This window comes from Enterobacter sp. 302C9 (assembly GCF_034106085.1).
Taxonomy (GTDB): domain Bacteria; phylum Pseudomonadota; class Gammaproteobacteria; order Enterobacterales; family Enterobacteriaceae; genus Enterobacter; species Enterobacter asburiae_B.
Genome location: NZ_JAWNBW010000001.1, coordinates 744,526 through 798,777 on the forward strand (window position 1 = coordinate 744,526; position 54,252 = coordinate 798,777).

Consider the following 54,252-nt stretch of genomic DNA (forward strand, 5'->3'; position numbering starts at 1 on the left):
CCACCGAAGTGGCGCAAAACGTGGCGAAGCCGCTGGTGAAGTACATTGATAAAACGCTGGTTACCGAGCAGGCAAAAGCGCCGAAAATCACCCTGCTGGTGGGGCATGACTCGAACATTGCTTCCCTGCTGACGGCCCTGGATTTCAAACCGTATCAGCTGCACGACCAGCAGGAGCGCACCCCAATTGGCGGCAAGATTGTCTTCCAGCGCTGGCATGACAAAAACGCCAATCAGGAGCTGATGAAAATTGAGTATGTCTACCAGAGCTCAGAGCAGCTGCGTAACGCCAGCGTCCTGTCGCTGCAGTCGCCCGCGCAGCGCGTGACGCTGGAGCTGAAAGGCTGCCCGGTGGATGCGAACGGCTTCTGTCCTGTCGATAAATTCAATGCGGTGATGAATAACGCGGCGAAGTAAAAGAGAACCCCCCGCTGCGGCGGGGGGAAACGCTTAGACGTTTTTACGTTCGATGGTTTGCTCGCCCCAGTAGAGCGAGTCTTTATCCGTTTTTTCGAAGGCGCGCACCAGCACCTCATCGTTACCTTCCTCCCAAATCTGCTCGGCCAGCTTTTCATCGTACTTCGCGACTTCAAAGATAGCTTCGGCAATCTCCGGAGAGGTGTTGCGTAAACTTGCCCATTCGCCCACGTGGTGAGCTTTGGATTCTTGAGTTGGCATGCTTGTCCTCCTGTTGGGTGTTAGCCGTTCAGTTTTTTGGCCAGACCCGCGACGTATTCACCCTGATAGCGGGCGATAGACAGTTCTTCATTGCTTGGCTGACGTGAGCCATCCCCACCGGCAATGGTGGTTGCGCCGTACGGCGTACCGCCACGCACCTGGGAAATGTCAAACAGCTCCTGGGCGCCGTAGCCAATCGGCACAATCACCATCCCGTGATGAGCAAGGGTAGTCCAGGTTGAGGTAATCGTCTGCTCCTGACCGCCGCCGGTGCCGGTAGAGCTGAATACGCTGGCGAGTTTGCCGTAAAGCGCCCCGGATGCCCAAAGTCCGCCGGTTTGATCGAGGAAGGTGCGCATCTGGCCCGACATATTGCCGAAGCGGGTCGGGGTGCCGAAGATGATGGCATCATAGTCCGCCAGCTCCTGCGGGGTGGCGACCGGGGCGTTTTGCGTTTTCCCCCCGGCTTTCAGGAAGGCTTCCGCCTGCATGGTTTCCGGTACGCGTTTCACCACAACCTCAACGCCATCAACCCTGTTCGCACCTTCTGCTACCGCGTGAGCCATGGTTTCAATGTGTCCATACATGGAATAATAGAGCACCAGAACTTTTGCCATTTTGCATCACTCCTCGTTGGTTTTTCTGACAGCGGATCGCTGCGTTCTTTTAAAGATATGCCATCACAGCCAGACTGCAAAAATGAACGGCATTTCTTTGATTTATAACAATATGGTTACAAAAAGGCTTTGTAGCAAAATGAAACAACTTTTTGGCAGCATATTTTTGAAATGATAAGAAAGGTTTATGAATCGCCGCCGCGTCATCTCACCCGAAAGGCTGAGTTCATGTTGCAGAATATTACCTGCGGCTTGCCGGATAGCGGCATTCCACTAAGCTTAGTTTCACGCGGCACAGATAAAGGCACTGTCCTTGTGTTGCGAGGTGAAAGAATCCTCTTTTACTGAATGCAATATGATGTCTAATGTTTCACATTCTGGAGGTTAGAGATGGCAAACCATCGTGGTGGTTCAGGTAATTTCGCAGAAGATCGTGAAAGAGCATCAGAAGCAGGCCGTAAAGGTGGCCAGCATAGCGGGGGCAATTTCAAGAATGACCCGCAACGCGCATCTGAAGCTGGCAAGAAAGGGGGGAAAAACAGCCACGGCAGCAGTAAGTAACACGCCGGGTTGAACCCCTGCCGCCGGGATCTCCCGGCGGTTTTTTTATTTCTGCAACATTGAACTGTAACCAAAGGCAACGCACACTAGGGAATTGATCTTAACCGCGAGTGCCGCATGTCTGTTTCACGCTTCAAATTCTCCGTTAAACCGCAGGAAGCCATCCTGATTCTCATCACCATGTTCTGGGGCGGGACGTTTCTGGCCGTTCAGTACGCGGTGACCCTCAGCGATCCGTTCTTTTTTGTTGGCCTGCGCTTTGCGACGGCGGCGCTTGCCGTGGGGCTGATTTCGCTTAAAACGCTGCGGGGGCTGACGCTGAAAGAACTTAAGGCCGGCGTGGCGATTGGGGTGGCGATAGCGATGGGCTACAGCCTGCAGACATGGGGATTGCAGACCATCTCCAGCAGTAAATCCGCGTTTATCACCGCCATGTATGTGCCGCTGGTGCCGCTGCTGCAGTGGCTGTGCCTGGGGCGGCTGCCGGGGCTGATGTCCTGTATTGGCATCGTGCTGGCGTTTATCGGCCTGATCTTACTGGCCGGGCCGGAAAACAACCTGCTTGCGCTGGGGCCGGGCGAAATCATCACCCTGATTGGGGCGATTGCCATTGCGGCGGAAATTATTCTGATTAGCGCCTGGGCGGGCAAGGTCGACGTTAAGCGGGTGACGGTGGTGCAGCTCGCCACGGCGTCGCTGGTGGCGTTTGCGACGATGGTGCCGGCAGGGGAGTCCGTGCCGCCGATGTCCACCGGCCTGGTGGTGGTCGCACTGGGGCTGGGTATCTTCAGCGCCATTATTCAGGTCACCATGAACTGGGCGCAGCGCAGCGTATCGCCAACCCGCGCGACGGTGATTTATACCGGCGAACCGGTCTGGGCGGGGATTTTCGGACGCATTGCAGGTGAGCGTTTGCCGCTTCTGGCGCTGGTGGGAGCGGCATTTATTGTCGCCGGGGTGCTGGTGAGCGAGTTAAAGCTCAGAAAGCGTCGGACTGAGGTCAGGGATTTGACGGCAAAAGAAGGTTTAGATTGAAAAAATGGACAGGCTTATTTACGATGTGTACGGATAAATACCGTACACGGTGATGTAAACCATGCCAGCACTTAAAAAACAGCGTATCGATCTTCGCTTAACGGACGAAGACAAAACAATGATTGAAGAAGCGGCGGCGATGACGAACCAAACGATCACCCAGTTTATGGTGAACAGTGCGTCAGAGCGTGCTGCAGAGGTCATTGAGCAGCACCGTCGTCTCGTATTAAACGAAGCATCATGGAATGCGGTGATGGATGCCATCGACAATCCGCCTGAGCCAAATGAACGCCTGAAACGAGCAGCAAAACGGCTTCGAAACATGGAGTGAAGCGCCGTGGAGAATCTCACGATCGAAATGTTATCAGAGGGAACCGATTATGACTTCGAGTATTTTGATTGTGGCGAACCCTCGCTAAATGCCTTCCTTGCTGAACATCTGGTGCGTCAGCACAATGGGCGTATTTTACGAGCCTACCTGCTTAAAGAGCGCGATCGTCCGCGTGTCCTGGGTTATTACACGTTATCGGGAAGCTGTTTTGAAAGAGCGATGCTTCCTTCTAAGACTCAGCAGCGCCGAATCCCTTATATCAACGTACCCAGCGTGACGCTGGGACGTCTGGCTGTAGATAAAACACTACAGGGAAACGAGTGGGGAACAACGCTCGTTGCGCATGCTATGCGCGTTGTCTACCTGGCTTCACAGGCTGTGGGGGTACACGGAATATTTGTTGATGCCCTTAACGAGCGGGCAAAACGATTTTATCTGAAGCAGGGCTTTATCCCGCTGACAGCTGAAAACAGCCATTCTTTGTTCTTCCCTACAAAATCTATCGAACGGCTGTTTGAGCAAGAGTGATTGCTTTACTACCTGTTGTTCTGAAGGAATGTACATGTCGGGTGAGGCCTGGCCGTCACCCGACATGGTGATTTCACGAATCCTGATGCACTACGGCGCCCTGCGGCGCGGCGGCCATCCGGCGGCTCAGCAGGGCGTTAAGCAGAATTGCCCCAAAGGTCGCCGTGCCAATCCCGCCAATCGTAAACCCGCCCAGCGTCAGGGCAAAATCGCCTGCGCCCAGCACCAGCGTGACCGCCACCATAATCAGGTTGCCGTTCTGGCTGAGATCGACGCGATGCTGTACCCAGATGCGCGCGCCGGCTACGGCGATCAGCCCAAACACCACAATCGATGCACCGCCGATAACCGGGGACGGAATGGTGTGGATCAGCGCGCCGAACTTCGGTGAGAAGCCGAGCAGCATCGCCATCACCGCCGCCGCCACGAAGACCAGCGTCGAGTAGACCTTGGTTACCGCCATCACGCCGATGTTTTCAGCATAGGTGGTGACGCCGCTGCCGCCTACGGAACCGGAGAGCATGGTCGCCAGCCCGTCACCGACGAACGCGCGGCCCATGTACGGATCCATGCTGCGCCCGGTCATTCCCGCAACCGCCTTCAGGTGGCCTAAGTTCTCCGCCACTAGGATCACCGCCACCGGTGCGATAAGCATCATCGCCTGGGTGTTAAAGGTGGGTGAGGTCACCTTCGGCAGGCCGAACCAGGCGGCCTGATGCAGCAGGGTAAAGTCAACCGGCTTGCCCAGACCGAAAACGTTGGCCAGCAGGGCGTAGACCAGACAGGCCACGATGAGTCCGACCAGAATCAGCAGGCGCTGGATCATGCCGCGCGTGAACACCGCCACCAGGCCGATGCACAGCACCGTGATCACCGCCATCCAGCTTTCAAACGGCGAGGCGGAAACGCTCCTGACCGCAATCGGCGCGAGGTTGAGGCCAATCGCCATCACCACGGCGCCCGTCACGACGGGAGGCATCATTCGCTCTATCCAGCGCGTGCCGATTTTCATCACCACCAGACCAATCAGGGTGTACACCAGACCGCAGGCGATGATGCCGCCGAGGGCCACGCTCAGGTTGGGGTTGATCCCCTGGCCGTTAAACCCGGTAGTGGCGATGACCACCCCGACAAAGGCGGCGCTGGATCCGAGATAGCTGGGCACGCGCCCGGCGGTGACGAAAAAGAACAGCAGGGTACCGATACCCGACATCAGAATAGACAGGTTGGGATCGAGTCCCATCAGCATCGGCATCAGCACCGTGGCGCCAAACATGGCGACCGCGTGCTGAACGCCCATCACCATCGTCTGCCCGAGCGGCAGGCGTTCATCCGGCGCGACCACGCCTGCTTCTGTGGAGGTCGATTTCAACTGCCAGTGGGGAAATCCGAACATGGTCTGTCTCCTTAAGGCGGGTTAACAGGCGGGTCGCATAAGCGCGTGGTAGCCGCGGTCAAACCACACCAGCCCTTGCGGCGCGGGGTGGCGAATAATCGAAATAATGTCGCAAAACAGAATGTCGTGGGTGCCGACGCTCACCACCTGGCTGATGCGGCAGTCAAACGAGGCCAGCGCATCTTCCAGGCGCGGACAGCCCGTGTCGCCCGTCTGCCAGCGGGCGGCGGCAAAGCGTTCCGCCATCGGCGTTTTACCGCCAAACAGGTTAGATAAAGGCTCCTGTCCGGCGCTCAGGGTATTCACGCAAAGGGTGCGGTTTTCGCTAAAGGTTGGCCAGACGGACGCGCCGCGGTTCAGGCACACCAGCAGGGTGGGCGGTGAATCCGTGACGCTGCACACCGCGCTGGCGGTGAAGCCTGCCATCCCCGCCGGGCCGTCGGTGGTGATGATGTTGACCGCCGCGCCAACGCAGGCCATGGCGTCGCGAAAGGTTTGTTTATCCGGTGATGTCATCATCGCTCCTTACGCCAGCCCGCAGGCGTCGTCAAAGTCCAGGCGCGGCAGGCGCCCGTAAAGTTTGCGGGTATCGCCATAGCCTATGTTGATCAGCAGATTGCTTTTAAGCGTCGTGCCGGTGAAAAAGGCTTCGTCGACCTTTTGGCGGTCAAATCCCGACATCGGGCCGGTGTCCAGCCCCAGGGCGCGACAGGCGAAAATCAGGTAAGCGGCCTGCATTGAGCTGTTGCGAAAGGCAGTCTCTTCCGCATGCGCGGGGCTGGTGGTGAACCAGCTCTTTGCATCGCCGTGCGGGAACAGCTCGGGCAGGCGCTCGTAGAATTCACCGTCCCAGGCGACAATCGCCGTGACCGGGGCGGTGAGCGTTTTCTCGAGGTTGCCGCTGGAGAGCGCCGGGCGCAGCTTCTCTTTTCCCTCCGCGCTTCGCACAAACACAATTCGCGCCGGGGAGCAGTTGGCGGACGTGGGCCCCCATTTCATCAGGTTGTAGATTTCGCGCAGCGTTTCGTCGCTGACGGGCATAACCTGCCAGCCGTTATGGGTGCGCGCGCCGGTGAACAGCGTTTCCAGCGCGGCGGGGGTAATGGCTTCGCTCATTAAAGCTCCTTATAAAGCGGGTTCCGGGCTGTGCAGCAGGCTGGCCAGCCCGTTCAGCAGCAGGGTGTTGAAGGTATCCGGCTCGGTGACGTTGCAGGCATGCCCGCCCTGGCGCATCACCACGCTGCGGCTGTGCGGGATCGCCGCCTGCAGTTCCGACGAGCAGACGGAGGGCACCAGCATGTCGTCGGCAGAACAGATAATCTGTACCGGGCAGCAAATGCGCGCGGCATGGCGGCTGAAGTCGGCCTTTTTCAGGGCGCTGAGCCTGTGCAGCAGGTTGGTTTTACCCTGGAAATGGGCCAGCGCCAGCGCTTCTTCGGCCTCCAGACGGGGCGCGCGGGCGGCCATCCAGGCCGCCGGATAGAGAAACAGCGGCTGCGCCTCGACCCACGCCTGTGCGCCGCCGTAATGCAGCAGGCGCTCGCGGATCTGAAAGCAGCGGCGGGTGTGGGCGTTGAGGGTCAACCAGCCGTTAACGCACACCAGCGCGGTGAGGGCGTCGGGCCTGTCGAGGGCCAGCTGCAGGCCGACCAGCGCCCCCAGCGCGTGACCCACGACGCTGTAGCGGACAATCCCGGCTTCAGCCAGCGCCTGGGCCAGCTCGTCCGCCATCTGCGCAAGGCTGTACCCTTCCGGCAGGGTGGCGGGGTTATTGCCCGTTCCCCGCTGGTCATAGCACACCACCTGATACTCCGGCTCCAGCGCGGCCAGCTGGGGCAGCCAGTAGCTGCCGCTGCCGCCGAGACCGGAAATAAAGACCACCACGGGCGCGCCCTCGTACGGGGGCGGCGAGACGGAAAGTTTCATACCTGCCTCACTTCGCGATGTGCGCAACGGTGGCGATCTCAACCAGCGCCTCTGGCTTCACCAGCCCGCACTGAATGCAGAACCGCGCCGGTTTATCGCCGGGGAAGAACTCGGCGTAAATCTCGTTAATCGCGGCGTAGTTTTTCCAGTCGGTGATAAAGATGCTGTTGAAGGTCACGTCCTCCATCGTGCCACCCGCCGTTTCGATCACGGTTTTGATCGTCTCCAGTACGTGGCGGGTTTGCGCCTTTGGGTCGTTGATAAACACCACGTTGTTGTCTTTATCAAACGGCAGCGTGCCGGAGACATACACCACGCCGTCGGCGAGGGTGCCGGGCACAAACGGGGCAATGGGCGTGCTGGTGCCCGGCGGAATAATCACGGATTTCGGCATCAGATGTCTCCTCAGACGATACGGGCGAGCGGGGGAGTCAGGGCGTCGCAGAAATCATTGACGTTACTGACCCAGCCAAAAAAGGTTTCGATGTTGAACAGGGCCGCCTTCTGGGCGAATTCCGGCCCGGCCTGGTGGGTCGCGTCTTCCAGAACCACGCCAAAATACTCGAGGAAAAAGCCGTCGCGCAGGGTCGACTCCACGCAGACGTTGGTGGCGATGCCGGTGAACACCAGATGACGAATGCCCCGGCTGCGCAGCAGGCTGTCGAGCGGGGTGTTGAAAAAGCCGCTGTAGCGCGGTTTGGGCAGAACAATATCGCCCGCCTGCGGTACCAGCTCATCCACCAGCTGATAGTCCCAGCCGCCTTTCGCCAGCAGCTTGCCCTGCAGTTCGGGCCGTTTACGCATGGTTTTCAGGGCGTTCGACTTGTGGAAGTTGGGCGAGCCGGGGCCGCCTGCCTCGACGTACTGGTCATCCCAGCCGTTCTGGAACCAGATGATGAGCATGCCCGCGGCGCGCGCGGCGGCGACGGCAGTTTTAATGTTCTCGATCACCGGCCGGGTGGCGGAGACGTCGAACCCAGCCAGATCCAGATAACCGCCCTGGCTGGCGTAGGCGTTTTGCATGTCCACCACGATCAGCGCGCTCTGCTGCGGCGCGAAGGTGATGGCTTCCGGGCGTGCGTTAAGGGTCGTCATTACGCTACCTCCTTCGTGACGGCAGGGATGTGGGCGCGGCACTGCATCAGCGGCTGGATGCGCTCGCCGAAGGTCTCCACGCCGGTGAGGAAATCGTCGAAGGTCAGTAGAACGCCTTCCGCACCGGGCACGGCCGCCACTTCGTCCAGCATTCTGGCGACGCTGGCGTACGAGCCGACCAGCGTGCCCATGTTGATATTGACGGCGGAGGTCGGGTCGGCCATCTGGCGAACGTTGGTATCCGCCCCGGAGCGGGTATCCTTCTGGCTCTGTTCGGTGAGCCAGCTCAGGGCCTCCTCGTCGGCGCCGTCCTTATAGCGCTCCCATTTGGCGCGCGCGGCGTCGTCGGTCTCGTCGGCGATCACCATAAACAGCACGTAGGAGCCCACGTCGCGCCCGGTTTTGTCGGCGGCCTCTTTCATGCGCGCGGCGGTCGGGGCGAAGGCGGCAGGCGTGTTCACGCCTTTACCGAAGCAGAAGTTGAAGTCGGCGTATTTCGCGGAAAACTCCATCCCCGCGTCGCTTTGTCCGGCGCAAATCACCTTCATCGGCACCGACGGCTGCGGGCTGACGCGGCAGTCGTTCATGGTGAAGAAATCGCCCTTGAAATCGCTTTTGCCGGTCCCCCACAGGTCGCGCAGCACCTGCACGTATTCGGTCAGGTAGTCGTAGCGACGCGAGAAGTACTCGTCACCCGGCCAGAGCCCCATCTGCTCGTACTCCGGTTTTTGCCAGCCGGTGACCAGGTTGACGCCAAAACGCCCGCCGGAGATGGAGTCGATGGTGGAGGCCATGCGCGCGACGATCGCCGGGGGCAGGGTGAGCGTGGCGGCGGTGGCGTAGATTTGGATCCGCGAGGTGACCGCGGCCAGCCCGGCCATCAGGGTAAAGGACTCCAGGTTGTGGTCCCAGAATTCGGTTTTGCCGCCAAAGCCGCGCAGCTTGATCATCGAAAGCGCAAAGTCGAAATGGTAATGCTCTGCTTTCTGCACGATGGCTTTATTGAGCTCAAAGGTCGGCTTGTATTGCGGTGCAGTGGTCGAGATAAGCCAGCCGTTGTTGCCGATGGGTACAAATACGCCAATTTTCATCACGAACCTCTCTTCATTACGTCGCAGGTGTATCGGTGTTTTTGCAAAGGCGGTGCCAGTTTTGAAAATGGCTGTGTTATTAATGTGTTAATCAGAAGTTGGTGGATTGATGCGGCTAAATGTGGACTAACTGGTCAAAAACATTGCACAGAAAACAGGCATTCATGCGCGATCGGAGTGCAGGATGTCGTGGCGAGTCGGGGGTTTTGCTATGCTGAGGGCAACGCAGAATAAGGAGAGCGGGAATGACACAAGGCGCAGTGAAAACTCCAGGTAAACGTTCGCAGGCGGTGAGCGCCAAGAAGCAGGCGATCCTCAGCGCGGCGCTGGAGACTTTTTCGCAGTTTGGTATTCACGGCACGCGCCTGGAGCAGGTGGCGGAGCAGTCCGGCGTATCCAAAACCAATCTGCTTTACTATTACCCGTCGAAAGAGGCGCTCTATGTGGCGGTGATGCAGCAGATCCTCGATATCTGGCTGGCGCCCCTCAAAGCGTTCCGCGCGGAGCTGGCCCCGCTGGTGGCGATCAAAGAGTACATTCGCCTGAAGCTGGAGGTGTCGCGCGATTACCCGCAGGCGTCGCGACTGTTTTGTCTTGAGATGCTGCAGGGCGCGCCGCTGCTGCAGGCGGAATTAACCGGCGATCTAAAACAGCTGGTGGACGATAAGTCGGCCATTATTGCCGGATGGGTCGCCAGCGGAAAACTGGCCCCGGTCGACCCGCATCATCTGATCTTTATGATCTGGGCCTCCACCCAGCATTACGCTGACTTTGCGGCCCAGGTTGAGGCGGTGACCGGTAAAACGCTCCAGGACGAGGCGTTTTTCCACAGCACCCTGGAAAACGTGCAGCGGATGATTATCGAAGGGATCCGCTTACGCTAGTTCCCCCTCACCCCAGCCCTCTCCCTCAAGGGAGAGGGGGCCGTCCGTGCAGGTATTATTTTGTGGGGATCCCTCAGCCCGGCGGGAGAGGGCAGCTTAAGTCGCCCTCTTCACACTGCATCAGCGAGGCCAGAAACGCTTCGCGCTCCACGGTTTTTTCCGCCAGGCACTGGTTAACAATCATTGGCTGGACGCTCCCGCCTTCCGTCCCCGAACCGATAAACGCGCAGTCCGCATCGCGCAGGGTAATCCACGCCTGCTGCGCTTTTTTCAGCAGGTCGCGCTGAGGAGCTGCCGCGCGTTTGATGGCGGCCTGATACGTCTGGTTGAGTTTTTTATCGGCAGCCTGGTACTGCTGCGCGCTACAGGTATTCAGTTCAAGCTGGGTGGTCGCGTTGTCGCACTCGTCGGCCAGCGCGCTGGCGCTCAGCAGCAGTGCCGCACTGGCGATAAGATATCGTTTCATATACTCCCCAATAAAATAAGGCTCCGTCTCCGGAGCCTTATTAACACAGCGTTAGCCTATTGTCATCAGGCTGGCGTTACCGCCTGCCGCCGCGGTGTTGACGCTGAGCGAGCGCTCCACGTACAGACGCTCCAGCAGCAGGTTGGTTTCCCCGCGCGCAAAGCCCTGCACGGAAACGATGGCGCCGCTGCGGGCCGCAACCTGCTCGCACAGTTCGCGCAGCTGATCGGAATCACCGTGGTAGATCACCGCATCAAACGGCTGGGTCAGCAGGCTATCGGCTTTCGCGAAGCGAATGCGGGCCGAGACCGCTTTCGGCAGCTGTTTGGCGAGATCGCGATGCAGGGCATCTTCCGGCCACAGCACTTCACAGCCGGTTGCCATCGCGGCGGCCAGCTGCACCAGCGCGTCCTGCTCGTTATCGGCCACGCACAGCACGCGCTCGCGCGGCATCAGCGTCCAGGTGTTGCGCTCGCCGGTTGGACCCGGCAGCAGACGCTGCGTGCCCGCCTGCGCCAGCTCGCCGTACTGCTGGGCGACGGCACGCAGCTCAGGACGTTTTTCGGCCCATGTAATGAGCGCCTCCAGCGGCTGGGTCAGCACGGTTTTCAGCTGCGCATCCACCGGATAGTCCGCATCCTGGCGTGCCAGGGTGACGCCCAGGGCGTTCTCCGGACGGTTCGCCAGCAGGCGGTACAGGTAGAGCGGACCGCCCGCTTTCGGACCGGTGCCGGAAAGGCCTTCGCCGCCGAACGGCTGTACGCCCACGACCGCGCCAACCATGTTGCGGTTAACGTACAGGTTGCCCACTTTGGCGCTGCCGGTGACCTGCGCGATAGTCTCGTCGATACGGGTATGCACGCCGAGCGTCAGGCCATAGCCGGAGGCGTTGATCTGCTCAACCAGCTCGTTCAGGTTGTTACGGTTGTAGCGCACCACGTGCAGCACCGGGCCGAAGACCTCTTTTTTCAGCTCGTCGAAGCTTGCCAGCTCAATCAGCGTTGGCGGCACAAAGGTGCCGGTCCGCCATTCGCGGGCATCTTCGCTGTTCTCGCGGACCGCCTGGAACACCGGACGGCCTTTCGCGCGCATGGTCTGAATGTGGTTTTCGATGTTGGCTTTGGCTTCCGTGTCGATCACCGGCCCGATGTCGGTGGTGAGACGGCCCGGGTTGCCCATGCGGCATTCGGCCATCGCGCCGCGCAGCATCTTCAGCGTGTGGTCCGCCACGTCGTCCTGCAAGCACAGCACGCGCAGGGCGGAGCAGCGCTGGCCGGCGCTGTCGAACGCGGAGGCCAGCACGTCGACCACCACCTGCTCGGTAAGGGCAGAGGAGTCTACGATCATGGCGTTCATCCCGCCGGTTTCCGCGATGAGCGGCGTAGGGCGGCCCTGCGCATCCAGACGGGTGGCAATATTGCGCTGCAGCAGAGACGCCACTTCGGTCGACCCGGTAAACATCACGCCGCGCACGCGGTTGTCGGAGGTCAGTTTGGCACCGACGGTTTCACCGCGGCCCGGCAGCAGCTGAACCACGCCCGCCGGCACGCCGGCTTCCAGAAGAATGTTGATGCCCTGCGCGGCAATCAGCGGGGTCTGCTCTGCCGGTTTTGCCAGCACGCTGTTGCCTGCGGCCAGCGCGGCGGCAATCTGGCCGGTGAAGATCGCCAGCGGGAAGTTCCACGGGCTGATACAGACGACCGGACCCAGCGGACGGTGGGTTTCGTTATCGAAATCATCGCGCACCTGACCGGCGTAGTAGTGGAGGAAATCAACCGCCTCGCGCACTTCGGCAATCGCGTTGCTGAATGTTTTACCCGCCTCGCGCACCAGAATGCCGATGAGCGACTGCATCTGATCTTCCATCAGCACCGCCGCGCGCTCCAGAATCGCGGCGCGCTCCTGCGGCGGCGTGGCAAACCAGATAGGGGCGTTGTTCACCGCGCTGTCCAGCGCCTGATCCACTTCCGCTTCGGTCGCTTCTCGCGCGTAGCCGACGATATCCTTCGGCTCGGCCGGGTTGATCACCGGCTGCATTTCGCCGTCTGCAACGGGCTGCTCCAGCATCGGTTTGGCCTGCCACTTCTGCAGCGCGCTGTTGAGCAGGGCAGAGGAGAGGGACGCCAGACGGTGTTCGTTGGCGAGATCCAGACCCGCCGAGTTGACGCGGCCTTTGCCGTACAGCTCGCGCGGCAGGGCAATCTTCGGATGCGGCAGGCCAACCTGGCCTTCCTGTGCCGCCATCTTCTCAACGGCCTGCACCGGGTCGGCCACCAGTTCGTCCAGCGGCAGCGTGGTGTCGGCGATGCGGTTGACGAAGGAGGTGTTCGCGCCGTTTTCCAGCAGACGACGCACTAGGTACGCCAGCAGGGTTTCGTGCGTTCCCACCGGAGCATAGATTCGGCATGGGCGGTTCAGCTTGCCGTCCGCCACTTTACCGGTGACCTGCTCGTACAGCGGTTCACCCATACCGTGCAGGCACTGGAACTCGTACTGGCCCGGATAGTAGTTTTGCCCGGCCAGGCTGTAGATCGCCGCCAGGGTGTGGGCGTTGTGGGTAGCGAACTGCGGATAGATCAGGTTCGGCACGCCGAGCAGCTTTTTCGCACAGGCGAGGTAAGAGACGTCGGTGTAAACCTTGCGGGTATAGACCGGATAGCCTTCCAGCCCTTCCATCTGGGCGCGTTTGATTTCGCTGTCCCAGTAGGCGCCTTTCACCAGACGGATCATCAGGCGACGGCGGCTGCGGCTTGCCAGGTCAATCAGGTAATCAATGACGAACGGGCAGCGCTTCTGGTAGGCCTGGATAACGAAGCCAATGCCGTTCCAGCCTGCCAGCTCCGGCTCGAAGCACAGTTTTTCCAGCAGATCGAGGGAGATCTCCAGACGGTCGGCCTCTTCGGCGTCAATGTTGATCCCAATGTCATACTGGCGCGCCAGCAGGGTCAGGGATTTCAGGCGCGGGTAGAGTTCTTCCATCACCCGGTCGTACTGCGCGCGGCTGTAGCGCGGGTGCAGGGCAGAGAGCTTGATAGAGATGCCCGGGCCTTCATAAATACCGCGACCGTTGGACGCTTTACCGATGGCGTGGATCGCCTGCTGGTAAGAGACCATGTAGGCCTGCGCGTCGGCGGCGGTCAGGGCCGCTTCGCCCAGCATGTCGTACGAGTAGCGGAAACCTTTATCTTCCAGCTTGCGGGCGTTCGCCAGCGCTTCGGCAATGGTTTCCCCGGTGACGAACTGCTCGCCCATCAAACGCATCGCCATGTCCACGCCTTTGCGGATCAGCGGCTCGCCGCTCTTGCCGATGATGCGGTTCAGGGAGCGGGAGAGGTTGGCTTCGTTATGGGTGGAGACCAGTTTGCCGGTAAACAGCAGGCCCCAGGTTGCCGCGTTGACGAACAGCGACGGACTGCGGCCAATGTGGGAATGCCAGTTGCCGTTGCTGATCTTGTCGCGGATCAGCGCGTCGCGGGTGGCTTTATCCGGAATACGCAGCAGCGCTTCCGCGAGGCACATCAGCGCCACGCCTTCCTGAGAGGAGAGGGAAAACTCCTGCAGCAGGCCCTGAACCATCCCGGCGCGGCCGGTGGCGGTTTTTTGGTTGCGCAGCTTGTCGGCTAACTGATACGCCAGGCTGTGCGCCTGCGCGGCAATGGCTTCCGGCAGGCGGGCCTGCTCCAGCAGCATCGGCACGGCGTCGGTTTCGGCACGGCGGTAGGCGCCGGTAATGGCGGCACGGCTGACGGACTGCGGCAGGATCTGCTCGGCGAATTCAAGGAACGGCTGATGGTTCTCGTCGCCAGCGGCCGGGGCTTCTTCACTTTCGTTCGCCGCGCCGGCCAGCAGGGCAGGTAGCTCCGGCAGGCCCTCATCGCTCTCGAGTCTTTCGAGATAGTTAAAAATCGCCTGCTTAATTAACCAGTGCGGCGTGCGGTCAATGCGGGTTGCTGCGGTCTTAATCCGTTCGCGGGTTGCGTCATCCAGCTTAACCCCCATGGTGGTCATACCCATGCCAAAGCTCCTGTTGTTCTGTAATAGCGTTCTGTTGATAGCGTGAAATATCCACCATGTTGCAACTTTGTGCAACCGTGTTAAATGTGACCTGGTTTGCAACCCGGAAAATGAATGGATTGTTAACGAATGGTTAGCTGGAAAAACGCGCTGGCTTTTGTGCGGGAAGCCTGGTTTTATGCGGTAGTTAACACTTTTCAAAGGTGCAACCCGTAAAAGCGTGAGCGAGTGCAACCTATAGAAAACTCGTATCAAACCGGGGATGAAATTGATGTAAATGCAGTGTTAAATCGTTTGTCAGCGGAAGGCGCATACGGCAGGATAGCGCGCCCAACCGAAACACAAGATACATTCACCTCGTTCCGGTGATCATATAACAAGGCAGCCCGGATGGTTGTCGCTCGACATTTTGGAGAATTTGAATGGCTATTAGCACACCGATGCTGGTGACATTTCTCGTTTATATTTTTGGCATGATCCTGATAGGGTTTTTGGCGTGGCGTTCTACAAAGAACTTTGACGACTACATTCTGGGCGGACGCAGTTTAGGCCCGATGGTGACCGCACTCTCTGCGGGCGCCTCCGACATGAGCGGCTGGCTGCTGATGGGGCTGCCCGGCGCGATTTTCATCTCCGGTATCTCTGAAAGCTGGATCGCCATCGGTCTGACCGCGGGCGCATGGATCAACTGGAAGCTGGTGGCAGGCCGTCTGCGCGTGCATACCGAGGCCAACAACAACGCCCTGACGCTGCCGGATTATTTCACCGGACGTTTTGAAGATAACAGCCGCATCCTGCGCATTATCTCTGCGGTGGTTATCCTGCTGTTCTTCACCATCTACTGCGCCTCCGGCATCGTGGCCGGCGCGCGTCTGTTCGAAAGCACCTTCGGCATGAGCTACGAAACCGCCCTGTGGGCCGGTGCGGCGGCGACCATCCTCTATACCTTCGTGGGCGGGTTCCTGGCGGTAAGCTGGACCGACACCGTGCAGGCGAGCCTGATGATCTTCGCCCTGATCCTGACTCCGGTGATTGTGATTTTCACCGTTGGCGGCTTTGGCGAATCGCTGGAAGTGATCAAGCAGAAGAGCATCGAAAACGTCGACATGCTGAAAGGGCTGAACTTCGTGGCCATCGTCTCGCTGATGGGCTGGGGTCTGGGCTACTTCGGTCAGCCGCATATCCTGGCGCGCTTTATGGCGGCGGATTCCCACCACACCATCGTTCATGCCCGTCGCATCAGCATGACGTGGATGATCCTGTGTCTGGCAGGGGCGTGTGCGGTCGGCTTCTTCGGCATCGCGTACTTCAACAACAACCCGGCGCAGGCGGGCGCGGTCAACCAGAACGCCGAGCGCGTGTTCATCGAGCTGGCGCAAATTCTGTTTAACCCGTGGATTGCCGGTATTCTGCTCTCCGCAATCCTGGCGGCGGTGATGTCCACCCTGAGCTGTCAGCTGCTGGTTTGCTCCAGTGCGATCACCGAAGACCTTTACAAAGCCTTCCTGCGTAAAAATGCGAGCCAGAAAGAGCTGGTGTGGGTAGGGCGCTTTATGGTGCTGCTGGTGGCGCTGATTGCCATCGCGCTGGCGGCCAACCCGGAAAACCGCGTGCTGGGCCTCGTGAGCTACGCGTGGGCGGGCTTCGGTGCGGCGTTTGGTCCGGTCGTGCTGTTCTCCGTCATGTGGTCACGTATGACCCGTAACGGCGCGCTGGCGGGGATGATCATCGGTGCGCTGACCGTTATCGTCTGGAAACAGTTCGCGTGGCTGGGCCTGTACGAAATCATTCCGGGCTTCATCTTCGGCAGCATCGGCATCGTGGTGTTCAGCCTGCTGGGTAAAGCCCCGTCTGCCTCCATGCAGAAACGCTTTGCTGAAGCCGACGCGCATTACCACACTGCGCCGCCGTCTAAGCTCCAGGCAGAATAATTTTTCTCGCAGCACAATGCAGGCCGGGTGAGCGCAAGCGCACCCGGCTTTTTTCTTGCCAAAATCCGCAATTTCCTGTGATATCCATGTGCTTATAACAATGAGGATAGCGAAGCATGACAATCAAAACAGGGGTAATGGCAGCGGCACTATTGATGCTCGCTGGCTGCACGGCGCCATCGCAACACGCGGCTGTAGAGACCTGCAAGGCGGATAACCAGATGCAGCAAACCACGCTCTATTTCGGCTTAAATCGTCCTGCCGGGGCGCAAATCACCAGCAACGAGTGGCAGCAGTTTGTTGACCAGGACGTGACGCCGCGTTTCCGCGATGGCTTAACGGTGTTTGACGCGCGCGGGCAGTGGCTGGGGAACGACGGGAAAGTGGCGCGTGAACCCAGCAAAGCGCTGATGCTGATCCACGGTAAGGATGCGCAGAGCGAGAAGAACATCGAAGCGTTACGCGGGATTTATAAATCACGCTTCGCGCAGGAGTCGGTGATGCGCGTCGACCAGCCGGTGTGCGTGCAGTTCTAATAAAAACGGCGGGAAATCCCGCCGTTGTTGTTTTGTAGGCCGGGTAAGCGAAGCGCCACCCGGTATTGCATCAGAGCACCAACCCCGCAAAGCTCGCCGACAGCAGGCTCACCAGCGTCGCGCCGTACACCAGACGCAGACCAAACCGCGACACCACATTCCCCTGCTGCTCGTTAAGGCCCTTAATCGCCCCGGCCACAATGCCGATGGACGCGAAGTTCGCGAAGGACACCAGGAAGACGGATAAAATGCCCAGCCCGCGCGGGGACATCTGATGCGCGATTTTTTGCAGCTCAATCATCGCCACAAATTCATTCGCCACCAGCTTGGTCGCCATAATACTGCCCGCATTTAAGGCATCACTCAGCGGAATACCCACCAGCCATGCCAGGGGATAAAATACATAGCCCAGGATCTGCTGGAAGCTCATGCCAAATACGCTGGAGAAGAGGGCGTTAACGGCGCTAATAAGCGCGATAAAGCCGATCAGCATGGCCAGAATAATCATCGCCACCTTAAAACCGGCCAGAATATACTCGCCGAGCATTTCGAAGAAGCTCTGCGATTCATGCAGTTTTTCCAGCTTGATATCCGGTTCCGCTTCCGGGCGCGCCGGGTTGATGACGGAGAGAATAATAAAGGTGCTGAACATGTTCAGAATCAGCGCCGCGACGACAAATTTGGCGTCGAGCATGGTCATATAGGCGCCGACAATCGACAGGGAGACCGTCGACATAGCCGTGGCCGCCATGGTGAAGAGACGACGAGAGGAGAGATCGCCCAGCACGCCCTTGTAGGCAATGAAGTTTTCCGACTGGCCGAGGATCAGCGAGCTCACCGCGTTAAAGGATTCCAGCTTGCCCATACCGTTCAGTTTTGACAGCAGCGTGCCGATGACCCGAATAAAAATCGGCAGGATCCGCCAGTGCTGAAGAATACCAATCAGCGCGGAAATAAAAATAATTGGGCAAAGCACGCCGAGGAAAATGAACGCCAGCCCTTTTTCCCCCATTCCGCCAAAGACGAAATTGGTCCCTTCCGAAGCAAATTTCAGCAGTGACTCAAAGAAGCCGGAAACATATTTAATCAGGAATAACCCGCTTTCGGCGTGCAGGAAAAAGAACGCCAGCGCAATTTCAATAACAATCAGCTGTAAAACATAACGAATGCGAATTTTTCGGCGGTCGAAACTTACCAGCCAGGCAAGCGCGAGAATAATGACCAGCGCCAGCAGGAAATGGACAATTTTAAACATAATTAATTTTCACCAGGTGTTTGAGGCGGATATTTAGCCACAGCCCCGTACCAGCGTAAATGGGCATTTTCGTTATAACTTATAAACCTGAACGTAACGTATGTAACTATTACCAGGCTCGGCGTTTACAACTCGTCATCAAAACACCACACATTTCGCTTGTGTTTCTTTTCGCCGTAATGATAATCACTATCACAAGAATTTACCTTTCTTTGCATCAGTTGACCGCGATAAACATTTAAGGTGTCGGCATGTTTGTTCCATTTCTCATTATGTTACGTGAAGGGCTTGAAGCTGCCCTTATCGTGAGCCTCATCGCCAGCTATCTGAAGCGAACCCAGCGCGGACGCTGGATTGGCGTCATGTGGGTCGGGGTATTCCTTGCCGCGGCACTTTGTCTGGGCCTCGGTATCCTCATCAACGAAACCACCGGGGAGTTCCCGCAGAAAGAGCAGGAGCTGTTTGAGGGGATCGTCGCCGTAATTGCGGTGGTGATCCTGACCTGGATGGTGTTCTGGATGCGTAAAGTCTCCCGTAACGTGAAGGTGCAGCTGGAGCAGGCGGTGGATAACGCGCTGCAAAAGGGCAATAACCACGGCTGGGCGCTGATCATGATGGTCTTTTTTGCCGTCGCGCGTGAAGGCCTGGAGTCCGTTTTCTTCCTGCTGGCGGCGTTTCAGCAGGATGTCGGTATCTGGCCGCCGGTTGGCGCGATGCTCGGGCTGGCAACCGCCGTTGTGCTGGGCTTTCTGCTCTACTGGGGCGGCATTCGTCTCAATCTGGGCGCCTTCTTCAAGTGGACCAGCCTGTTTATTCTGCTGGTGGCGGCTGGGCTGGCGGCAGGGGCGATTCGCGCCTTCCACGAGGCGGGCCTGTGGAACCATTTCCAGGACGTGGCGTTCGACCTCAGCAACGTGCTCTCAACCCATTCTCTGACCGGCACCCTGCTCGAAGGTATCTTCGGCTATCAGGAAACGCCGAGCGTCAGCGAAGTGGCGATGTACTTTATTTATCTGGTTCCGGCGCTGGTGCTGTTCGCAATGCCGCCGCGTACCGGCACGCAGGCGTCGCGCGTTACGCCATAATTTTTGTTTTAGTTACAACATACTTTTAAAGGGAAGAGTCATGGCAATTCAGTTCCGTCGTAGTGCGTTATGCGCAGGCATTGCCGCGCTGTTCGCTTCTGCATTCTCCGCCTGGGGCGCGGATGTTCCTCAGGTTAAAGTCACCGTTAATGATAAGCAGTGTGAGCCGATGACCCTCACGGTGAACAGCGGCAAAACCCAGTTCATTATTCAGAACCACAGCCAGAAAGCGCTGGAGTGGGAGATCCTGAAAGGGGTTCTGGTGGTGGAGGAGCGTGAAAACATCGCCCCTGGCTTCAGCCAGAAGATGACCGCCAACCTGCAGCCGGGCGAGTATGAGATGACCTGCGGTCTGCTGACCAACCCTAAAGGAAAGCTGATCGTCAAAGGTGAAGCGACGGCCGATGCGGCGAAAGGTGCTGCGGTGCTGAGCCTGGGCGACGCGATTACGGCGTATAAAGCCTACGTCACGAAAGAGACGGCGGACCTGGCGGCGGCAACCAAAGCCTTTACCGATGCGGTGAAGGCCGGTGATATCGAAAAAGCAAAATCCCTGTATGCGCCAACCCGTCAGCACTACGAGCGCATCGAGCCGATTGCCGAACTGTTCTCTGACCTTGATGGCAGCATTGATGCCCGCGAAGATGATTACGAGCAGAAAGCCGCCGATCCGAAATTCACCGGTTTCCACCGTCTGGAGAAAGCCCTGTTTGGCGACAACTCTACCAAAGGGATGGAGAAATACGCCGAGCAGCTGAACGGCGACGTGCTGGAGCTGCAAAAGCGCATCAGCGAGCTGGCCTTCCCGCCGTCAAAAGTGGTGGGCGGCGCGGCTGGTCTGATTGAAGAAGTGGCCGCGAGCAAAATCAGCGGCGAAGAAGATCGCTACAGCCATACCGATCTGTGGGACTTCCAGGCCAACGTCGACGGCGCGCAGAAAATTGTTAACCTGCTGCGTCCTCAGCTGCAGAAAGAGAACGGCGAACTGCTGGCCAAAGTGGATGCCAACTTCAAAAAAGTCGATACCATTCTGGCGAAGTATCGTACCAAAGACGGGTTTGAAACCTACGACAAGCTGACCGATGCCGACCGTAACGCGCTGAAAGGCCCGATTACCGCCCTGGCGGAAGATCTCTCTCTGCTGCGCGGCGTACTGGGTCTGGACTAAGCACGATGAATAAGCATAGCGAAAACGATGTGGTTGAGCCTTCACGTCGTCGATTGTTAAAAGGGGTAGGGGCGCTGGGGGGCGCTCTTGCTCTGGCCGGTGGCTGTCCGGTAGCGCATGCGGCGAAACCGCAGAGCGCGCCCGGCACGCTGTCACCCAATGCCCGCATGGAGACGCAGCCGTTTTATGGCGAGCATCAGTCGGGCATCCTGACGCCGCAGCAGGCGTCCATGATGCTGGTGGCCTTTGATTCGCTGGCCAGCGATAAAGCCGATCTGGAGCGCCTGTTCCGCCTGCTGACGACGCGCATCGCGTTTCTCACCGCCGGCGGACCGGCGCCCGATACGCCGAACCCTCGTCTTCCGCCAATGGACTCCGGCATTCTGGGGCCGTTTATCGCCCCGGATAATCTGACCATTACCGTTTCGCTCGGTGAGTCGCTGTTTGACGCGCGCTATGGTCTGGCAAAACAGAAGCCGAAAGCGCTGCAGAAAATGACGCGTTTCCCGAATGACTCCCTGGACGCGGCGCTGTGCCATGGCGACCTGCTCCTGCAGATTTGCGCCAATACTCAGGACACGGTGATCCACGCCCTGCGCGATATCATCAAGCACACGCCGGATCTGCTGAGCGTGCGCTGGAAGCGGGAAGGGTTTATCTCGGACCACGCCGCCCGCAGTAAAGGGAAAGAGACGCCGGTGAACCTGCTGGGCTTTAAGGACGGTACGGCCAACCCGGACAGCAGCGATGCGGCGTTGATGAAAGACGTGGTATGGGTGACGGCGGATCAGGGCGAACCGGCGTGGGCGGTGGGCGGCAGCTATCAGGCGGTGCGGATTATTCAGTTCCACGTGGAGTTCTGGGACCGCACGCCGCTGAAGGAGCAGCAGACGATCTTTGGTCGCGATAAGCAAAGCGGCGCGCCGCTCGGCATGAAGAACGAGCATGACGTGCCCGACTACGCCAGCGATCCCAATGGCGATACCATCGCGCTGGACAGCCACATTCGTCTGGCTAATCCGCGCACCAAAGAGACGCAGTCCAGCCTGATGATGCGTCGTGGCTACAGCTATTCGCTCGGCGTGACCAACGCCGGACAGCTTGATATGGGGCTGCTGTTCGTCTGCTATCAGCACGATCTGGAAAAAGGCTTCCTGACCGTGCAGAAGCGGCTCAACGGCGAAGCGCTGGAAGAGTACATTAAGCCCATCGGCGGCGGCTATTTCTTTGCCCTGCCGGGCGTGCGCGATCGGAACGCGTACCTCGCTCAAGGTCTTATTGAAGCCTGATAATTGTCCCCGCAACCGTTCGCGGGGACATTATTTTTCATATGACTATCCTCCTGTTATATTTCTGTAATATTTCTATATGAGACTGATTTCACCTGTAGGGACAGTCTTAAAAGTTTCATTCAGGTAAAATAAATGTTGCATTTATGATAACTCCTGATGTACTTAAGATAAGACAGCGGTAGTTCCCGGCAGTGATGCTGAATCACTATGGAGATCGCGAATGGTTGCGTCCTGTACTGGACAAGGTAAACATAACAACCGCAGCACCCGGCGCGGAGGCTCAGACTCCGGCAGCGATTTCCTCACCACTAAATTCTCCCCCCTCCCTCAAGAATCTGATTCGACCGACGTGCAGAACGGTGCGCGTAGCTGTTCCGTATCGTTATCCGATAAAGCAAGCAATGGCTTACAAGGAAGCCAACCCTCTGATGTTCGTGCGCATAATCGTGCCGAAGCTGGCGCGTGTGATGAATACCAACAACTCAAGGTGCTATCCATGGGAAGACAAAAAGCAGTGATCAAAGCTCGTCGCGAAGCAAAACGTGTGCTGAGACGGGATTCACGTAGCCATAAACAGCGTGAAGAAGAATCGGTCACCTCGCTTGTGCAGATGAGTGGCGTAGAAGCAATTGGCATGGCCCGAGACAGCCGTGATAATTCTCCAATTGTGGCGCGCAATGAGGCTCAGGCGCACTACCTGAATGCTATCGAGAGTAAACAGCTCATCTTTGCAACCGGTGAAGCCGGATGCGGGAAAACCTGGATCAGTGCAGCCAAAGCGGCGGAAGCGCTGATTCATAAGGATGTGGAGCGCATTATTGTTACCCGTCCTGTACTGCAGGCTGATGAAGATCTCGGCTTCCTGCCCGGAGATATTTCGGAGAAGTTTGCTCCGTATTTCAGGCCCGTCTATGACGTGCTGGTGAAGCGACTGGGTGCATCCTTTATGCAGTACTGCCTGCGACCAGAGATTGGCAAGGTGGAAATCGCGCCGTTCGCCTATATGCGCGGACGTACATTTGAAAATGCGGTCGTCATTCTTGACGAGGCTCAGAACGTGACCGCTGCGCAAATGAAGATGTTTTTAACGCGCCTCGGGGAGAACGTGACGGTTATCGTTAACGGCGATATTACCCAGTGTGACCTGCCATCCGGCGTGAAATCCGGGCTGAGCGACGCCATGTCACGTTTTGAGGAAGATGAGATGATTGGGGTGGTACGCTTCACCAAAGAGGACTGCGTGCGTTCGGCGCTCTGTCAGCGCACGCTTCAAGCGTATTATTGAGTTTGCTGTTGTGTTCAAGGCCCGGGAAACCGGGCTTTGTTTTTTGTGCTTTTTATCCCCTCTCCCCTGGGGAGAGGGGCAGGGTGAGGGGCTCAGGCCGCACCGGGCTGCATATAGCACCGGGGGATTCTCATCCCCCCAGAGGTGTGCAACATGCGAAAAAAAAGCCCGCATTTTCATGCGAGCTCTTCTTTAAATATGGCGGTGAGGGGGGGGATTGACTCGCTTCGCTCGCCCTGCGGGCAGCCTGTTCGCTGCGCTCTCAGTCTGTCCAACTGGCTGTCGCCAGTTGTCGAACCCCGGTCGGGGATTCTCATCCCCCCGCAGGCGTGCAACATGCGAAAAAAAAGCCCGCATTTTCATGCGAGCTCTTCTTTAAATATGGCGGTGAGGGGGGGATTCGAACCCCCGATACGTTGCCGTATACACACTTTCCAGGCGTGCTCCTTCAGCCACTCGGACACCTCACCATATTTTTTTGCTGCCTGACCGCTTGGGGGGCAACGGGGCGCTACTATAGGGAGTTGCGCTAACACGGTCAAGCAGATTTTCTGTATTCGTGCTCGTTCGGTTAAGCCTTAATCAGCTCTTGTCGCAGCACGGGTTATTAACGCTGTGAATCGAGCACTTCGCTGTTTTTAACTACTTCCTGTGCTTTGCCGTAGCTTTCGATCAGCAGCTGGTAAGCCGGGAAGATGTGGGTATACACCTCAGCCCACTCGGCTGCGTCCTCATGGTTCCAGGTTCTCTGGATCTCAGAGGCCACCGCCGCCGTATCCATCGGAACCACACCGGCCTGCATCACGCGCGCCAGGGTGACCTCCTGCGCCATTTTGCTGTAGGTGCCGGAGGCATCAATCACCGCAAACACCTTATAGCCGTCCGCCACCGCGCTGATTGATGGGAAGGCCATGCAGACGCTGGTGATTGTACCCGCAATAATCAGCGTCTTGCGCCCGGTCGCTTTGACCGCCGCAACAAACTCCGGGTTATCCCAGGCGTTGATCTCGCCTTTACGCGCAACATACTGTGCATGCGGCGCGTTGGCGTGGATCTCCGGGATAAGCGGTCCGTTCGGTCCCTGCGGGACGGACGCGGTGGTGATCACCGGGATCTTCGCCAGAGTCGCGATTTTTGCCAGCGCAGCCGCACGGGCGCGCAGTTCCGGCATTGGCATATCCCCAACGGTCTGGAACAGACCGCTCTGGTGATCGATAAGCAACATCACCGCATCGTTCACATCAATAACCGGACGTGCGCCATTAAAATTCGCAGGTGTAGACATTATCTTCTCCTTTTATTAATTTCAGATCTGACCGAAGCGGCCGGAGTTAAAATCACGAATGGCTTCGTTGATTTCGCTTTTACTGTTCATCACAAATGGGCCATAGCCCACGATGGGTTCATTCAGCGGCTCGCCGGCCATCAGCAGCACTTTGGCATCGCTGTTCGCCTCCAGGTGCAGTTTGTCGCCTTCCTGACTCAAAACGACCAGCTGGGCTTCACCCGCCTGCGTTGTACCGTTCACCGTAATGTTGCCTTCAAGCACGACCAGCGCGGTGCTCCAGCCTTCGGGCTGATTGAGCGTCAGATGGCTTCCCAGGTTCAGCGCGATGTCCCAGACGTTGAGCGGTGAGAAGGTGTGCGCCGGGCCGGTTACAGCCTCGTAGCGACCGGCAATAACCCGCAGCGAACCGCTGTTATCCGGTAGCGTCACGACCGGGATCGCATCCTTCGTCATGCTCTGGTAGCCCGGTGCCGCCATCTTGTCTTTGGCCGGCAGGTTGACCCAAAGCTGCATCATTTTCAGTTCTCCGCCTTTCTGCGAGAACGCGCTGGAGTGGAACTCCTCGTGCAAAATGCCTGCACCTGCCGTCATCCACTGCACGTCGCCGGGGCCAATGACGCCGCCTTTGCCCGTGGAGTCGCGATGCTCCACTTCACCGGAATAGACGATGGTGACCGTTTCAAAACCCCGGTGAGGGTGTTGGCCTACGCCGCGTTTCGCCCCATCTGCCGGAAAGGTGTACGGGCCCGCATAGTCCAGCAGCAGGAACGGGCTCAGCGGCTCGCCGTGGGTTTGGTAAGAAAACATCGAACGGACCGGGAAACCATCGCCAACCCAGTGCTGGCGGGGAGCGGTATAAACGCCTGTTACGTTTTTCATGATTAACTCCTGATGTTCTGTTGATGTAATTAGCTTATATTCAGAGTTAATACTCCGGTAGATAGTGAAATTGGCATTCACTGTCCTGAAAATGGAACGATGAGGATTTATGCAGGATCTCAATGACTTCGTCTGGTTTGTGAAGGTGGTGGACTACGGCGGCTTTGCGGCGGCGGGAAGGGCGCTTGATCTGCCAAAGTCCAGGCTAAGCCGCCGGATAGCGCAGCTCGAGGAACGCCTTGGCGTGCGGCTTATCCACCGAACAACCCGACAGTTTACGGTGACCGAGGTCGGGCAGACCTTCTACCAGCACTGTAAAGCGATGATGGTGGAGGCCGAGGCCGCGGAGGAAGCCGTGGCGGCACTGCAGGCTGAACCGCGCGGTGTTGTCAGAATTACGTGCCCGATAACTCTGTTGCATGTCCACGTGGGTCCGATGCTGGCCAGATTTATGGCGCGCTACCCCGGGATTAATCTTCAGCTTGAGGCGACCAACCGGCGGGTAGACCTGGTGGGAGAGGGGGTTGATATCGCGATCCGCGTACGCCCGCGTCCCTTTGATGACAGCGATCTGGTATTAAGGGTGCTGGCTGACAGGGGACATTGTCTGGTCGCGGGTCCGGCGTTGATTCAACGCATGGGAGAACCCGTCGTGCCGTCTGAACTCAGTGCCTGGCCCGGGTTAAGCATGAACGAGGGGAAACATATTCATAAATGGGAGCTGTCCGGTCCCGGAGGTGCCAAAGCGGAGATCCATTACCATCCTCGATTGATCACCACCGACATGCTGGCGCTACGTGAAGCTGCCATGGCAGGCATCGGCGTGGTGCAGCTGCCGATTTTGATGGTTAAGGACCAGCTGGCGACGGGGGAACTGGTACAGGTGCTGGATGCGTGGGAACCCCGACGCGAAGTGATTCACGCGGTTTATCCTTCGCGGCGCGGCCTGCTGCCGTCCGTCAGGACGCTGGTGGATTTTCTGACCGAAGAGTATGCGCGGATGGTGGAAGAGTAACACTTCCCTCTCCCCTGGGGAGAGGGGCAGGGTGAGGGGCTCAGGCCGCACCGAGCTGCATATAGCACCGGGGGTTCTCATCCCCCCCTTTACGGAGAATATAAAAGAAAAAAGCCCGTACTTTCGTACGAGCTCTCATCTTAAATATGGCGGTGAGGGGGGGATTCGAACCCCCGATACGTTGCCGTATACACACTTTCCAGGCGTGCTCCTTCAGCCACTCGGACACCTCACCATATTGTCATCCCGTTGTTGCCGGGACGGGCGCTAATGTAAGGAAAAGCCGAACTGCCGTCAACTCACTTTTTCAGTAATTTAGCGCGTTTAGACAAACTTCAGGCAACATGATTCTTAAATGTGCTGAAAGCGTCTTTTTTATCAGCAACACAGTTGCGCTATAAATTTGTTATGCTGACCGTCCAGTGAAAAAGCAAAATAAATCAGCGCAATAAAAGGCAGGAATGACTATGGATATACTTTTCTATCACCCCACGTTTGATACGGCATACTGGATCAAGGCGCTTTCGGCGGCGTTACCCGGCGCACGCGTTCGCGAGTGGAAGCGTGGCGATAATGAACATGCTGACTATGCGCTGGTCTGGCATCCTCCGGTAGAAATGCTCCAGGGCCGCAAGCTGAAGGCCGTTTTTGCCCTGGGAGCCGGCGTGGATTCCATTCTGAGCAAACTGAAGGCACACCCTGAAATGCTGCCGGAAGATGTCCCCCTTTTCCGCCTGGAAGATACCGGAATGGGCCAGCAAATGCAGGAATATGCCGTGAGCCAGGTGCTGCATTGGTTCCGCCGCTTTGATGATTATCAGGCCTTTAAACAGCGAGCCCACTGGGAGCCGCTGCCGGAGTACCATCGCGAAGACTTTACGATCGGCATACTCGGTGCGGGCGTGCTGGGCTCAAAAGTGGCCGAAGCGCTTGCCCCGTGGGGATTCCCGCTGCGCTGCTGGAGCCGCAGCCGCAAGGATTATCCGGGCGTTGAGAGTTTTGCCGGAACGGATGAGCTTCCTGCATTCCTGAAAGGGACACGCGTGCTTATTAACCTGCTGCCAAACACGGCGGAAACGGTAGGGATCATCAATGAAGCCCTGCTCAATCAGCTCGTCGACCAGAGCTACCTGATGAACCTGGCGCGCGGGGTACATGTCGTGGAAGGCGATCTGCTGAAGGCGCTGGACAGCGGAAAGCTAAAAGGCGCCATGCTGGATGTCTATAGCCGTGAGCCGCTGCCCGCGGAAAGCCCGCTGTGGGCGCACCCGCGCGTGGCGATGACCCCGCACGTGGCTGCCGTGACGCGTCCGGCAGAAGCGGTGGCGTATATATCCCATACCATCAGCGAAATGGAAAAGGGTAACGCGGTCACCGGACAGGTCGACAGACAGCGCGGCTACTGAGAGAAACCCGGCGTTCGCCGGGTTTTTGCTAATATTCGCCGCTGATAACTGCTATCCTTTGGAAAAACCGCAGAGGAGAGAGAGATGTATCCCGTTGACCTGCATATGCACACCGTCGCCAGCACCCACGCGTATAGCAACCTCCATGATTATATCGCCCAGGCGAAGCTTAAAGGCATCAAGCTGTTCGCGATCACCGATCATGGCCCGGACATGGCGGATGCGCCGCACTACTGGCATTTTGTGAATATGCGGATCTGGCCACGTCTGGTGGACGGCATTGGGATACTGCGCGGCATTGAGGCGAACATCAAAAATACCGACGGTGAGATCGACTGCACCGGCCCGATGCTGACGTCTCTTGACCTTATCCTCGCCGGTTTTCATGAGCCGGTTTTCCCGCCTCAGGATAAAGACACCAACACCGCGGCGATGATTGCTACCATTGCCAGCGGCAATGTGCACATTATCAGCCACCCCGGTAACCCGAGGTATCCGATTGATATTCAGGCTGTCGCGCAGGCGGCAGCGAAGCACCGCGTGGCGCTGGAGATTAATAACTCCTCCTTTGTGCACTCGCGTAAGGGCAGTGAAGCCAACTGCCGCGAAGTGGCTGCCGCCGTGCGTGACGCAGGTGGCATGGTGGCGCTGGGCTCAGATTCTCATACCGCGTTTACGCTGGGCGATTTCAGCGAGTGCCTGAAAGTGCTGAATGATGTTAACTTCCCGGAAGCGCAAATCCTGAACGTGACCCCACGCCGCATGCTCGATTTCCTCGAGTCGCGCGGAATGGAACCGATAGCCGAATTTGCCGATCTTTAATTGTGTAATGGAATCATAAAAATGAACGAGTTTTCCATCCTCTGCCGCGTGCTGGGTACGCTCTATTATCGCCAGCCGCAAGACCCGCTGTTGGTTCCGCTCTTTACGTTAATTCGTGAAGGCAAACTGGCGCAGAACTGGCCGCTGGAACAGGATGATTTACTGGAACGTCTGCAAAAAAGCTGCGACATGCAGCAGATTGCGACGGACTACAATGCGCTGTTCGTTGGCGATGAGTGCCGCGTTTCGCCATACCGTTCAGCCTGGCAGGACGGGGCAACGGAAGCGGAAGTCCGCGCGTTCCTCTCCACGCGCGGTATGCCGCTGAGCGATACGCCAGCCGATCATATCGGTACGCTGCTGCTGGCGGCGTCCTGGATCGAAGACAACGCCGGTGATGATGAGAATGAAGCCATCGAAACCCTGTTCGAAACGTACCTGCTGCCGTGGGTCGGGACATTCCTGGGTAAAGTCGAAGCGCATGCCACCTCGCCATTCTGGAGAACGCTGGCTCCGCTGACCCGCGACGCTATCGCGGCAATGTGGGATGAGCTGGAAGAAGAGAACGAAGAGTGATTTAGATCACATAAATTCTGCAACTCAACATTTCAACTTGCACGTAATGTGCTTCTGATCTCATTTCTATGGTGCGCATCTGCTAAGATGCGCGCCATGAATATATTACTTTGTATCGCACTAACGACAGGTATTCTCTCCGGACTCTGGGGATGGGTAGCCGTGTCTCTCGGATTGCTCAGCTGGGCCGGGTTCCTCGGCTGCACCGCCTATTTCGCCTGTCCGCAGGGGGGCGTCAAAGGGCTCTTTATCTCTGGCTGCACGCTGATGAGCGGTGTTATCTGGGCGCTGGTGATCATGAAGGGCAGCGCGCTGGCGCCGCATATGGAGATGCTGGGGTACGTCATGACGGGTGTCGTTGCCTTTTTAATGTGCATCCAGGCTAAGCATCTGCTGCTTTCATTTGTGCCGGGGACCTTTATGGGGGCGTGCGCGACCTTTGCAGGGCAGGGTGACTGGAAGCTGGTGGTTCCCTCCCTGGCGCTGGGGTTGCTGTTTGGCTATGCCATGAAAAACAGCGGTCTTTGGCTGGCATCGCGACGGGGAAAAGCGCAAAACATCACTGCGGTGAGCGAATAAAAAAAGGCGAGATAATCATCTCGCCTTTTTTATGCGCTTCCTGTCAGGATTCCGGAGGGACTGACATATCGCGGTATTTCACCAGTATCGGGTTCTGCACGTCTGCTTTGTTTTGCAGATCCCACAGCCCGCGGTCAATACCGTCGTTGATTAAGAAGATCACGCCGGTTTCAATGGCTGACATCAGGCACATCATGACCGGCTCGTTAGAGGTGTAGCCAATTTCACCTTCCAGCAAACGCTGGTAATCGATGAAGCGGAATACCCCTGCCTGCACTTCATAAGACAGAATGGTTTTGCTGGTGTTCACCGAAGAGAGCACTTCGCCTGTACTGACGTTAACCACACGCAGGTTCACGGCGATTTGGTCAAGCTGGTACTGGGTATCCGCACCGATACCGAAGTAACGAGCTCCTGCACCACCCGACTTAACGTTACTTTCGTAGCCAATAATCGATCCTTCGATCATCACGTTCGCTGCCGCCAGAGATTGCAGAGGCATGCGGTTATTGTCCGCGACGGTGCCATTTTCCTGAGCGGCACGAATGATTTTGCGTTCATTCAACAGGTTCTGGAGCCCCTGACGTTCCAGCGGAATAAACCAGTGCGAATCCTTGAGCGCGGTAACCAGCATGGCGGTGGCGCTTTGCGGCACAGCCGTGGAGAAGTTACTTGCCGGGTAAGGTTTGAATTGCCCGGTTTCATCCTGAATGTTGTATACGGAGACAAATATTTTCCCCGTAGGTGAAGGTAAATGCGTTAAATCACGATAACTCTGGGCCCGAGGCATTAATGTCGGTTTTGCAGCTTCTTTAGGTGGAGCAGTTAAACAACCGCTCAATAAGCACACTGCAACAAATATCAGGAAGCGCTGCATGATCGTTGTCCTTATTTAGCTATTGTTTAAAAGTCAGTTGAATTACTTTGTAGACCGGAAACCTGAATGGTGGAGATTCTTCCGGTTTTACGATCGGTCACGTTCAACTGAAGCTGTCCGTCAGTATTGGCGATATCAACGATAAAGTCGTTGGTCACCATGCGGCCGGGTTTACCGGTATTAATGTTGGTCAGTAACCCCCCTAAAATCTGCGACTGAATAGCTTGAGTGAAGTTGTCCAGTGCGGACGGGGTATCAACGCTAAAATCCTTTAAGCTGGGATCCTTATAGGAGTTTTGCGCCTGGGCTTCGTTCAGCAGGAACGCGCCGTTATTAGGGTTACCGCCAAAGTTAGGGTTACGGAACTGAAACGTCATGTTTCCGGCCCAGCTTATGGGTGTTATCAGCATTATCGAAACAACTGCATATGCAATACGCATGACAGCCTCCGCATATCGGTTCGCTAGAACTCGTCTTTTGCTAAATCGCTGGTGCTTAATAGGGCTTTATCTATTTGCAGGCGATTAATAGCGTCTTCTGATTGTGCCAGTGCTAAGGCTACGTTTTTATCGAAGTCTATTTTGGTCGGGAATAAAAACGTTTGATAAATAACGTACTGATTAGCCGTTATTGTTATCCAACTTCCCCATCGTGCACTGGGCCGCTCGTTGATTGTTATATTTCCGGTGTAGGTACTGTCCCATTTGTCACTGAAGGCGCGGTAAAAACTGTGCCCGACCGATGAGACAGTGTGGTCTGTTAACAATCCGGGAACTTCGACCTCGACGGCCTTCAGATTCCCGGCAGCGAGCAGGAAACTCGCTGCGGCGATCCAACTCAACGTGCGCTTCATGTGATTAACGCCTGAGGTTATCGTTTGCCCACGAAACAGCCTGAGTTCGGTTTTTAACAGCTATCTTCTTGAAAAGATTATAAAGGTGCGTCTTTACCGTATTTTCGCTGATAAATAACGAACGGGCGATTTCAATATTTGAAGCACCAATGCGTAACTTGTTCAGGATCTCTTTCTCACGGTGCGTGAGCAGCGCGGACTCTGAACTGTTATAGCGATAATTTCCGGAGTGCGTGATGAGATAGCTGGCAAGCTTTTGCGAAAAATAACACTCTCCGCGTAATATACCTTGCAGCCCCTCTACCAACCGGTCTTCTTCTTCCGTGACGTAGAACACGCCATTGATATGCGGCCAGCTTTCAATATCTCTGAAAGGATATTCATCAGGCGTATTCAACAATAGCACGCGGATATTATTGTTTTTCCTGCTTAAAATATCTTGCCAGTAATGGATAAGCTTTTTATCAGCTTCCATCATATCGAAAAGAATGATGCTGCCAGGTGCAATATCATCAAAAGAACGTTGAATATTATGCAATTTCCCGTTCAGTGATAAAGATTGCTTTAAATGTTGTAATAACGCTGTCGCTTGCAAAGAAGGTTTTGTGATCAACAGTAATGTATGACCATGTAAACTATGGACTTCATTATACATGATGAAACCCCACTTTTTTTTGGCACCTGGCAGCTGTCCTCCTGTTTATTAGAGGACACCAGAAGTACTGACAGATGTTGCACTGCTGTGTGTAGAATCAGACCATAACCTCCACAGGGAGGTAAATATAAAACCAATTTCGTACATCTAATTTCAATCTAGCTTTTACGAAGTTTAAAGCAAGTGTTAAACGTGTAACAGAATGTAAAAATCAATATTAATTTGTGAAAACTGCTTGTTGTTAATGGTAATAATTGATGAAAAAGTTGTACATATAAATAGATGTGCACAGATTTTAAAAATCATACAAATATTTTTATATGATTGATTTTTGAGGTTATTTGTTATTTTTACGCAGCAGTAATTAAGTATGAGTTTCAGATTATTTCTAAGCCCATGAATGGGCTGCTGCCTGGCTTAAGAAAACAGGCGTCGTGTCACGCACTGAGAAAAATCATCTCCAGCCGTTACGTTTAAACAACGCGGGATGACGCCTGGACAGCCTTCATCCCGTTGTACAACCCGATCGCAAGACCTGCTTAATAAAAAATATAAGCTGACCTGATTAAAGTGATTTTTGATGTAAATTACGACTTTGTGGTGAGCCGATAAATAAAAATAAGCCGCGCGGGTGAGATATTTAAAATGTTTCAGCGGACATACTCTTCACCGTAACGACGCGTTAACACAATACGAGTCGTTTTAACAAGTAGCATTGTTATAGGGTTATGGCGTGATTAAATAGCCAGGTCCAGGGTGACAACATGAAAAACACATCGTTAATTATGATGTTTACATTACTGGGTGCGCCTGGATTTGTAACCGCAGCGAATTCAGATTTGGCAAATGCTGAATATAACTTTGCGGTTAACGAATTAAGTCTTTCATCACTCAATCAGGCAGCCATTATTGGTCAACGGGGCGTTTTCAATAACGCTGACGTTAGCCAGGACGGTTCAAGACTCTTATCCATTGTATCTCAGGATGGGGCGGGTAACAGAGCGAGAGTTGATCAATCAGGGAGTTACAATTTAGCCTGGATCGATCAGAGCGGTAACGGGAATGATGCAGGTATTACGCAAGATGGATACGGTAATAGCGCGAAAATTATCCAGAAAGGGTCGGGTAATAGAGCAAATATTACGCAGTACGGTACGCAGAAAACCGCAGTTGTAGTGCAGAAACAGTCGCAAATGGCGATTAACGTTATTCAACATTAGCGCGTTCGCGACGACTTTAATCAATCCGATGGGGGTTTACCATGAAATTTATCAAAGTGGCAGCACTTGCAGCAATCGTAGTTTCTGGTAGTGCTATGGCGGGTTCTATTAATCAGGGCGGATGGGGTCATGGACATGGTCATGGTGGAAACAGTGGCCCAAATTCAACTCTGAATATTTATCAGAACGGTGGCGGTAACTCCGCGGTTGCCCTGCAGACAGACGCCAGAAATTCCGTCCTGAATATTAGCCAGACCGGCGGCTTTAACGGTGCTGACGTTGGTCAGGGCTCTGATGACAGTAAAATCAACCTGACCCAGAAAGGTTTTGGCAACAGTGCGACACTTGATCAGTGGAACAGTAAAAAATCCGTTATGAACGTTAGCCAGTCCGGCGGCTTTAACGGTGCACTCGTAGACCAGACTGCGTCCAACTCGACTGTTAACGTTACCCAGATCGGTTTTGGTAACCACGCGTCAGCTCATCAGTACTGATACTGAAATCTGTGCTACAAAAAAACAGGGCATCAGCCCTGTTTTTTTTCGGGAGTTCATCATGAATACCTTAATTCTACTCGCCGCGCTTTCCAGCCAGATAACCTTCAAAACGTCACAGCAGGAAAATATGACCACCATTGTTCCTCAGGTCACTCTGGCGCAGTCGTGTGATTGTCAGGTTCAGATTGTTTCTGTGCGAGAAGGGCAGGGGGGACAAAGTTCTTCCCGGCAGCAAAACACACTTTTTATACCCGCTAATCAGACGATTGATTTAATGCGCCTGAGTTTAAATATTAATGCGGGAGACATGGTAAAAATCGTTGTCACCGTTTCAGACGGTAAATCGCTGCATTTATCACAACAGTGGTCGCCAGCGGAACGCTCGCTCTAAACGTTCATGAAATCAATAGGTTGGGAATGTGGCGGGTCTGTGCCGTTGAGCTATGCTGATATCAGGGACCAGGTCGTTATGTTCCGTAACGTGAAACTTCGTTTGCAATAATAAATGAAGCGCGTTTACCCCTCATGGACGATTTTCATTGAGGAGTACCTATAATGAACAACTATTTTGCTCGACTCATGGCAGGTCTGGGTCTGGTCGTTTCTGCTTTGAGTATCCCGGCTTATTCGGCCACGGTTGTTGACGGCGGTGTCATTCATTTTCGCGGTGCCATTGTCGCCGACCCCTGTGAAGTCACTCCCCAGAAGCAACAGTTTGCCATGTCATGTCCAGATAATAACCGTATGCAAACGCGTATGGTCAGCTATGAAGAGGCGCTTAACGGGAAAGTGAGCGACTCAAACGTGGCAACGCTCAATATGAAATACCTTAATCCTGAAAAAACGCTCGCGGTTGTCGAAATCCAGTATCGCTAATGCGCGCTCTCCCGCCCTGCGATGGATGAGGATTTTTTCTGATAGTTTTTTCTCCCGGTCTCCTCTGCGATACACTTAAGAAAATGGCGGGTTGCAGAGGGGCTTTATGAAACCGCAAATTGAAATTATTCATGGCGATATTACGACAGTGCACGTCGACGTTATCGTCAATGCGGCCAATCCATCCCTGATGGGGGGAGGCGGCGTGGACGGGGCTATCCACCGGGCTGCCGGACCGCAGCTGCTGGAAGCCTGTAAAACCGTGCGGCAACAGCAGGGCGAATGTCCTCCCGGTCACGCGGTGATTACGCTGGCGGGCAATCTGCCTGCGAGAGCGGTAATTCACGCGGTAGGGCCGGTCTGGCATGGCGGGGACCAGCACGAAGCGAGTATTCTGGAAGAGGCTTACCGGAACTGTCTGCGACTGGCCGCCGACAACGGTTATAAAACGATGGCGTTTCCGGCCATCAGCACCGGCGTGTATGGTTACCCTAAGGCCGCTGCCGCAACGATCGCCGTAGAAACCGTTTACCGCTATTTGTCGCTAAAACCGCTGCCAGAGAAGGTGATTTTTGTCTGTTTCGACGACGACACCACGCATCTTTATCAGCGGCTTCTGACTCAGCGCAGACAAGAGCTGGAGAGCTGATGCAAACGCGGCGCATCTGATGCGCCGCGTGATTTATGAGGCTTTTGCCTGCGGTTTTCCTGAAAAGAGGAAGCGCAGGAGCGGGATCCGCAGATGGATTTCGTAGAGTACGATTGCCACCCCTACAACAAACACCAGCCCGGTAAAGAAGCCCAGCGTGTTGGAGGCGATGTGCGGTGTGATGTAAGCCCCGAAGAAAAGCGTCAACGGGTGATGCACCAGATAGATAAACAGTGACGCATTAACGAAGTAGGTCACGCGGCTGGACTTAAAGTTCAGCAAGCGGTGGCCCAGCGCGAATACCACGTTCACCATCCACAGCCCCAGCAGCATAGTGATCACGCTTTCCGTTTCATACATCCAGGCGTCGCCGCTGCCGTAGCGTTGATTCAGCAGATAGGCCGCGAACGCGAGGCTTGCCCCCAGCGCGCACCACGGTGACGGGGTGACAAACAGCGATTTAAGCTTCGGATGAATAAAAGCCAGCGCGCCGATTAAAAAGAACGGAATGTAGAACAGGGACTGCATTACTACAAAATTAAATAACCCGTCGCTCAAAATCGGCGGATAGACGATAAGCAGCGTCCGTCGCACGGCGGCATAGGCAATCCCCAACAGCAAGAAGAGCACAGACAGTTTGCCCATCGTAACGTTGGCGAAGAAGGTGTCGGCTTTTGTACTCAGACGGTGGCGCAGGCGGCTGAAAATCAACAGGCTCACCGTTGTGAGTACCACCAGCACCAGCAGGAACCACAGGTGAGACACCAGCTCCCAGACCAGCGTATTGTACTTTTCATACAGCGTAAGGTTCGGCCAGTTCTCCGCTTTGCCTTTGACGTATTGCAACATAATGAACTGAGGCAGCGTCAGCAGTGGAATTGCGGTCAGCATGGGGATCCCCACGCGCTCTACGCGCACTTTCCACCAGCGCTTGAGCGGGTATCGCAGAAACAGCATGTAAGAAAAATAGCCGGATATGACGAAGAACACCTGCATACGAAAGGCGTGAATAAAGTCATTAAACAGCGTCAGCCACCAGGAGGGCATCTGGCTATTCACATGCCAGGTGTGGCTGGAGTAAATCAGCGAAATGTGAAAGGGGATCCCCAGTAGCATCAGCCAGGCCCTGATCGAGTCGAGGAAATATTCACGTTCTGTTGGTGTTGTGCTCATATAACGTTGTGCATTCTCAGACTTTTCGTCTTATCCCTAAGACTCATAATGGTTACATTCGAAGCCAACCCTACACCAAGACCGACACCCTGTCTCCAGGATAAGCACGCAAAGTGAATAGCGGGTTCTTTCATTTGCTTATTCCATGAGCCAGCAGCTGAACAAAGCAGTGATAATGTTGTCGGATTGCCTGAGTTTCCATTAAAATGGATCGGATCGATATAAGCACACAAAGGGGGAAGTGCTTACTTATTATGAAACATAAACCACAGATGATGAAAATGCGTTGGTTGGGTGCTGCAGTGGTGTTATCACTGTATACCTCATCGGCACTGGCCTTTAACATCGACGATGTCGCAAAACAGGCAAAATCGATGGCAGGCAAGAGCTACGAAGCGCCGAAAAGTAACTTGCCCTCCGTTTTCCGCGACATGAAGTATGCGGACTATCAGCAGATCCAGTTCAATCACGACAAAGCGTACTGGAGCAATATTAAAACCCCGTTCAAGCTTGAATTTTATCATCAGGGTATGTACTTCGACACGCCTGTTGCCATCAATGAAGTGACGGCAACCGCGGTACGTAAGATCAAGTACAGCCCGGATTACTTCAATTTTGGCAATGTGCAACACGACAAAGATACGGTGAAAGACCTGGGCTTCGCAGGCTTTAAGGTGCTTTACCCAATCAACAGCAAAGATAAAAACGACGAAATCGTCAGCATGCTTGGAGCCAGCTATTTCCGCGTTATCGGCGCGGGGCAGGTTTACGGGCTTTCTGCGCGTGGTCTGGCTATTGATACCGCGCTGCCATCAGGTGAAGAGTTCCCGCGTTTCCGTGAGTTCTGGATTGAACGTCCAAAGCCAACGGATAAGCGTCTGACCATTTATGCGCTGCTGGATTCCCCGCGTGCAACCGGTGCCTATCGCTTTGTAATTATGCCGGGTCGTGACACGGTAGTTGACGTGCAGTCCAAGGTTTACCTGCGTGATAAAGTGGGCAAACTGGGCGTTGCGCCACTGACCAGTATGTTCCTGTTTGGGCCGAACCAGCCGTCACCGGCTACCAACTTCCGTCCGGAACTGCACGACTCCAACGGTCTGTCTATTCATGCCGGCAACGGTGAGTGGATCTGGCGTCCGCTGAATAACCCGAAACATCTGGCGGTTAGCAGCTTCGCAATGGAAAACCCGCAAGGTTTTGGCCTGCTGCAGCGTGGTCGTCAGTTCTCCCGCTTTGAAGATTTGGACGATCGCTATGACCAGCGTCCAAGCGCCTGGGTCACGCCAAACGGTGACTGGGGTAAAGGCAAGGTCGAGCTGGTAGAAATTCCAACCAACGACGAAACCAACGATAACATCGTCGCTTACTGGACGCCGGATCAGCTGCCGGAAGCCGGTAAAGAGATGAACTTCAAGTACACCATTACCTTCAGCCGCGACGAAGATAAGCTGCATGCGCCGGATAACGCGTATGTAATGCAGACTCGTCGCTCAACGGGTGATGTGAAGCAGTCTAATCTTATCCGTCAGCCTGACGGTACCGTGGCGTTTGTCGTGGACTTCACAGGCCAGGATATGAAGAAACTGTCGCCGGACACCGCCGTTGCCGCTCAGGCCAGCATCGGTGATAACGGTGAGATCGTTGAGAATACCGTGCGTTACAACCCGGTAACCAAAGGCTGGCGTCTGACCCTGCGCGTGAAAGTGAAAGATCCGAAACAGACCACTGAAATGCGTGCTGCGCTGGTCAGTAACGATCAGCCGCTGAGTGAAACCTGGAGCTATCAGCTACCTGCCAATGAATAATACATCTGAATATATTGATGCCATGCCGCTGACGGATATCGAAAAAGCGGCACTGCCAAAGAGCGACATCCGCGCGGTTCACACCGCGCTGGATGGTGAACATCATACGTTTTCCCGTGATGATGATACGCCGCTCGGGTCAGTCAAGGCGCGTCTGGAGCAGGCCTGGCCGGACTCGCTGGCGGAAGGGCAGTTGATTAAAGACGATGAAGGACGCGATCAGCTTCAGGCGATGCCGAAGGCTACGCGTTCCTCTATGTTCCCCGATCCATGGCGCACCAACCCGGTGGGTCGCTTCTGGGATCGCCTGCGCGGGCGTGATGTGACGCCGCGCTATCTGTCGCGCCTGACGAAAGAAGAGCAGGCGTCCGAACAGAAATGGCGTACCGTCGGGACAATCCGTCGCTATATCCTGCTGCTTCTGACGCTGGCGCAGACGGTCGTCGCGACCTGGTACATGAAAACTATCCTGCCTTACCAGGGCTGGGCGTTTATCAACCCGACGGACATGATGGGCCAGGATCTCTGGGTCTCCTTCATGCAGCTGCTGCCGTATATCCTGCAGAGCGGCATTCTCCTGCTGTTCGCGGTCCTCTTCTGCTGGGTCTCGGCCGGTTTCTGGACCGCGCTGATGGGCTTCCTGCAATTGCTGATGGGGCGTGACAAATACAGCATTTCGGCGTCAACGGTCGGGGATGAACCCCTTAATCCCGAGCACCGTACCGCGCTGATTATGCCTATCTGTAACGAGGACGTTGACCGCGTATTTGCGGGCCTGCGTGCGACCTGGGAGTCCGTGAAGGCGACCGGCAACGCGGAGCATTTCGACGTTTACATCCTGAGCGACAGCTACAACCCGGATATCTGCGTGGCGGAACAAAAAGCGTGGATGGAGCTGATTGCAGAAGTGCAGGGCGAAGGCCAGATCTTCTACCGTCGCCGCCGTCGTCGCGTGAAGCGTAAAAGCGGCAACATCGATGACTTCTGCCGTCGCTGGGGTAACCAGTACAGCTACATGGTGGTGCTGGATGCTGACTCCGTCATGAGCGGAGACTGCCTGAGCGGTCTGGTGCGTCTGATGGAAGCCAACCCTAACGCCGGTATCATTCAGTCCTCGCCAAAAGCGTCCGGAATGGACACCCTTTATGCGCGCTGCCAGCAGTTCGCCACCCGTGTTTACGGGCCGCTGTTTACGGCCGGTCTGCACTTCTGGCAGCTGGGTGAGTCGCACTACTGGGGCCACAACGCCATTATCCGCGTGAAGCCGTTCATTGAACACTGTGCGCTGGCGCCGCTGCCGGGTGAGGGTTCGTTTGCCGGTTCTATTCTGTCGCATGACTTCGTAGAAGCGGCGCTGATGCGTCGTGCTGGCTGGGGCGTCTGGATTGCCTACGACCTGCCGGGATCGTACGAAGAGCTGCCGCCGAACCTGCTGGACGAGCTTAAGCGTGACCGCCGCTGGTGTCACGGTAACCTGATGAACTTCCGCCTGTTCCTGGTAAAAGGGATGCACCCGGTTCACCGCGCGGTGTTCCTGACGGGCGTGATGTCTTATCTCTCCGCACCGCTGTGGTTTATGTTCCTGGCGCTGTCGACTGCCTTACAGGTGGTTCATGCCCTGACGGAGCCGCAATACTTCCTGCAACCGCGGCAGCTGTTCCCGGTGTGGCCGCAGTGGCGTCCGGAGCTGGCGATTGCGCTGTTTGCCTCCACCATGGTGCTGCTGTTCCTGCCTAAGCTGCTCAGCATCATCCTGATCTGGTGCAAAGGCTCGAAAGAGTACGGCGGTTTCTTCCGCGTGACCCTTTCACTGCTGCTGGAAGTGCTGTTCTCCGTCCTGCTGGCGCCGGTACGTATGCTGTTCCACACCGTGTTTGTGGTCAGTGCGTTCCTGGGCTGGGAAGTGGTCTGGAACTCACCGCAGCGTGACGACGACTCCACGCCGTGGGGTGAAGCCTTTATGCGCCACGGTTCTCAGCTGCTGCTGGGTCTGGTGTGGGCGGCCGGGATGGCGTGGCTGGATCTGCGCTTCCTGTTCTGGCTGGCGCCGATTGTCTTCTCGCTGATCCTGTCGCCGTTTGTGTCCGTGATTTCCAGCCGTTCAACGGTGGGGCTGCGAACCAAACGCTGGAAGCTGTTCCTGATCCCGGAAGAGTATTCCCCGCCGCAGGTGCTGGTGGATACCGATCGTTACCTGGAACAGAACCGCAGTCGCTCGCTGGATGACGGCTTCATGCACGCCGTGTTTAACCCGTCATTCAACGCCCTGGCGACGGCAATGGCGACCGCGCGTCACCGCGCCAGCCAGGTGCTGGAGATTGCCCGCGATCGTCACGTTGAGCAGGCGCTTAACGAGACCCCGGAAAAACTCAACCGCGACCGTCGTCTGGTGCTGTTGAGCGACCCGGTGACAATGGCGCGTCTTCACTACCGCGTGTGGTCCGCTCCGGAGAAATACTCTTCGTGGGTGAACTACTATAAGGACGTGAAGCTGAATCCGCTCGCTCTGAAGGCGAAGTAAGCAGTTAAGTAAGGCGGGTTAGCGAAGCGCCACCCGCCAGATAAAATACCGGCTTAATCGCCGGTATTTTTTTAGAGGTTAAAGATGAGAATAATCATCGTCGTTATGGTGGCATGCCTGCTCAGCGGCTGCGGCAGTATCATCAGTCGCACCATTCCAGGGCAGGGCCACGGAAATCAGTATTACCCGGGCGTGAAATGGGATCTTCGTGATTCCGCGTGGCGCTACCTGACCGTGCTCGATCTGCCGTTCTCGCTGATTTTCGACACGCTGTTGCTGCCGATCGACGCCAGCCACGGCCCTTACGAATAGCGTAAATTAACGCTCGTCCCACTCGTCGGCTGCGGTTTGACCTTCTTCCGTATCCAGCGGCGGCTCGAGTTGAAACTCACCCTCATCCCACTCGTGCAGGGTGTTCTCTTCCAGCCATTCCTGCCGAAGTTCGATTTCGTCATAGTCGCCATCAAAGACGGCCTGCGCACCTTCACCGCTTAATATCGGCAAACATTCCCCTTCTTCACCTTCATCGGCAAAGAATTCGGCCTGCCACATAATATCCCCATCCTGCAGAACGTATTTTTGGATATTAAGCTGTTGCACGTCAGCATCTTCTTCTTCAACGCCGGGGTTGTCGGCGAGGAACTCTTCACGAGCGGCATCAATAGCTTCTTCCAGCGTGGCGTACATGGTCATTGGTGTCTCCCTGTTTTCCAGAAGGTTTCAGGGAAAGAATAGCTGAATATAAGATTCTGCAAGTATGAATGCGAAAATAAGCTGTGAGGCGTTCGTCTTATCCCGTCACGGGCCGTAGCGCGCGGGATAAACTGAACCACGAATAAATGGCATTGAACAACACGACGCCCGCCGTCACGATAAAGACGGCGCGAAAACCGAAGCTGGCGGAAATCCCGGCCCCGAGCAGCGGTCCAGTGACGTTACCGATATCGCGAAATGACTGGTTATAGCTGAAAATACGCCCGGCGATCTGGTTCGTGGAGTTGTAGACCAGCAGGGTCTGTACGGCGGGCAGCAGCGCGCCGTCGGCGGCACCCAGCAAAAAACGCAGGACGCCCAGCTGCCATGGCGTTTGCACCATCGACATCGGGATAAGCAGCAGGACGGAGATCACCAGCGCGCAGATCAGGATTTTCTCGGGACCAACGCGGTCTCCCAGTTTACCCAGCCTCGGGGCGCTCAGCAGCGCCGCCACGCCGGGCACGGAGGCAATCAGCCCGCTGATGAACGCAATATTGCTAACGTTACCCGCCAGGTCGCGAACGTATAGCGTCAGAATAGGGGCAATCGACCCGGTGGCTACCTGAATAATCAGGGTTGTCACGAACAGGCTCAGCACCAGTCTGGGATTTTTGAGCGAGGTCAGCACCTCTCTGGCGTGGAGCATCTCTTTTTTGGCGACAGGCGTGAAGTTTTCCCGGATACAGAGCAGGGTGACGATGAAGCACAGGAACAACACGCTGGCGGTGATAAAGAAAACCGGCCGCAGGCCGTAGTTGTCCGCCAGTAATCCACCGGCCAGCGGTCCAAGCAGAGCACCGCTCACGCCGCCGGTAGAGAGCGTCCCGAGCGCCCAGCCGCTCTTATGGCGGGGGATTTGCGTGGCTATCAGGGCATTCGCGTTGGGAATAAATCCTCCCAGCAGGCCCAGCAGCGCGCGCAGGATCAGAAACTGCCAGACGTTCTGCGCCACGCCCATAAGCGCCATGATAATGGCCATCCCCAGCGCCGAACGCAGCAGCATGATTTTACGTCCCTTGCGGTCGGCAAGGCCGCCCCAGAAGGGCGAGGCCATCGCGGAGAAGAGAAACGTGATGCTGAATACCAGACCGGACCACATATTGAGCGCGCTGTGGCCCGTTACGCCAAGCTGTTCGACGTAGAGCGGCAGGAAGGGCATGACCAGGCTAAAGGCCGCGCCGGTAAGAAAACAGCCAAGCCACGCAACCGCGAGGTTACGCTTCCAGTTTATGGGGGCATCTGAGGGTGACATAACTATCCGCATAATGAGGTGCAGAGCACCTGAAGCATAAAGTAATAAGCCTGCTAATTATGCGCCTGGGTTATGATTGCCGCAATGATGAGGAGCTTTTAAAGCTAAAACGGCATGCGGCCCTGAGGACCGCATGAGGATTAATAGCGGGAAGGCGTGCCTTGTGGCCTCGTTTTAAAACGGCGGTGCAGCCACATATACTGCTCGGGCGCCAGCATGATGCACTTTTCCACAACGCTGTTCATCCAGCGTGCGGTGGTTTCCGCATCGTCGAGCGGCGGCGCGAGTTCCGGCTCCAGCATCATCAGCTCGTAGCCTGAACCATCCGGCTTACGGCGGGGAACAAAAGGCACGATGGCGGCTTTGGACATGCGCGCCAGCATCCAGGTACCGGTCGTTGTGGCGGCCTCTTCAACGGCGAAGAAGGGAACAAATACGCTGGCCTGTGGGCCATAGTCGTGGTCGGGGGCATACCAGACCACTTCACCGGATTTCAGCGCGCGGATCATCCCCTTCAGATCCTTACGGTCGATCATGCTTTTGTTGGAGCGCATGCGGCCGTTGGTCTGGATTAAATCGATGACCGGGTTATCGTTAGGACGATAAACGCCAATGCCCGGCGCCTGCATGCCGAACATGCGCGCCCCGATTTCCAGCGTCAGGAAATGGACGCCGATCAGCAAAACGCCCGTCTGGTTGGCCTGAAGCGTATGCACAGGCTCCATGCCGGTTCCCGTCACCTCGCTCCAGCGGGCCATGCGTTTGTCCGGCCAGAACCACGCCATGCCGGTCTCCATAAGCCCCATCCCGACGGATTCGAAATTCTTCGCGACCATATCGTGACGCTCTGGCTCGCTCATCTGCGGAAAACAGAGCTCAAGATTGCGGTACGCGATTCTGGCGCGACGCTTCATAAACAGTTGCGCGAAGCGGCCCAGAAATTTACCCAACCGAAAAATAACAGGGTAGGGAAGCTGTACCAGAAGCCATAAAAAGCCGATGCCAAGCCAGGTCAACCAATAGCGGGGATGCAAAAGGGCGGCAGTAAATTTTGGTAACTGGGTCATGTCTTTCCTGTGTTCAAACGTCCTGTTTTGCTAGTGTCTCATTTTTTGAGACATAGCCAAAATATCTGCTTTCGAAGCGTGCACGAATACAGCAATTGTTAAGCCTGATTAATCAGGGTGTGTGAAATGTAGCGTAAATTGTGGGGATGTAAATTGGTTTTGTTTGCTATATGATGCCGACCGATTTTTCATTCTCTCTAACGATTCCAGGACTGTACACCATGCCAGTGTTACACAACCGCGTGTCGAATGAGATGTTAAGAGCGCGTATGTTGGCTGAAAGCGAACCGCGCACAACCATCTCTTTCTATAAATACTTCACGATCGACGATCCGCAGGCGACCCGCGATGCGCTTTATCAGGCGTTTACGGCCCTGAACGTCTTCGGCCGCGTCTACCTTGCCCGTGAAGGCATCAACGCGCAAATTAGTGTACCGGAAAGCAAAGTCAGCGCCTTCCGCGAGTGTCTTTATCAGTTCGATCCGGCCCTCGACGGCTTACGCCTGAACATTGCCCTGGACGATGACGGGAAATCCTTCTGGGTGCTGCGCATGAAGGTGCGTGAACGCATCGTGGCGGACGGTATCGACGATCCTGAGTTTAACGCGGCGGATGTCGGTGAATATCTTAAGGCTGCGGAAGTGAATGCGATGCTTGACGATCCGGATGCCGTGTTCATTGATATGCGTAACCACTATGAATACGAAGTGGGGCATTTCGAGAACGCGATGGAAATCCCGGCCGATACCTTCCGCGAGCAACTGCCCAAGGCGGTTGAGATGATGCAGGAACATAAAGATAAAAAGATCGTTATGTACTGCACCGGCGGTATCCGCTGTGAGAAAGCCAGCGCGTGGATGAAGCACAACGGCTTTAATAAGGTCTGGCATATTGAAGGCGGCATTATCGAGTACGCCCGCCGCGCCCGCGAGCAGGGTTTACCGGTGCGCTTTATCGGGAAAAACTTTGTCTTTGACGAGCGTATGGGTGAGCGTATCTCGGAAGACGTTATTGCCCAGTGCCACCAGTGCGGCGCACCGTGCGATACCCACACCAACTGCAAAAACGACGGGTGTCATCTGCTGTTCATTCAGTGCCCGGCCTGTGCCGAGAAGTTTAACGGCTGCTGTAGCGAACTGTGCAGCGAAGAGAGCATCCTGCCGGAAGAAGAGCAGCGTCTCCGTCGCGCAGGACGTGAAAACGGCAACAAGATTTTTAATAAATCACGCGGCCGTCTGAATACCAAACTGGGTATCCCTGACCCGGAATGATAATAACGCCCGGCACGGCGAAAGCCTTCCGGGCGAATCTATTATGATTTCTGCTGTACGCCTTCAACGGAAATAATCAGCTCAACGTCCTGAGACGCCGGGCCTAAATCCGTTGTGATATTAAAATCTTTCAGGTGAATTTTACCCGCCGCTTCAAAACCTGCGCGTTTACCGCCCCACGGATCGTCACCCTGACCCAGTAATTTAGCTTCCAGCGTGACCGGTTTTGTTACGCCGTTAAGCGTCAGGTTGCCGGTAATATTCAGTTTATCACCCTCTTTTTTCACTTCCGTGGAGGTGAAGGTCGCCTGTGGGTATTTCCCGACATTGAGGAATTCTCCGCTGCGCAGATGTTTATCACGTTCAGCATGATTAGTATCCACGCTGTTGGTATTAATGGTTACGTTGACCTTATCGGCGGCAGGATTCTTCTCGTCAAAGGTGAATGTGCCGTCAAAATCTTTAAAGGTACCGTACAGCCAGCTGTATCCCAGGTGCTGAATACGGAAATTGACGAAAGCGTGCTGGCCCTCCTTATCAATTTTATAATCAGCCGCCACGGCGGAACCGGCGGTGAATAACAGAGAACCCAGGGCGATGCCCAGCAGGTGTTTTTTCATTTCATGCTCCAGAGTCAACTGACGAGCGGCCAAGCATGCGCTTTAGCGTATCGTCTTTATCAATAAAATGGTGTTTGAGGGCGGCAAGCCCGTGCAGCACGGACAGGATCACGACGCTCCACGCAAGCCAGAGGTGAACGACCCCGGCGGTGTCAGCCTGAGCGCCCGCATCACTGAGCGTTGCCGGGACGTCAAAAAGGCCAAAGACGCTAATCGGCTTACCGTCCGCCGTTGAGATAAGATAGCCGCTGATCAGAATGGCGAAGAGCAGCGCATAGAGCGCGATATGCGCGGCGACTGCACTGACGCGGGTAAATTTGCCGTGGGTCTTCGCCGCGGCGGGCGGCGGGGAAATATGTCGCCAGATCACGCGAAAAACCAGACCCAGCATCAGGAGAACGCCAATGCTTTTATGTAACTCCGGTGCCTGGTGATACCAGCCGTCGTAATAGCTGAGCGTGACCATCCAGAGTCCAAGGCCAAACATACCGTAGACGGCAATAGCAAATATCCAGTGCAAACCTATGGATATTATTCCGTAGCGCCGGGAGGTGTTACGCAGTTGCATCAGAATGTCCATTTTCGTATTAACCGAAGGGTAAAAATGAACGGGAAGATGTGACATTGCAACTGAAATAATTGTCTATTGATTTGTATTTTATTTATTTCAGCAATTTTGAAAGGAAAGGGCGAAGGTAATTCAATGTCTTCGTGCAAGAGGAATTGAGAGTTTCAATAAAGCTAAATTAATGTCAATTATTGTCAGTCAGGGTTTTCAATAAAATACAATGTAAACAAAATCAATAATAGCCAGCAGCGACCACAATAAGATATAGAGCATGAAATGCTCGCGAATATTATTCATCAGAAAGCTAACGATCCTGCGCATAATGCCCCGTAATGCAGTGTGAATAAAACGGGCCCCGGTACCTCCAGAGCCCGTGCGGATTATCCGTTAAAACGCGAGAGCGAGAAGGGCGTCAGATCAAACTGCGGTTTGATACCCTGGGCGAACTGCGCGGCGATCTCGCCCAGCACGGAAGCGAATTTAAAGCCGTGACCGCTCAGCCCGGTAATCAGCAGGACGTTGTCATGCCCTGGCAGGGTATCAATGATGAAGTCTTCATCCGGCGTGTTGTCGTAGGTACAGGCCGCGCCATACAGCAAGCCACCGACGCCCGGAAGGATAGTACGCAGGAACGAGAAGGCTTCCGAACCATCCTGTGGATAGGCGCCAAAAGGCTTACGCTCTTCAGGGGAGGCGATCGCCTGGCCACCGTTGTGTTTACCGATTTTCAGCGCGTCTTTCTCGGAAGGGAAACCGTAGAACTGATCGCCATTCGGCAATTCGCCGGTGAAGGCCGGGAATTTATTCTGCGCGCTGTAGCGACCATCCGACTGGAACCAGGAGAAGACCTTCCGCACCGGCTGGATTGGCAGTTCCGGCAGCAGGCGAGTGACCCAGGTTCCGGCGCTGACGAGCAGGCGGGACGCTGAATAGTCGCCGTCAAAAGTCGTTACCGTGACGCCATTCTCGTCATGGGTGATGGCCTCCACCGGACAGTTAAACAGCTGCGCACAGCCGGCCTTAGCGGCAAGATCGATCCAGGTTTTGATTGCCGTTTCACAATGCAGCACGCCGGAGTGGGCTTCAAAGAGGCCGATGTAATCGTCCGGGACGGTAATTTCAGGCCAGCGCGCGGTAATGCCCGTTGCGTCCAGCTTCTCAACATCCAGATTAAAGGCTTTTGCGCTGCGCTCGACGCCGGCGAGAAAATCAGAATGAGCAGGGCCAAGGTTGATGACGCCGGTACGCTCGAAAATACGCTCTTCGGTCTGTGTCGCCAGTTCATCCCACAGCGTCTGGGCGCGAAGCACCAGCGGCACATAGCGCTCGCCTTCTCCATACGCATGGCGCATGAGGCGGGTATCGCCATGATGGCTGCCCTCCGAATGAGGAGGAAGGTGGGCATCGATCATCAGGACCTTCAGACCTGCCTGTGTTGCGTAATAACCGGCAGCGGAACCCACGGAGCCGCTACCAATAATGATTAAGTCGTATCTCATATGCATCTCGTAAACTGATGTTTTGTTAGCAGAGTAATTAACAACGCGGGGTTAGACAAGGGAGAAATAAATAAGGCACCGCGAGGGTGCCTGTAGAGAGAAAAGTGGGCATAAGCTTAGTGCCGTTTATACTCATTTTCCTGATAGTCGCCAGATTCTATTTTTGCAATACCTGCCTCTAAAATAGAAATAAACTGACGGGCGACGTCTGTTGTTAGCCACAGCGTCTGTCCAACTTCCGCTTCTTCACGGTTGAGTTGATTCGGGGTCTGGTAGTGCAAACGCAGCATCAGCGCATCGTAGCTATCTACGGTACTGATATCCCAGCCAACCAGTGGATGGGTCTGGATCACTTCACTATTCTTTTCCATTATAACCCCCTTAATGCGTGTTAGAAGACAACGGCTCTGAGGTTCAATGCATGTTTTTCTGAAAGCATCTTCAGTATACCAAGTAATAAGGGTTCCAACGGGAAAAATAAACAGGTGGCAACACATTTTTCTGCTTTTTAGGATTGTTCGAACAATAAAACACCATCTCGTTCACGATTTTTAAAGAAGATGCCGAATTAATTTGAACTTGCAGGATTTTTAGACAAAAAAAAGCCGGGGCGACCCGGCAAAAAAACACAATGAGGGAGCAGTGTTAATCTGTGATAAACCAGTCGTCTGCGCTTTCCCACGTTTCCTGCAGGATTTCGCTGATGCGATCTTTATCTTCTTTCGCAGCACCAATGACGGAGAGGTTGTTCGCCGCGGCGTAACGCACCGTTACGGCACCCGCGTTGTCGGGAAAGGTGTTGTTAATACGGCGGGATAATTCGCCTGCCAGTGCATCAAGCGCGCCGGCAGGCAGAACAGTTGTTTTGGCTATGGTGACTTCAATACGCATAAATGCCCCCTGTGTAATATACTGTTTATTTATACAGGTATATTATCGGTTTGACAACAAGGGGCATTGATTTTTTAACGTTTTACCGTCCAGTTAACGGTTTCGCCCGCCAGGAATGGGATCAGCGTGTCATCCGTCAGCGCAATGGACTCCTCAACGTGGCTCGCTTTACGCTCCAGTTCGATGAAGGTGTCGTTGACCGGCAGGCCGTAGAAGCGCGGGCCGTTAAGGGAGCAGAACGCTTCAAAATGTTCGAGCGCGTTCATCTCTTCAAAGACGGTCGCGTAGCTGGCCAGTGCCGTTGGGGCGTTGAAGCAGCCTGCACAGCCGCAGCTCGCCTCTTTGCGGTGGCGGGCGTGAGGTGCGGAATCGGTGCCGAGGAACGCGCGGGAGAACCCGCTGGCGACCAGCTCGCGCAGCGCCTGCTGGTGGATGTTGCGCTTGAGAATAGGCAGACAGTACAGGTGAGGACGCACCCCGCCCACCAGCATGTGGTTACGGTTAAACATCAGGTGCTGTGGCGTAATGGTCGCGGCGATAAGATCGTTGCCGTCGCGCACATACTCTGCCGCGTCTTTGGTGGTGATATGTTCAAAGACCACTTTAAGCGCGGGCAGGCGCTGGCGCAGAGGCTCCATCACGGTCTCGATAAAGCGGGCTTCACGGTCGAAGATGTCAATCTCGGCATGCGTGACTTCACCATGGACCAGCAGCGGCATGCCCAGTTTCTGCATGCGTTCCAGAACCGGCATGATGGCATCAATGCTGGTGACGCCGTGGCTGGAGTTGGTGGTGGCATTTGCCGGGTAGAGTTTCGCCGCCGTAAATACGCCTTCGTTAAACCCGCGCTCCACTTCGTTCGGATCCAGCGAGTCGGTAAGATAGCAGGTCATCAACGGGGTAAAATCGTGTCCCGCAGGAACGGCATCCAGGATGCGCTGGCGATAGGCCATCGCGGCATCGACGGTGGTGACTGGTGGAACCAGGTTAGGCATGACAATCGCGCGGCCATAAATTTCGCTGGTATAAGGCACGACGGTTTTCAGCATATCGCCATCACGCAGATGGATATGCCAGTCGTCAGGGCGGCGGATTTTAAGAACCTGGGGTTGTGCAGTCATGGAAGCTCCGGCTTGTCAGGAATCAGTCATAAGGATGGCTGTTTTTGCCGGACACAAATCATAAGCGGAAACGTTTTCGTTTGCACACTTTTCCGTAAAAAAAAGGGCGCCGCAGCGCCCTTCAGGTTAATCGGTGAAAGGAATGATAATTTCTCCCGGTTTCACCTCTATACCTTTTGCATATTTTTTCGCCAGAGCTTCACCCTTGCTTTTGTCTTCGCTTAAGACGTACGCGGGCTGCTGGTTAAAGTAATTACGCAGCGACTGGTTCAGATAGGGCATCAGGGTTTGCAGAACCGGTGCCATCTTGTCCGGCGACACCTGCGCATCGACGACTTCCATCTCCTGCAGGAAAATCGCCCCTTTCTCTTTGTTGAAAACGGGCAGGGCCTTCAGCTTGAGCTTGATGTTGGCCTTCTGATTGCCAAAGAGGGATGACATATCGAGATCCGCATCACCGGCCAGGGTGACTTTGTTTGGCTCTTCACGTCCGATCTGGCTGGTCAGGTTCGTAAGGACGATATGCGCGTCCGCCAGACCCGGCACGCCAATGTCTTTAGAGAAATTGTTATGTTTTTCCAGCGCCTGATTAATTTCCTGTTCACTGACGGTATATTGCGTGAGCTGGTTACAGCCAACCAGCAGACCGCTGACAACTAATGCCGCGGCAAAGACAATTTTCTTCATAGTGTTCCTCAACGAAAAATCGGCGCTTCTGTCCTGTTACGCCAGTATGTCAGTGTGAATTGGCAGAAACCAGCAGAAAAAACTGAGAAGTGGGGCGGGAAGGGCTCCCGCCCGAGGGAAAGGCTACGCGCCAGGCTCGAGCATACCGCTCGCGCTGCGTTTCGGGCTGAACTGCCACCACAGAGCAAGGAGCGTCATAAAACCCACCGCGCCGAGCATCATCCACGGGAGTTCGGGCTGGCTTAACGCTTTTCCGGCATCAAACAACCAGCCGCCACCGGCGTAACCTAATGCGCCGCCAAGCGCCAGCCCCAGCCGGCTGAACCCCATATAGCTGCCACGCGCACGCGCATCTGCAAGCGAGGCGCTCAGCGTTTCACGGGCAGGCTCGGCGATGATCGACCCTATATAGAACGTGCAAATCAGCGTAAACAGCTGCTGGAGAGAGTTCACCAGGCCGATCGGCATCATGCTCAGCGTCATCAGGAACAGACCGGCCATCAGGCGATGCTCCAGACGAAAACGCCGTTCGCTCCAGCGGGCAATCGGATAAAGCAGCGTTAACGACAGGCAGGCTTCGATGGCGTACATCCATTTAACGGCTGCAGGGGTCCCCGCGATGTCGTTAACCATGATCGGCAGCATCAGCATGACCTGTACAGCCAGCATGTAGTATCCCGTCAGGGTCAACACATAGGTGACAAAACGCCTGTCGCGCAGGACGCGGCCAAGCCCTTCACGGACCGGCGCTTTGACCGTCGACAGTTTCCAGGCGGGCAGGAACAGGCCATTGAACAGCGCGCACAGAATAAAGAGCACCGCACCGGCCGCGCAGACCAGACGGAAGTCATACTGCAGCAGCCAGCTTCCCAGCAGGGCGCCGATAACCGCCCCGGCACTGTCCTGCATCATCAGAATCGAGAAGAAACGGCCGCGGTGCTGGGGGCGAATAAGCTTCACCACCAGCGCGGTGCGTGGCGGATCGAACAGCGTGCCGCCGATACCGGAGAGGAAACAGGAGAACCAGAGCAGCCATGGCTCCTGGGCGACCGCCATCGTGGTAAAACCTGCCGCGCGCAGCAGCATACCGGTAACGATCATCGGTTTAGCGCCGAAGCGGTCAGCGATGGCCCCGCCAAAGACGCCCAGGCCCTGCTGGACAAACTGGCGTAGCCCCAGGGCAATGCCAACCATTAATGCCGCCCAGCCCATCTGATCGACAAAGCGGATCGATATCAGCGGAAAAACGACAAAAAAGCCGAGCACGACCAGCATGTTATCGACGAGCAGGAAATATTTACCCAGGCTCCTGGCCTGTGATACGCGGGACATTTTCCCTCCAGGGAAAATAAGAAGGTGAGCACGCTAACATTCTGCGGTGTCGCCGCGTTTTTTCCCACCCCCGGGGGTGACAATATTTTTTTATCAAAAGGGTGCTTTGATAGAGAGTTCTCATCGAAAAATGTGAAAAGAGGTGAAAATGGTATGTCACTGTTTTCACAGACGGCACAGGCGCAGGTATAGTAAAGCTAATGGGTCAGCAGAAGTGACGGGAAGGAGTGGTATCGATGTTTGGCTATCGCAGCAATGTGCCAAAAGTGCGTCTGACAACGGACCGGCTGGTCGTTCGTCTGGTGCATGAGCGTGATGCCTGGCGTCTGGCGGATTATTACGCCGAGAATCGCCAGTTTTTAAAACCCTGGGAACCCGTTCGGGATGAGAGCCATTGTTACCCTTCCGGCTGGCAGGCGCGCCTCAGCATGATTACGGAATTTCACAAGCAGGGCAGCGCGTTTTATTTCGCGCTGCTGGATCCTGAAGAGAAAGAAATTATCGGGATCGCCAACTTTTCAAACGTGGTGCGCGGGTCGTTTCACGCCTGCTACCTTGGCTACTCCATCGGCCAGAAATGGCAGGGGCAGGGGCTGATGTACGAGGCGTTAACGGTGGCGATCCGCTATATGCAACGCACGCAGCATATCCATCGCATTATGGCGAACTATATGCCGCACAATCAGCGCAGCGGCAATTTGCTGGCCCGCTTAGGGTTCGAGAAAGAGGGTTACGCCAAAGACTATCTGCTGATAGACGGAGAGTGGCGCGACCACGTTCTGACGGCGTTAACCACCCGGGACTGGACCGCAGGTCGTTAAGGAGAAAAGATGAAGTATCAGCTAAACGGTACAGAAGCGCGCGTGATTGGGTGCTTACTCGAAAAACAGGTTACCACGCCGGAGCAGTATCCGCTCTCCGTCAACGCCGTGACCATGGCCTGCAACCAGAAGACCAACCGCGAGCCGGTGATGAACCTCAGCGAGCATGAGGTTCAGGACGTGCTGGATGCGCTGGTAAAACGCCACTACCTGCGCACCGTCAGCGGCTTCGGCAACCGCGTGACCAAATACGAACAGCGCTTCTGTAACTCCGAATTCGGCGACCTGAAGCTGAGCAGTGCGGAAGTGGCGGTCATCACCACGCTGCTGCTGCGCGGGGCGCAGACGCCGGGAGAGCTGCGCACGCGCGCTTCCCGTATGCATGAGTTCAGCGATATGCAGGAAGTTGAGCAGACCCTGGAAGGGCTGGCCTCACGTGAAGACGGCCCATACGTGGTGCGTCTGGCGCGCGAGCCGGGCAAACGTGAAAGCCGCTATATGCATCTGTTCAGCGGCGACGTTGATGTCGCTACCGTGGAGAGCGACGCGGGATCCTCAGCAAGCAATGACACTCTTGCCGCGCGCGTAGAAGCGCTGGAAGACGAGGTCGCCGGGCTGAAACAGCGCCTGGATGCGTTGCTGGCACATCTGGGAGACTGACGGTGAAAAAATTACGCGTAGGCGTGGTGGGGCTCGGCGGCATCGCGCAAAAGGCCTGGCTGCCTGTTTTAGGTGCAGCAACGGACTGGACCCTGCAAGGGGCATGGTCACCCACCCGAGAAAAGGCAGAACGTATCTGCGAAACCTGGCGCATTCCGTATGCTGCCTCTCTGCAGGATCTGGCCCGCGAGTGTGATGCTGTTTTTGTGCATACCTCAACGGCAACCCACTATCAGGTGGTAAGCGAGCTGCTCAATGCGGGGGTTCACGTCTGCGTGGATAAGCCGCTGGCGGAAAATGTTCAGGATGCCGAACGGCTGATTGAGCTGGCCGCGCGCAAAAAACTGACGCTGATGGTGGGCTTCAACCGCCGCTTTGCGCCGCTTTACCAGCAGCTGAAGGCGCAGTCGGACACGCTCGCCTCGCTGCGGATGGATAAACACCGCACCGACAGCATTGGGCCAAACGATCTGCGCTTCACCCTTCTGGATGATTATCTGCACGTTGTGGATACGGCGCTGTGGCTGAGCAACGGCCATGCGCAGCTGAAGAGCGGTACCCTGTTAACGAATGACCAGGGGCAGATGGTCTACGCGGAACACCACTTCGCCGTTGAGCATCTTCAGATTACCACCAGCATGCACCGTCGGGCGGGAAGTCAGCGTGAATCCGTGCAGGCGGTGACCGAGGGCGCGCTGTACGACATTACGGACATGCGCGAGTGGCGGGAAGAGAAGGGCAACGGCGTGGTGACGCTCCCGGCGCCAGGCTGGCAGAGCACCCTCGAGCAGCGCGGTTTCGCAGGATGCGCCCGTCACTTTATCACCTGCGTGCAAAATC

At 55.8% G+C, this 54,252-nt stretch carries 60 protein-coding genes and 2 tRNA genes (2 of these 62 cut by a window edge); 29 read left to right on the forward strand and 33 right to left on the reverse strand.

What is annotated here, in order from left to right:
- Window positions 1–416, forward strand: partial view of a bifunctional glucose-1-phosphatase/inositol phosphatase gene (gene agp, locus UR289_RS03540; RefSeq protein WP_221702521.1) — the 3' end only. It extends 826 nt beyond the left edge of the window; only the last 416 of its 1,242 coding nucleotides appear in the window; its start codon lies off the left edge, out of view; the stop codon is at window positions 414–416.
- Window positions 417–449: 33 nt separating this feature from the next.
- On the opposite strand, the gene UR289_RS03545 is transcribed toward agp, so the two are convergent.
- Window positions 450–677 carry a YccJ family protein gene (locus UR289_RS03545; RefSeq protein ID WP_033145160.1) on the reverse strand — a complete coding sequence of 76 codons (228 nt, stop codon included), beginning with the start codon at window positions 675–677 and terminating at the stop codon, window positions 450–452.
- A 20-nt stretch (window positions 678–697) separates the two neighbouring features.
- Entirely contained in the window at window positions 698–1,294 is a 597-nt protein-coding gene (gene wrbA, locus UR289_RS03550; RefSeq protein ID WP_023311076.1) for an NAD(P)H:quinone oxidoreductase, read from the reverse strand.
- A gap of 390 nt (window positions 1,295–1,684) precedes the next feature.
- Between wrbA and UR289_RS03555 the strand changes: the two genes are divergently transcribed.
- The 4 genes from UR289_RS03555 (at window position 1,685) to UR289_RS03570 (ending at window position 3,749) form a co-directional block, all read left to right on the forward strand.
- Entirely contained in the window at window positions 1,685–1,855 is a 171-nt protein-coding gene (locus tag UR289_RS03555) for a general stress protein (protein WP_023311077.1), read from the forward strand.
- Window positions 1,856–1,972: 117 nt separating this feature from the next.
- Window positions 1,973–2,890 (forward strand): DMT family transporter, encoded by a 918-nt coding sequence (locus UR289_RS03560; RefSeq protein ID WP_045888459.1) that lies wholly within the window; start codon window positions 1,973–1,975, stop codon window positions 2,888–2,890.
- Window positions 2,891–2,951: 61 nt separating this feature from the next.
- A complete protein-coding gene (locus tag UR289_RS03565; RefSeq protein ID WP_008499829.1) occupies window positions 2,952–3,221 on the forward strand; it encodes a DUF1778 domain-containing protein in 270 nt (89 codons plus the stop codon).
- A gap of 27 nt (window positions 3,222–3,248) precedes the next feature.
- Window positions 3,249–3,749: a GNAT family N-acetyltransferase gene (locus tag UR289_RS03570; protein WP_213705942.1), complete on the forward strand. Its 501-nt coding sequence runs from the start codon at window positions 3,249–3,251 to the stop codon at window positions 3,747–3,749.
- Window positions 3,750–3,822: 73 nt separating this feature from the next.
- On the opposite strand, the gene rutG is transcribed toward UR289_RS03570, so the two are convergent.
- The 7 genes from rutG to rutA are packed head-to-tail and all read right to left on the reverse strand — an operon-like array spanning window position 3,823 to window position 9,257.
- Window positions 3,823–5,145 (reverse strand): pyrimidine utilization transport protein G, encoded by a 1,323-nt coding sequence (gene rutG, locus UR289_RS03575; RefSeq protein WP_320709164.1) that lies wholly within the window; start codon window positions 5,143–5,145, stop codon window positions 3,823–3,825.
- A gap of 21 nt (window positions 5,146–5,166) precedes the next feature.
- On the reverse strand, window positions 5,167–5,661 hold the full coding sequence (rutF, locus tag UR289_RS03580) for an NADH-dependent FMN reductase RutF (protein WP_032658088.1): 495 nt from the start codon (window positions 5,659–5,661) through the stop codon (window positions 5,167–5,169).
- Between the two features lie 9 nt (window positions 5,662–5,670).
- The gene (locus UR289_RS03585; protein WP_094934937.1) at window positions 5,671–6,261 is read right to left on the reverse strand and encodes a malonic semialdehyde reductase; all 591 of its coding nucleotides are present in this window, start codon (window positions 6,259–6,261) and stop codon (window positions 5,671–5,673) included.
- Window positions 6,262–6,270: 9 nt separating this feature from the next.
- Complete coding sequence (gene rutD, locus UR289_RS03590) at window positions 6,271–7,071, reverse strand: pyrimidine utilization protein D (RefSeq protein WP_320709165.1); 801 nt, start codon at window positions 7,069–7,071, stop codon at window positions 6,271–6,273.
- Window positions 7,072–7,078: 7 nt separating this feature from the next.
- A complete protein-coding gene (rutC, locus tag UR289_RS03595) occupies window positions 7,079–7,465 on the reverse strand; it encodes a pyrimidine utilization protein C (protein WP_010429508.1) in 387 nt (128 codons plus the stop codon).
- Between the two features lie 11 nt (window positions 7,466–7,476).
- Window positions 7,477–8,166, reverse strand: coding sequence for a pyrimidine utilization protein B (rutB, locus tag UR289_RS03600; RefSeq protein ID WP_320709166.1), 690 nt, complete (start codon window positions 8,164–8,166; stop codon window positions 7,477–7,479).
- The gene (rutA, locus tag UR289_RS03605) at window positions 8,166–9,257 is read right to left on the reverse strand and encodes a pyrimidine utilization protein A (protein WP_048979077.1); all 1,092 of its coding nucleotides are present in this window, start codon (window positions 9,255–9,257) and stop codon (window positions 8,166–8,168) included. Before rutA ends, rutB begins: the two co-directional genes overlap by 1 nt.
- Before the next feature lie 245 nt (window positions 9,258–9,502).
- Between rutA and rutR the strand changes: the two genes are divergently transcribed.
- Window positions 9,503–10,141, forward strand: coding sequence for an HTH-type transcriptional regulator RutR (gene rutR / locus UR289_RS03610; RefSeq protein WP_023311087.1), 639 nt, complete (start codon window positions 9,503–9,505; stop codon window positions 10,139–10,141).
- A 73-nt stretch (window positions 10,142–10,214) separates the two neighbouring features.
- Here rutR and UR289_RS03615 read toward each other — a convergent pair whose 3' ends face one another.
- A complete protein-coding gene (locus tag UR289_RS03615) occupies window positions 10,215–10,607 on the reverse strand; it encodes a lysozyme inhibitor LprI family protein (RefSeq protein WP_087822317.1) in 393 nt (130 codons plus the stop codon).
- Window positions 10,608–10,658: 51 nt separating this feature from the next.
- On the reverse strand, window positions 10,659–14,621 hold the full coding sequence (putA, locus tag UR289_RS03620; protein ID WP_320709167.1) for a trifunctional transcriptional regulator/proline dehydrogenase/L-glutamate gamma-semialdehyde dehydrogenase: 3,963 nt from the start codon (window positions 14,619–14,621) through the stop codon (window positions 10,659–10,661).
- A 422-nt stretch (window positions 14,622–15,043) separates the two neighbouring features.
- Here putA and putP point away from each other — a divergent pair, with 422 nt between their 5' ends.
- Together putP and UR289_RS03630 are read left to right on the forward strand one after the other, a co-directional pair.
- Window positions 15,044–16,552 (forward strand): sodium/proline symporter PutP, encoded by a 1,509-nt coding sequence (gene putP / locus UR289_RS03625; protein ID WP_033145171.1) that lies wholly within the window; start codon window positions 15,044–15,046, stop codon window positions 16,550–16,552.
- Window positions 16,553–16,668: 116 nt separating this feature from the next.
- Window positions 16,669–17,088, forward strand: coding sequence for a DUF3574 domain-containing protein (locus UR289_RS03630; RefSeq protein WP_028019107.1), 420 nt, complete (start codon window positions 16,669–16,671; stop codon window positions 17,086–17,088).
- 70 nt (window positions 17,089–17,158) lie between these two features.
- Here the strand turns inward: UR289_RS03630 and UR289_RS03635 are convergent, their stop codons facing one another.
- Complete coding sequence (locus UR289_RS03635) at window positions 17,159–18,343, reverse strand: NupC/NupG family nucleoside CNT transporter (RefSeq protein WP_029740188.1); 1,185 nt, start codon at window positions 18,341–18,343, stop codon at window positions 17,159–17,161.
- Window positions 18,344–18,594: 251 nt separating this feature from the next.
- On the opposite strand from UR289_RS03635, the gene efeU reads away from it, so the two are divergent.
- From efeU to phoH, 4 genes are all read left to right on the forward strand, one after another.
- Window positions 18,595–19,428 carry an iron uptake transporter permease EfeU gene (gene efeU, locus UR289_RS03640; protein WP_033145172.1) on the forward strand — a complete coding sequence of 278 codons (834 nt, stop codon included), beginning with the start codon at window positions 18,595–18,597 and terminating at the stop codon, window positions 19,426–19,428.
- A gap of 40 nt (window positions 19,429–19,468) precedes the next feature.
- Complete coding sequence (efeO, locus tag UR289_RS03645; RefSeq protein ID WP_045354579.1) at window positions 19,469–20,596, forward strand: iron uptake system protein EfeO; 1,128 nt, start codon at window positions 19,469–19,471, stop codon at window positions 20,594–20,596.
- Between the two features lie 5 nt (window positions 20,597–20,601).
- Entirely contained in the window at window positions 20,602–21,885 is a 1,284-nt protein-coding gene (gene efeB / locus UR289_RS03650; protein WP_213751066.1) for an iron uptake transporter deferrochelatase/peroxidase subunit, read from the forward strand.
- A gap of 499 nt (window positions 21,886–22,384) precedes the next feature.
- Entirely contained in the window at window positions 22,385–23,173 is a 789-nt protein-coding gene (gene phoH, locus UR289_RS03655; RefSeq protein ID WP_024908976.1) for a phosphate starvation-inducible protein PhoH, read from the forward strand.
- 382 nt (window positions 23,174–23,555) lie between these two features.
- Here the strand turns inward: phoH and UR289_RS03660 are convergent.
- The 3 genes from UR289_RS03660 to UR289_RS03670 all read right to left on the reverse strand — a co-directional run bounded on the left by UR289_RS03660 (window position 23,556) and on the right by UR289_RS03670 (window position 25,340).
- Window positions 23,556–23,643: transfer RNA gene (locus UR289_RS03660), tRNA-Ser, on the reverse strand.
- Between the two features lie 137 nt (window positions 23,644–23,780).
- Window positions 23,781–24,458, reverse strand: a complete 678-nt coding sequence (locus UR289_RS03665) for an isochorismatase family protein (RefSeq protein WP_320709168.1) — start codon at window positions 24,456–24,458, stop codon at window positions 23,781–23,783.
- 21 nt (window positions 24,459–24,479) lie between these two features.
- Window positions 24,480–25,340, reverse strand: a complete 861-nt coding sequence (locus UR289_RS03670; protein WP_064672263.1) for a pirin family protein — start codon at window positions 25,338–25,340, stop codon at window positions 24,480–24,482.
- Window positions 25,341–25,449: 109 nt separating this feature from the next.
- Between UR289_RS03670 and UR289_RS03675 the strand changes: the two genes are divergently transcribed.
- Window positions 25,450–26,355 (forward strand): LysR family transcriptional regulator, encoded by a 906-nt coding sequence (locus UR289_RS03675; RefSeq protein WP_318591892.1) that lies wholly within the window; start codon window positions 25,450–25,452, stop codon window positions 26,353–26,355.
- Window positions 26,356–26,502: 147 nt separating this feature from the next.
- On the opposite strand, the gene UR289_RS03680 is transcribed toward UR289_RS03675, so the two are convergent.
- Window positions 26,503–26,590 (reverse strand) — tRNA-Ser (locus UR289_RS03680).
- Window positions 26,591–26,822: 232 nt separating this feature from the next.
- Here UR289_RS03680 and ghrA point away from each other — a divergent pair.
- The 4 genes from ghrA (at window position 26,823) to UR289_RS03700 (ending at window position 29,738) form a co-directional block, all read left to right on the forward strand.
- Window positions 26,823–27,761: a glyoxylate/hydroxypyruvate reductase GhrA gene (gene ghrA / locus UR289_RS03685; RefSeq protein WP_048979206.1), complete on the forward strand. Its 939-nt coding sequence runs from the start codon at window positions 26,823–26,825 to the stop codon at window positions 27,759–27,761.
- An 84-nt stretch (window positions 27,762–27,845) separates the two neighbouring features.
- The gene (locus UR289_RS03690; protein WP_033145179.1) at window positions 27,846–28,583 is read left to right on the forward strand and encodes a phosphatase; all 738 of its coding nucleotides are present in this window, start codon (window positions 27,846–27,848) and stop codon (window positions 28,581–28,583) included.
- A gap of 21 nt (window positions 28,584–28,604) precedes the next feature.
- Window positions 28,605–29,159, forward strand: coding sequence for a molecular chaperone (locus UR289_RS03695; RefSeq protein WP_033145180.1), 555 nt, complete (start codon window positions 28,605–28,607; stop codon window positions 29,157–29,159).
- 96 nt (window positions 29,160–29,255) lie between these two features.
- Window positions 29,256–29,738, forward strand: coding sequence for a DUF1097 domain-containing protein (locus UR289_RS03700; RefSeq protein ID WP_072196684.1), 483 nt, complete (start codon window positions 29,256–29,258; stop codon window positions 29,736–29,738).
- Between the two features lie 43 nt (window positions 29,739–29,781).
- Here UR289_RS03700 and csgG read toward each other — a convergent pair whose 3' ends face one another.
- From csgG to csgD, 4 genes are read right to left on the reverse strand one after another with little or no spacing between them, the layout of a single operon-like run.
- Window positions 29,782–30,615, reverse strand: coding sequence for a curli production assembly/transport protein CsgG (gene csgG / locus UR289_RS03705; RefSeq protein WP_025755858.1), 834 nt, complete (start codon window positions 30,613–30,615; stop codon window positions 29,782–29,784).
- 26 nt (window positions 30,616–30,641) lie between these two features.
- Window positions 30,642–31,055 carry a curli production assembly/transport protein CsgF gene (csgF, locus tag UR289_RS03710; protein WP_008500846.1) on the reverse strand — a complete coding sequence of 138 codons (414 nt, stop codon included), beginning with the start codon at window positions 31,053–31,055 and terminating at the stop codon, window positions 30,642–30,644.
- A gap of 23 nt (window positions 31,056–31,078) precedes the next feature.
- Window positions 31,079–31,468 (reverse strand): curli production assembly/transport protein CsgE, encoded by a 390-nt coding sequence (csgE, locus tag UR289_RS03715; protein WP_033145182.1) that lies wholly within the window; start codon window positions 31,466–31,468, stop codon window positions 31,079–31,081.
- A gap of 4 nt (window positions 31,469–31,472) precedes the next feature.
- The gene (gene csgD, locus UR289_RS03720) at window positions 31,473–32,123 is read right to left on the reverse strand and encodes a biofilm master transcriptional regulator CsgD (protein ID WP_320709169.1); all 651 of its coding nucleotides are present in this window, start codon (window positions 32,121–32,123) and stop codon (window positions 31,473–31,475) included.
- 764 nt (window positions 32,124–32,887) lie between these two features.
- On the opposite strand from csgD, the gene csgB reads away from it, so the two are divergent.
- The 5 genes from csgB to ymdB all read left to right on the forward strand — a co-directional run bounded on the left by csgB (window position 32,888) and on the right by ymdB (window position 35,365).
- Window positions 32,888–33,343: a curli minor subunit CsgB gene (csgB, locus tag UR289_RS03725; RefSeq protein ID WP_320709170.1), complete on the forward strand. Its 456-nt coding sequence runs from the start codon at window positions 32,888–32,890 to the stop codon at window positions 33,341–33,343.
- A 41-nt stretch (window positions 33,344–33,384) separates the two neighbouring features.
- Entirely contained in the window at window positions 33,385–33,837 is a 453-nt protein-coding gene (gene csgA / locus UR289_RS03730) for a curli major subunit CsgA (protein ID WP_033145184.1), read from the forward strand.
- Window positions 33,838–33,898: 61 nt separating this feature from the next.
- Window positions 33,899–34,231, forward strand: a complete 333-nt coding sequence (gene csgC / locus UR289_RS03735; protein ID WP_320709171.1) for a curli assembly chaperone CsgC — start codon at window positions 33,899–33,901, stop codon at window positions 34,229–34,231.
- Window positions 34,232–34,395: 164 nt separating this feature from the next.
- Window positions 34,396–34,716, forward strand: a complete 321-nt coding sequence (locus UR289_RS03740; RefSeq protein ID WP_033145186.1) for a type 1 fimbrial protein — start codon at window positions 34,396–34,398, stop codon at window positions 34,714–34,716.
- Window positions 34,717–34,822: 106 nt separating this feature from the next.
- Window positions 34,823–35,365 carry an O-acetyl-ADP-ribose deacetylase gene (gene ymdB, locus UR289_RS03745; protein WP_023311113.1) on the forward strand — a complete coding sequence of 181 codons (543 nt, stop codon included), beginning with the start codon at window positions 34,823–34,825 and terminating at the stop codon, window positions 35,363–35,365.
- Window positions 35,366–35,398: 33 nt separating this feature from the next.
- Here ymdB and mdoC read toward each other — a convergent pair whose 3' ends face one another.
- Window positions 35,399–36,538 (reverse strand): glucans biosynthesis protein MdoC, encoded by a 1,140-nt coding sequence (mdoC, locus tag UR289_RS03750; RefSeq protein WP_039261736.1) that lies wholly within the window; start codon window positions 36,536–36,538, stop codon window positions 35,399–35,401.
- 254 nt (window positions 36,539–36,792) lie between these two features.
- Between mdoC and mdoG the strand changes: the two genes are divergently transcribed.
- The 3 genes from mdoG to UR289_RS03765 all read left to right on the forward strand — a co-directional run bounded on the left by mdoG (window position 36,793) and on the right by UR289_RS03765 (window position 41,179).
- On the forward strand, window positions 36,793–38,346 hold the full coding sequence (gene mdoG / locus UR289_RS03755; protein WP_021240787.1) for a glucans biosynthesis protein MdoG: 1,554 nt from the start codon (window positions 36,793–36,795) through the stop codon (window positions 38,344–38,346).
- A complete protein-coding gene (gene mdoH, locus UR289_RS03760) occupies window positions 38,339–40,867 on the forward strand; it encodes a glucans biosynthesis glucosyltransferase MdoH (RefSeq protein ID WP_023311116.1) in 2,529 nt (842 codons plus the stop codon). The genes mdoG and mdoH overlap by 8 nt, the downstream gene beginning before the upstream one ends.
- Window positions 40,868–40,951: 84 nt before the next feature.
- Window positions 40,952–41,179 carry a YceK/YidQ family lipoprotein gene (locus UR289_RS03765; protein ID WP_033145189.1) on the forward strand — a complete coding sequence of 76 codons (228 nt, stop codon included), beginning with the start codon at window positions 40,952–40,954 and terminating at the stop codon, window positions 41,177–41,179.
- Between the two features lie 6 nt (window positions 41,180–41,185).
- On the opposite strand, the gene UR289_RS03770 is transcribed toward UR289_RS03765, so the two are convergent.
- The 3 genes from UR289_RS03770 to UR289_RS03780 form a co-directional block, all read right to left on the reverse strand.
- Window positions 41,186–41,560, reverse strand: coding sequence for a MysB family protein (locus tag UR289_RS03770; RefSeq protein ID WP_023311118.1), 375 nt, complete (start codon window positions 41,558–41,560; stop codon window positions 41,186–41,188).
- A gap of 97 nt (window positions 41,561–41,657) precedes the next feature.
- Entirely contained in the window at window positions 41,658–42,875 is a 1,218-nt protein-coding gene (mdtG, locus tag UR289_RS03775; RefSeq protein ID WP_320709172.1) for a multidrug efflux MFS transporter MdtG, read from the reverse strand.
- A 140-nt stretch (window positions 42,876–43,015) separates the two neighbouring features.
- A complete protein-coding gene (locus tag UR289_RS03780; protein WP_023311120.1) occupies window positions 43,016–43,942 on the reverse strand; it encodes a Kdo(2)-lipid IV(A) acyltransferase in 927 nt (308 codons plus the stop codon).
- Between the two features lie 221 nt (window positions 43,943–44,163).
- On the opposite strand from UR289_RS03780, the gene UR289_RS03785 reads away from it, so the two are divergent.
- Window positions 44,164–45,213 (forward strand): rhodanese-related sulfurtransferase, encoded by a 1,050-nt coding sequence (locus UR289_RS03785; RefSeq protein ID WP_320709173.1) that lies wholly within the window; start codon window positions 44,164–44,166, stop codon window positions 45,211–45,213.
- A gap of 41 nt (window positions 45,214–45,254) precedes the next feature.
- Here the strand turns inward: UR289_RS03785 and UR289_RS03790 are convergent, their stop codons facing one another.
- The 9 genes from UR289_RS03790 to mdtH all read right to left on the reverse strand — a co-directional run bounded on the left by UR289_RS03790 (window position 45,255) and on the right by mdtH (window position 51,931).
- Window positions 45,255–45,833, reverse strand: coding sequence for a YceI family protein (locus UR289_RS03790; protein WP_320709174.1), 579 nt, complete (start codon window positions 45,831–45,833; stop codon window positions 45,255–45,257).
- Between the two features lies 1 nt (window position 45,834).
- Entirely contained in the window at window positions 45,835–46,401 is a 567-nt protein-coding gene (locus UR289_RS03795) for a cytochrome b (protein ID WP_039262157.1), read from the reverse strand.
- Between the two features lie 207 nt (window positions 46,402–46,608).
- Complete coding sequence (locus UR289_RS03800; protein WP_064672270.1) at window positions 46,609–46,722, reverse strand: YceO family protein; 114 nt, start codon at window positions 46,720–46,722, stop codon at window positions 46,609–46,611.
- A 59-nt stretch (window positions 46,723–46,781) separates the two neighbouring features.
- Window positions 46,782–47,900: an N-methyl-L-tryptophan oxidase gene (gene solA / locus UR289_RS03805; RefSeq protein WP_064672271.1), complete on the reverse strand. Its 1,119-nt coding sequence runs from the start codon at window positions 47,898–47,900 to the stop codon at window positions 46,782–46,784.
- Between the two features lie 116 nt (window positions 47,901–48,016).
- On the reverse strand, window positions 48,017–48,271 hold the full coding sequence (bssS, locus tag UR289_RS03810) for a biofilm formation regulator BssS (RefSeq protein ID WP_008500827.1): 255 nt from the start codon (window positions 48,269–48,271) through the stop codon (window positions 48,017–48,019).
- A gap of 274 nt (window positions 48,272–48,545) precedes the next feature.
- Complete coding sequence (dinI, locus tag UR289_RS03815) at window positions 48,546–48,791, reverse strand: DNA damage-inducible protein I (RefSeq protein ID WP_008500826.1); 246 nt, start codon at window positions 48,789–48,791, stop codon at window positions 48,546–48,548.
- Between the two features lie 74 nt (window positions 48,792–48,865).
- Entirely contained in the window at window positions 48,866–49,912 is a 1,047-nt protein-coding gene (pyrC, locus tag UR289_RS03820) for a dihydroorotase (RefSeq protein WP_033145198.1), read from the reverse strand.
- A 126-nt stretch (window positions 49,913–50,038) separates the two neighbouring features.
- Complete coding sequence (locus UR289_RS03825) at window positions 50,039–50,599, reverse strand: lipoprotein (protein WP_023311126.1); 561 nt, start codon at window positions 50,597–50,599, stop codon at window positions 50,039–50,041.
- A gap of 123 nt (window positions 50,600–50,722) precedes the next feature.
- Window positions 50,723–51,931, reverse strand: coding sequence for a multidrug efflux MFS transporter MdtH (gene mdtH, locus UR289_RS03830; protein WP_320709175.1), 1,209 nt, complete (start codon window positions 51,929–51,931; stop codon window positions 50,723–50,725).
- Window positions 51,932–52,167: 236 nt separating this feature from the next.
- On the opposite strand from mdtH, the gene rimJ reads away from it, so the two are divergent.
- The 3 genes in view from rimJ to UR289_RS03845 are tightly spaced (at most 9 nt apart) and all read left to right on the forward strand, a layout consistent with a single transcriptional unit that may run on beyond the window.
- On the forward strand, window positions 52,168–52,752 hold the full coding sequence (rimJ, locus tag UR289_RS03835; protein ID WP_008500822.1) for a ribosomal protein S5-alanine N-acetyltransferase: 585 nt from the start codon (window positions 52,168–52,170) through the stop codon (window positions 52,750–52,752).
- 9 nt (window positions 52,753–52,761) lie between these two features.
- On the forward strand, window positions 52,762–53,412 hold the full coding sequence (locus tag UR289_RS03840) for a YceH family protein (RefSeq protein WP_045888676.1): 651 nt from the start codon (window positions 52,762–52,764) through the stop codon (window positions 53,410–53,412).
- 2 nt (window positions 53,413–53,414) lie between these two features.
- Window positions 53,415–54,252, forward strand: the 5' portion of a protein-coding gene (locus UR289_RS03845) for a Gfo/Idh/MocA family protein (RefSeq protein ID WP_033145201.1). 86 nt of this gene lie beyond the right edge of the window; the window shows 838 of its 924 coding nt (coding positions 1–838); the start codon lies at window positions 53,415–53,417; the stop codon falls past the right edge of the window.

What these genes read in the sequence shown, in the direction of transcription:
- UR289_RS03800 (WP_064672270.1), bottom strand. Translation starts at nt 46,722, where the DNA reads ATGCGCAGGATCGTTAGCTTTCTGATGAATAATATTCGCGAGCATTTC.
- efeO (WP_045354579.1), top strand. Translation starts at nt 19,469, where the DNA reads ATGGCAATTCAGTTCCGTCGTAGTGCGTTATGCGCAGGCATTGCCGCG.
- csgE (WP_033145182.1), bottom strand. Translation starts at nt 31,468, where the DNA reads ATGAAGCGCACGTTGAGTTGGATCGCCGCAGCGAGTTTCCTGCTCGCT.
- csgC (WP_320709171.1), top strand. Translation starts at nt 33,899, where the DNA reads ATGAATACCTTAATTCTACTCGCCGCGCTTTCCAGCCAGATAACCTTC.
- UR289_RS03740 (WP_033145186.1), top strand. Translation starts at nt 34,396, where the DNA reads ATGAACAACTATTTTGCTCGACTCATGGCAGGTCTGGGTCTGGTCGTT.
- pyrC (WP_033145198.1), bottom strand. Translation starts at nt 49,912, where the DNA reads ATGACTGCACAACCCCAGGTTCTTAAAATCCGCCGCCCTGACGACTGG.
- UR289_RS03690 (WP_033145179.1), top strand. Translation starts at nt 27,846, where the DNA reads ATGTATCCCGTTGACCTGCATATGCACACCGTCGCCAGCACCCACGCG.
- rutA (WP_048979077.1), bottom strand. Translation starts at nt 9,257, where the DNA reads ATGAAAATTGGCGTATTTGTACCCATCGGCAACAACGGCTGGCTTATC.
- UR289_RS03630 (WP_028019107.1), top strand. Translation starts at nt 16,669, where the DNA reads ATGACAATCAAAACAGGGGTAATGGCAGCGGCACTATTGATGCTCGCT.
- UR289_RS03700 (WP_072196684.1), top strand. Translation starts at nt 29,256, where the DNA reads ATGAATATATTACTTTGTATCGCACTAACGACAGGTATTCTCTCCGGA.
- efeU (WP_033145172.1), top strand. Translation starts at nt 18,595, where the DNA reads ATGTTTGTTCCATTTCTCATTATGTTACGTGAAGGGCTTGAAGCTGCC.
- mdoC (WP_039261736.1), bottom strand. Translation starts at nt 36,538, where the DNA reads ATGAGCACAACACCAACAGAACGTGAATATTTCCTCGACTCGATCAGG.
- UR289_RS03555 (WP_023311077.1), top strand. Translation starts at nt 1,685, where the DNA reads ATGGCAAACCATCGTGGTGGTTCAGGTAATTTCGCAGAAGATCGTGAA.
- rimJ (WP_008500822.1), top strand. Translation starts at nt 52,168, where the DNA reads ATGTTTGGCTATCGCAGCAATGTGCCAAAAGTGCGTCTGACAACGGAC.
- UR289_RS03670 (WP_064672263.1), bottom strand. Translation starts at nt 25,340, where the DNA reads ATGAAAAACGTAACAGGCGTTTATACCGCTCCCCGCCAGCACTGGGTT.
- UR289_RS03560 (WP_045888459.1), top strand. Translation starts at nt 1,973, where the DNA reads ATGTCTGTTTCACGCTTCAAATTCTCCGTTAAACCGCAGGAAGCCATC.
- solA (WP_064672271.1), bottom strand. Translation starts at nt 47,900, where the DNA reads ATGAGATACGACTTAATCATTATTGGTAGCGGCTCCGTGGGTTCCGCT.
- putA (WP_320709167.1), bottom strand. Translation starts at nt 14,621, where the DNA reads ATGGGTATGACCACCATGGGGGTTAAGCTGGATGACGCAACCCGCGAA.
- UR289_RS03770 (WP_023311118.1), bottom strand. Translation starts at nt 41,560, where the DNA reads ATGACCATGTACGCCACGCTGGAAGAAGCTATTGATGCCGCTCGTGAA.
- UR289_RS03825 (WP_023311126.1), bottom strand. Translation starts at nt 50,599, where the DNA reads ATGAAGAAAATTGTCTTTGCCGCGGCATTAGTTGTCAGCGGTCTGCTG.
- UR289_RS03790 (WP_320709174.1), bottom strand. Translation starts at nt 45,833, where the DNA reads ATGAAAAAACACCTGCTGGGCATCGCCCTGGGTTCTCTGTTATTCACC.
- UR289_RS03785 (WP_320709173.1), top strand. Translation starts at nt 44,164, where the DNA reads ATGCCAGTGTTACACAACCGCGTGTCGAATGAGATGTTAAGAGCGCGT.
- csgD (WP_320709169.1), bottom strand. Translation starts at nt 32,123, where the DNA reads ATGTATAATGAAGTCCATAGTTTACATGGTCATACATTACTGTTGATC.
- phoH (WP_024908976.1), top strand. Translation starts at nt 22,385, where the DNA reads ATGGGAAGACAAAAAGCAGTGATCAAAGCTCGTCGCGAAGCAAAACGT.
- UR289_RS03765 (WP_033145189.1), top strand. Translation starts at nt 40,952, where the DNA reads ATGAGAATAATCATCGTCGTTATGGTGGCATGCCTGCTCAGCGGCTGC.
- UR289_RS03780 (WP_023311120.1), bottom strand. Translation starts at nt 43,942, where the DNA reads ATGACCCAGTTACCAAAATTTACTGCCGCCCTTTTGCATCCCCGCTAT.
- UR289_RS03695 (WP_033145180.1), top strand. Translation starts at nt 28,605, where the DNA reads ATGAACGAGTTTTCCATCCTCTGCCGCGTGCTGGGTACGCTCTATTAT.
- wrbA (WP_023311076.1), bottom strand. Translation starts at nt 1,294, where the DNA reads ATGGCAAAAGTTCTGGTGCTCTATTATTCCATGTATGGACACATTGAA.
- mdoH (WP_023311116.1), top strand. Translation starts at nt 38,339, where the DNA reads ATGAATAATACATCTGAATATATTGATGCCATGCCGCTGACGGATATC.
- ghrA (WP_048979206.1), top strand. Translation starts at nt 26,823, where the DNA reads ATGGATATACTTTTCTATCACCCCACGTTTGATACGGCATACTGGATC.
- UR289_RS03545 (WP_033145160.1), bottom strand. Translation starts at nt 677, where the DNA reads ATGCCAACTCAAGAATCCAAAGCTCACCACGTGGGCGAATGGGCAAGT.
- mdtG (WP_320709172.1), bottom strand. Translation starts at nt 42,875, where the DNA reads ATGTCACCCTCAGATGCCCCCATAAACTGGAAGCGTAACCTCGCGGTT.
- UR289_RS03675 (WP_318591892.1), top strand. Translation starts at nt 25,450, where the DNA reads ATGCAGGATCTCAATGACTTCGTCTGGTTTGTGAAGGTGGTGGACTAC.
- rutC (WP_010429508.1), bottom strand. Translation starts at nt 7,465, where the DNA reads ATGCCGAAATCCGTGATTATTCCGCCGGGCACCAGCACGCCCATTGCC.
- csgB (WP_320709170.1), top strand. Translation starts at nt 32,888, where the DNA reads ATGAAAAACACATCGTTAATTATGATGTTTACATTACTGGGTGCGCCT.
- UR289_RS03615 (WP_087822317.1), bottom strand. Translation starts at nt 10,607, where the DNA reads ATGAAACGATATCTTATCGCCAGTGCGGCACTGCTGCTGAGCGCCAGC.
- csgA (WP_033145184.1), top strand. Translation starts at nt 33,385, where the DNA reads ATGAAATTTATCAAAGTGGCAGCACTTGCAGCAATCGTAGTTTCTGGT.
- rutR (WP_023311087.1), top strand. Translation starts at nt 9,503, where the DNA reads ATGACACAAGGCGCAGTGAAAACTCCAGGTAAACGTTCGCAGGCGGTG.
- UR289_RS03665 (WP_320709168.1), bottom strand. Translation starts at nt 24,458, where the DNA reads ATGTCTACACCTGCGAATTTTAATGGCGCACGTCCGGTTATTGATGTG.
- UR289_RS03795 (WP_039262157.1), bottom strand. Translation starts at nt 46,401, where the DNA reads ATGCAACTGCGTAACACCTCCCGGCGCTACGGAATAATATCCATAGGT.
- mdtH (WP_320709175.1), bottom strand. Translation starts at nt 51,931, where the DNA reads ATGTCCCGCGTATCACAGGCCAGGAGCCTGGGTAAATATTTCCTGCTC.
- rutF (WP_032658088.1), bottom strand. Translation starts at nt 5,661, where the DNA reads ATGACATCACCGGATAAACAAACCTTTCGCGACGCCATGGCCTGCGTT.
- rutD (WP_320709165.1), bottom strand. Translation starts at nt 7,071, where the DNA reads ATGAAACTTTCCGTCTCGCCGCCCCCGTACGAGGGCGCGCCCGTGGTG.
- rutB (WP_320709166.1), bottom strand. Translation starts at nt 8,166, where the DNA reads ATGACGACCCTTAACGCACGCCCGGAAGCCATCACCTTCGCGCCGCAG.
- UR289_RS03840 (WP_045888676.1), top strand. Translation starts at nt 52,762, where the DNA reads ATGAAGTATCAGCTAAACGGTACAGAAGCGCGCGTGATTGGGTGCTTA.
- UR289_RS03585 (WP_094934937.1), bottom strand. Translation starts at nt 6,261, where the DNA reads ATGAGCGAAGCCATTACCCCCGCCGCGCTGGAAACGCTGTTCACCGGC.
- UR289_RS03565 (WP_008499829.1), top strand. Translation starts at nt 2,952, where the DNA reads ATGCCAGCACTTAAAAAACAGCGTATCGATCTTCGCTTAACGGACGAA.
- csgG (WP_025755858.1), bottom strand. Translation starts at nt 30,615, where the DNA reads ATGCAGCGCTTCCTGATATTTGTTGCAGTGTGCTTATTGAGCGGTTGT.
- ymdB (WP_023311113.1), top strand. Translation starts at nt 34,823, where the DNA reads ATGAAACCGCAAATTGAAATTATTCATGGCGATATTACGACAGTGCAC.
- rutG (WP_320709164.1), bottom strand. Translation starts at nt 5,145, where the DNA reads ATGTTCGGATTTCCCCACTGGCAGTTGAAATCGACCTCCACAGAAGCA.
- csgF (WP_008500846.1), bottom strand. Translation starts at nt 31,055, where the DNA reads ATGCGTATTGCATATGCAGTTGTTTCGATAATGCTGATAACACCCATA.
- UR289_RS03570 (WP_213705942.1), top strand. Translation starts at nt 3,249, where the DNA reads ATGTTATCAGAGGGAACCGATTATGACTTCGAGTATTTTGATTGTGGC.
- dinI (WP_008500826.1), bottom strand. Translation starts at nt 48,791, where the DNA reads ATGCGTATTGAAGTCACCATAGCCAAAACAACTGTTCTGCCTGCCGGC.
- bssS (WP_008500827.1), bottom strand. Translation starts at nt 48,271, where the DNA reads ATGGAAAAGAATAGTGAAGTGATCCAGACCCATCCACTGGTTGGCTGG.
- putP (WP_033145171.1), top strand. Translation starts at nt 15,044, where the DNA reads ATGGCTATTAGCACACCGATGCTGGTGACATTTCTCGTTTATATTTTT.
- mdoG (WP_021240787.1), top strand. Translation starts at nt 36,793, where the DNA reads ATGAAACATAAACCACAGATGATGAAAATGCGTTGGTTGGGTGCTGCA.
- efeB (WP_213751066.1), top strand. Translation starts at nt 20,602, where the DNA reads ATGAATAAGCATAGCGAAAACGATGTGGTTGAGCCTTCACGTCGTCGA.
- UR289_RS03635 (WP_029740188.1), bottom strand. Translation starts at nt 18,343, where the DNA reads ATGTTTAAAATTGTCCATTTCCTGCTGGCGCTGGTCATTATTCTCGCG.